This window comes from Curtobacterium sp. VKM Ac-1376, assembly GCF_015351025.1.
Taxonomy (GTDB): Bacteria; Actinomycetota; Actinomycetes; order Actinomycetales; family Microbacteriaceae; genus Curtobacterium.
Window position 1 is genome coordinate 110973 of the sequence record NZ_JADKRV010000003.1, and the last position, 57217, is coordinate 168189.

General features: G+C 70.7%; 53 protein-coding genes, 1 tRNA gene and 1 pseudogene (2 of these 55 only partly in view). 36 read left to right on the forward strand and 19 right to left on the reverse strand.

Going from position 1 to position 57217, the window contains the following annotated elements; genetic code table 11:
* Positions 1–365 carry the start of an FAD-dependent oxidoreductase gene (locus ITJ56_RS05390; protein ID WP_194628445.1) on the reverse strand. 775 nt of this gene lie to the left of the window's left edge, so 365 of the gene's 1140 nt are visible here — the first part of the coding sequence; it begins with the start codon at positions 363–365; its stop codon lies off the left edge, out of view.
* Between the two features lie 22 nt (positions 366–387).
* Positions 388–458, reverse strand: a tRNA-Gly gene (locus ITJ56_RS05395).
* Positions 459–653: 195 nt separating this feature from the next.
* On the opposite strand from ITJ56_RS05395, the gene ITJ56_RS05400 reads away from it, so the two are divergent.
* Together ITJ56_RS05400 and ITJ56_RS05405 are read left to right on the forward strand one after the other, a co-directional pair.
* A complete protein-coding gene (locus ITJ56_RS05400; RefSeq protein ID WP_194628447.1) occupies positions 654–1808 on the forward strand; it encodes a DUF6177 family protein in 1155 nt (384 codons plus the stop codon).
* Positions 1798–2145, forward strand: coding sequence for a hypothetical protein (locus ITJ56_RS05405; RefSeq protein ID WP_194628449.1), 348 nt, complete (start codon positions 1798–1800; stop codon positions 2143–2145). Before ITJ56_RS05400 ends, ITJ56_RS05405 begins: the two co-directional genes overlap by 11 nt.
* 12 nt (positions 2146–2157) lie before the next feature.
* Here ITJ56_RS05405 and ITJ56_RS05410 read toward each other — a convergent pair whose 3' ends face one another.
* Positions 2158–4203 (reverse strand): cytochrome c oxidase assembly protein, encoded by a 2046-nt coding sequence (locus ITJ56_RS05410; protein WP_194628451.1) that lies wholly within the window; start codon positions 4201–4203, stop codon positions 2158–2160.
* A 142-nt stretch (positions 4204–4345) separates the two neighbouring features.
* Here ITJ56_RS05410 and dcd point away from each other — a divergent pair, with 142 nt between their 5' ends.
* Genes dcd through ITJ56_RS05425 form a run of 3 tightly spaced genes read left to right on the forward strand, consistent with a single transcriptional unit; the run spans position 4346 to position 5845 of the window.
* Positions 4346–4933 carry a dCTP deaminase gene (gene dcd, locus ITJ56_RS05415; protein WP_194628453.1) on the forward strand — a complete coding sequence of 196 codons (588 nt, stop codon included), beginning with the start codon at positions 4346–4348 and terminating at the stop codon, positions 4931–4933.
* A 52-nt stretch (positions 4934–4985) separates the two neighbouring features.
* Entirely contained in the window at positions 4986–5501 is a 516-nt protein-coding gene (locus ITJ56_RS05420) for a helix-turn-helix domain-containing protein (protein WP_194628455.1), read from the forward strand.
* Entirely contained in the window at positions 5498–5845 is a 348-nt protein-coding gene (locus ITJ56_RS05425; protein WP_194628457.1) for a DUF86 domain-containing protein, read from the forward strand. Before ITJ56_RS05420 ends, ITJ56_RS05425 begins: the two co-directional genes overlap by 4 nt.
* Before the next feature lie 244 nt (positions 5846–6089).
* Here ITJ56_RS05425 and ITJ56_RS05430 read toward each other — a convergent pair whose 3' ends face one another.
* The 5 genes from ITJ56_RS05430 to ITJ56_RS05450 form a co-directional block, all read right to left on the reverse strand.
* On the reverse strand, positions 6090–7199 hold the full coding sequence (locus tag ITJ56_RS05430; RefSeq protein ID WP_194628459.1) for a substrate-binding domain-containing protein: 1110 nt from the start codon (positions 7197–7199) through the stop codon (positions 6090–6092).
* A gap of 59 nt (positions 7200–7258) precedes the next feature.
* Entirely contained in the window at positions 7259–8551 is a 1293-nt protein-coding gene (gene mmsB / locus ITJ56_RS05435; protein ID WP_194628461.1) for a multiple monosaccharide ABC transporter permease, read from the reverse strand.
* Positions 8548–10071 (reverse strand): multiple monosaccharide ABC transporter ATP-binding protein, encoded by a 1524-nt coding sequence (mmsA, locus tag ITJ56_RS05440; RefSeq protein WP_194628936.1) that lies wholly within the window; start codon positions 10069–10071, stop codon positions 8548–8550. Before mmsA ends, mmsB begins: the two co-directional genes overlap by 4 nt.
* 490 nt (positions 10072–10561) lie before the next feature.
* The gene (locus ITJ56_RS05445; protein WP_194628463.1) at positions 10562–11581 is read right to left on the reverse strand and encodes a LacI family DNA-binding transcriptional regulator; all 1020 of its coding nucleotides are present in this window, start codon (positions 11579–11581) and stop codon (positions 10562–10564) included.
* 117 nt (positions 11582–11698) lie between these two features.
* Entirely contained in the window at positions 11699–12457 is a 759-nt protein-coding gene (locus ITJ56_RS05450; RefSeq protein ID WP_228517225.1) for a CorA family divalent cation transporter, read from the reverse strand.
* A 105-nt stretch (positions 12458–12562) separates the two neighbouring features.
* Here ITJ56_RS05450 and ITJ56_RS05455 point away from each other — a divergent pair, with 105 nt between their 5' ends.
* Complete coding sequence (locus tag ITJ56_RS05455; protein WP_194628465.1) at positions 12563–13426, forward strand: hypothetical protein; 864 nt, start codon at positions 12563–12565, stop codon at positions 13424–13426.
* Between the two features lie 120 nt (positions 13427–13546).
* On the opposite strand, the gene idi is transcribed toward ITJ56_RS05455, so the two are convergent.
* On the reverse strand, positions 13547–14089 hold the full coding sequence (idi, locus tag ITJ56_RS05460) for an isopentenyl-diphosphate Delta-isomerase (RefSeq protein WP_194628467.1): 543 nt from the start codon (positions 14087–14089) through the stop codon (positions 13547–13549).
* A gap of 21 nt (positions 14090–14110) precedes the next feature.
* Between idi and ITJ56_RS05465 the strand changes: the two genes are divergently transcribed.
* The 7 genes from ITJ56_RS05465 (at position 14111) to ITJ56_RS05495 (ending at position 20511) form a co-directional block, all read left to right on the forward strand.
* On the forward strand, positions 14111–15169 hold the full coding sequence (locus ITJ56_RS05465; protein WP_228517226.1) for a polyprenyl synthetase family protein: 1059 nt from the start codon (positions 14111–14113) through the stop codon (positions 15167–15169).
* Positions 15166–16104 carry a phytoene/squalene synthase family protein gene (locus tag ITJ56_RS05470; protein WP_194628469.1) on the forward strand — a complete coding sequence of 313 codons (939 nt, stop codon included), beginning with the start codon at positions 15166–15168 and terminating at the stop codon, positions 16102–16104. Before ITJ56_RS05465 ends, ITJ56_RS05470 begins: the two co-directional genes overlap by 4 nt.
* The gene (crtI, locus tag ITJ56_RS05475) at positions 16101–17726 is read left to right on the forward strand and encodes a phytoene desaturase family protein (protein WP_194628471.1); all 1626 of its coding nucleotides are present in this window, start codon (positions 16101–16103) and stop codon (positions 17724–17726) included. The genes ITJ56_RS05470 and crtI overlap by 4 nt, the downstream gene beginning before the upstream one ends.
* Entirely contained in the window at positions 17726–18058 is a 333-nt protein-coding gene (locus ITJ56_RS05480; protein ID WP_194628473.1) for a lycopene cyclase domain-containing protein, read from the forward strand. The genes crtI and ITJ56_RS05480 overlap by 1 nt, the downstream gene beginning before the upstream one ends.
* Entirely contained in the window at positions 18055–18471 is a 417-nt protein-coding gene (locus tag ITJ56_RS05485; protein ID WP_323749726.1) for a lycopene cyclase domain-containing protein, read from the forward strand. Before ITJ56_RS05480 ends, ITJ56_RS05485 begins: the two co-directional genes overlap by 4 nt.
* Positions 18468–19394, forward strand: a complete 927-nt coding sequence (locus ITJ56_RS05490) for a prenyltransferase (protein WP_111224767.1) — start codon at positions 18468–18470, stop codon at positions 19392–19394. Before ITJ56_RS05485 ends, ITJ56_RS05490 begins: the two co-directional genes overlap by 4 nt.
* 73 nt (positions 19395–19467) lie before the next feature.
* Positions 19468–20511, forward strand: a complete 1044-nt coding sequence (locus ITJ56_RS05495) for a Gfo/Idh/MocA family protein (RefSeq protein ID WP_194628475.1) — start codon at positions 19468–19470, stop codon at positions 20509–20511.
* 167 nt (positions 20512–20678) lie between these two features.
* On the opposite strand, the gene ITJ56_RS05500 is transcribed toward ITJ56_RS05495, so the two are convergent.
* Entirely contained in the window at positions 20679–21419 is a 741-nt protein-coding gene (locus ITJ56_RS05500) for an MBL fold metallo-hydrolase (protein ID WP_194628477.1), read from the reverse strand.
* A 63-nt stretch (positions 21420–21482) separates the two neighbouring features.
* Between ITJ56_RS05500 and ITJ56_RS05505 the strand changes: the two genes are divergently transcribed.
* From ITJ56_RS05505 to ITJ56_RS05520, 4 genes are read left to right on the forward strand one after another with little or no spacing between them, the layout of a single operon-like run.
* On the forward strand, positions 21483–21998 hold the full coding sequence (locus ITJ56_RS05505; RefSeq protein WP_194628479.1) for a hypothetical protein: 516 nt from the start codon (positions 21483–21485) through the stop codon (positions 21996–21998).
* Positions 21999–22002: 4 nt separating this feature from the next.
* Entirely contained in the window at positions 22003–23034 is a 1032-nt protein-coding gene (locus tag ITJ56_RS05510) for a YihY/virulence factor BrkB family protein (RefSeq protein ID WP_194628481.1), read from the forward strand.
* Positions 23035–23092: 58 nt separating this feature from the next.
* Positions 23093–23584: a DedA family protein gene (locus ITJ56_RS05515; RefSeq protein WP_194628483.1), complete on the forward strand. Its 492-nt coding sequence runs from the start codon at positions 23093–23095 to the stop codon at positions 23582–23584.
* 10 nt (positions 23585–23594) lie between these two features.
* A complete protein-coding gene (locus ITJ56_RS05520) occupies positions 23595–24290 on the forward strand; it encodes an SDR family oxidoreductase (protein ID WP_194628485.1) in 696 nt (231 codons plus the stop codon).
* Positions 24291–24293: 3 nt separating this feature from the next.
* Here the strand turns inward: ITJ56_RS05520 and ITJ56_RS05525 are convergent, their stop codons facing one another.
* Positions 24294–25865 (reverse strand): ABC-F family ATP-binding cassette domain-containing protein, encoded by a 1572-nt coding sequence (locus ITJ56_RS05525; RefSeq protein WP_194628487.1) that lies wholly within the window; start codon positions 25863–25865, stop codon positions 24294–24296.
* Between the two features lie 274 nt (positions 25866–26139).
* Here ITJ56_RS05525 and ITJ56_RS05530 point away from each other — a divergent pair, with 274 nt between their 5' ends.
* On the forward strand, positions 26140–26565 hold the full coding sequence (locus tag ITJ56_RS05530) for a DUF3151 domain-containing protein (RefSeq protein ID WP_194628489.1): 426 nt from the start codon (positions 26140–26142) through the stop codon (positions 26563–26565).
* A 95-nt stretch (positions 26566–26660) separates the two neighbouring features.
* Here ITJ56_RS05530 and ITJ56_RS05535 read toward each other — a convergent pair whose 3' ends face one another.
* The 4 genes and pseudogenes from ITJ56_RS05535 to ITJ56_RS05550 form a co-directional block, all read right to left on the reverse strand.
* On the reverse strand, positions 26661–29684 hold the full coding sequence (locus tag ITJ56_RS05535) for a glycoside hydrolase family 2 TIM barrel-domain containing protein (RefSeq protein ID WP_194628491.1): 3024 nt from the start codon (positions 29682–29684) through the stop codon (positions 26661–26663).
* Positions 29681–30616 carry a carbohydrate ABC transporter permease gene (locus ITJ56_RS05540; RefSeq protein ID WP_194628493.1) on the reverse strand — a complete coding sequence of 312 codons (936 nt, stop codon included), beginning with the start codon at positions 30614–30616 and terminating at the stop codon, positions 29681–29683. Before ITJ56_RS05540 ends, ITJ56_RS05535 begins: the two co-directional genes overlap by 4 nt.
* Positions 30617–30831: 215 nt before the next feature.
* A pseudogene (locus ITJ56_RS05545) lies at positions 30832–31713 on the reverse strand (carbohydrate ABC transporter permease); the annotation flags it as partial.
* Positions 31714–31793: 80 nt separating this feature from the next.
* Positions 31794–33152, reverse strand: a complete 1359-nt coding sequence (locus ITJ56_RS05550) for an extracellular solute-binding protein (protein ID WP_194628495.1) — start codon at positions 33150–33152, stop codon at positions 31794–31796.
* Positions 33153–33360: 208 nt separating this feature from the next.
* Here ITJ56_RS05550 and ITJ56_RS05555 point away from each other — a divergent pair, with 208 nt between their 5' ends.
* Together ITJ56_RS05555 and ITJ56_RS05560 are read left to right on the forward strand one after the other, a co-directional pair.
* The gene (locus ITJ56_RS05555; RefSeq protein WP_194628497.1) at positions 33361–33702 is read left to right on the forward strand and encodes a hypothetical protein; all 342 of its coding nucleotides are present in this window, start codon (positions 33361–33363) and stop codon (positions 33700–33702) included.
* Entirely contained in the window at positions 33683–34849 is a 1167-nt protein-coding gene (locus ITJ56_RS05560; RefSeq protein WP_194628499.1) for a Vms1/Ankzf1 family peptidyl-tRNA hydrolase, read from the forward strand. Before ITJ56_RS05555 ends, ITJ56_RS05560 begins: the two co-directional genes overlap by 20 nt.
* A 119-nt stretch (positions 34850–34968) precedes the next feature.
* Here ITJ56_RS05560 and ITJ56_RS05565 read toward each other — a convergent pair whose 3' ends face one another.
* The gene (locus ITJ56_RS05565) at positions 34969–35544 is read right to left on the reverse strand and encodes a TetR/AcrR family transcriptional regulator (RefSeq protein WP_194628501.1); all 576 of its coding nucleotides are present in this window, start codon (positions 35542–35544) and stop codon (positions 34969–34971) included.
* Positions 35545–35721: 177 nt separating this feature from the next.
* Between ITJ56_RS05565 and ITJ56_RS05570 the strand changes: the two genes are divergently transcribed.
* Complete coding sequence (locus tag ITJ56_RS05570) at positions 35722–37182, forward strand: MFS transporter (protein ID WP_323749727.1); 1461 nt, start codon at positions 35722–35724, stop codon at positions 37180–37182.
* Between the two features lie 128 nt (positions 37183–37310).
* Here ITJ56_RS05570 and ITJ56_RS05575 read toward each other — a convergent pair whose 3' ends face one another.
* On the reverse strand, positions 37311–38525 hold the full coding sequence (locus ITJ56_RS05575) for an MFS transporter (protein WP_194628503.1): 1215 nt from the start codon (positions 38523–38525) through the stop codon (positions 37311–37313).
* Positions 38526–38605: 80 nt separating this feature from the next.
* Here ITJ56_RS05575 and ITJ56_RS05580 point away from each other — a divergent pair, with 80 nt between their 5' ends.
* Positions 38606–39307: a GntR family transcriptional regulator gene (locus ITJ56_RS05580; RefSeq protein ID WP_323749728.1), complete on the forward strand. Its 702-nt coding sequence runs from the start codon at positions 38606–38608 to the stop codon at positions 39305–39307.
* A gap of 123 nt (positions 39308–39430) precedes the next feature.
* Here ITJ56_RS05580 and ITJ56_RS05585 read toward each other — a convergent pair whose 3' ends face one another.
* Complete coding sequence (locus ITJ56_RS05585; RefSeq protein ID WP_194628507.1) at positions 39431–39580, reverse strand: hypothetical protein; 150 nt, start codon at positions 39578–39580, stop codon at positions 39431–39433.
* Positions 39581–39807: 227 nt separating this feature from the next.
* Between ITJ56_RS05585 and ITJ56_RS05590 the strand changes: the two genes are divergently transcribed.
* The 7 genes from ITJ56_RS05590 (at position 39808) to ITJ56_RS05620 (ending at position 48902) form a co-directional block, all read left to right on the forward strand.
* On the forward strand, positions 39808–40908 hold the full coding sequence (locus ITJ56_RS05590) for a LacI family DNA-binding transcriptional regulator (RefSeq protein WP_194628509.1): 1101 nt from the start codon (positions 39808–39810) through the stop codon (positions 40906–40908).
* Between the two features lie 258 nt (positions 40909–41166).
* Entirely contained in the window at positions 41167–42909 is a 1743-nt protein-coding gene (locus tag ITJ56_RS05595) for an ABC transporter substrate-binding protein (RefSeq protein WP_228517227.1), read from the forward strand.
* Positions 42906–43886 carry an ABC transporter permease gene (locus ITJ56_RS05600; RefSeq protein WP_194628511.1) on the forward strand — a complete coding sequence of 327 codons (981 nt, stop codon included), beginning with the start codon at positions 42906–42908 and terminating at the stop codon, positions 43884–43886. Before ITJ56_RS05595 ends, ITJ56_RS05600 begins: the two co-directional genes overlap by 4 nt.
* Before the next feature lie 58 nt (positions 43887–43944).
* Positions 43945–44886, forward strand: a complete 942-nt coding sequence (locus ITJ56_RS05605) for an ABC transporter permease (protein WP_194628513.1) — start codon at positions 43945–43947, stop codon at positions 44884–44886.
* Positions 44883–46748, forward strand: a complete 1866-nt coding sequence (locus ITJ56_RS05610) for an ABC transporter ATP-binding protein (protein ID WP_194628515.1) — start codon at positions 44883–44885, stop codon at positions 46746–46748. The genes ITJ56_RS05605 and ITJ56_RS05610 overlap by 4 nt, the downstream gene beginning before the upstream one ends.
* Positions 46745–47617 (forward strand): alpha/beta fold hydrolase, encoded by an 873-nt coding sequence (locus ITJ56_RS05615; protein ID WP_194628517.1) that lies wholly within the window; start codon positions 46745–46747, stop codon positions 47615–47617. The genes ITJ56_RS05610 and ITJ56_RS05615 overlap by 4 nt, the downstream gene beginning before the upstream one ends.
* A gap of 88 nt (positions 47618–47705) precedes the next feature.
* Complete coding sequence (locus tag ITJ56_RS05620; RefSeq protein WP_416354753.1) at positions 47706–48902, forward strand: glycoside hydrolase family 1 protein; 1197 nt, start codon at positions 47706–47708, stop codon at positions 48900–48902.
* 107 nt (positions 48903–49009) lie between these two features.
* Here ITJ56_RS05620 and ITJ56_RS18865 read toward each other — a convergent pair whose 3' ends face one another.
* On the reverse strand, positions 49010–50191 hold the full coding sequence (locus tag ITJ56_RS18865; protein ID WP_194628519.1) for an ankyrin repeat domain-containing protein: 1182 nt from the start codon (positions 50189–50191) through the stop codon (positions 49010–49012).
* Positions 50192–50346: 155 nt separating this feature from the next.
* Here ITJ56_RS18865 and ITJ56_RS05630 point away from each other — a divergent pair, with 155 nt between their 5' ends.
* The 7 genes in view from ITJ56_RS05630 to ITJ56_RS05660 are tightly spaced (at most 55 nt apart) and all read left to right on the forward strand, a layout consistent with a single transcriptional unit that may run on beyond the window.
* Positions 50347–50967, forward strand: coding sequence for an acyltransferase (locus ITJ56_RS05630; protein WP_194628521.1), 621 nt, complete (start codon positions 50347–50349; stop codon positions 50965–50967).
* Positions 50964–52064, forward strand: a complete 1101-nt coding sequence (locus ITJ56_RS05635) for a DegT/DnrJ/EryC1/StrS family aminotransferase (RefSeq protein WP_194628523.1) — start codon at positions 50964–50966, stop codon at positions 52062–52064. The genes ITJ56_RS05630 and ITJ56_RS05635 overlap by 4 nt, the downstream gene beginning before the upstream one ends.
* On the forward strand, positions 52061–53077 hold the full coding sequence (locus ITJ56_RS05640; RefSeq protein ID WP_194628525.1) for a Gfo/Idh/MocA family protein: 1017 nt from the start codon (positions 52061–52063) through the stop codon (positions 53075–53077). The genes ITJ56_RS05635 and ITJ56_RS05640 overlap by 4 nt, the downstream gene beginning before the upstream one ends.
* Positions 53074–54381: a nucleotide sugar dehydrogenase gene (locus ITJ56_RS05645; RefSeq protein WP_194628532.1), complete on the forward strand. Its 1308-nt coding sequence runs from the start codon at positions 53074–53076 to the stop codon at positions 54379–54381. Before ITJ56_RS05640 ends, ITJ56_RS05645 begins: the two co-directional genes overlap by 4 nt.
* Before the next feature lie 4 nt (positions 54382–54385).
* A complete protein-coding gene (locus tag ITJ56_RS05650) occupies positions 54386–55642 on the forward strand; it encodes a lipopolysaccharide biosynthesis protein (protein WP_194628534.1) in 1257 nt (418 codons plus the stop codon).
* 55 nt (positions 55643–55697) lie between these two features.
* The gene (locus ITJ56_RS05655; RefSeq protein ID WP_194628536.1) at positions 55698–56876 is read left to right on the forward strand and encodes a glycosyltransferase; all 1179 of its coding nucleotides are present in this window, start codon (positions 55698–55700) and stop codon (positions 56874–56876) included.
* Positions 56873–57217, forward strand: partial view of a right-handed parallel beta-helix repeat-containing protein gene (locus ITJ56_RS05660; protein WP_194628538.1) — the 5' portion only. 1077 nt of this gene lie beyond the right edge of the window; the window shows 345 of its 1422 coding nt (coding positions 1–345); the start codon lies at positions 56873–56875; its stop codon lies beyond the right edge, outside the window. The genes ITJ56_RS05655 and ITJ56_RS05660 overlap by 4 nt, the downstream gene beginning before the upstream one ends.

Sequence of the window (57217 nt, forward strand, 5' to 3'; positions counted from 1 at the left end):
GCCTGCTCCGGGGCCAGGGACTCGTGCGGGATGTCCGCGTCGGCGAGGGCGGCGGCGATCGCGTCGACGACCTCGGGCCGACCGTGGTCGACCGCCCCCGTGCGGACGATGATCTCCTCGCCCGCAGCCGCCTCGAGCGCTTCCCACAGCCGGAGCGCGCGGGTGGTCAGGGCGACGTACTCCGCATCGGCGTAGCCCTGCCGGAAGATCCTGGTGGCTCCGTGCGACGAACCGAAGTGGTGCCCGCGGCCGTGCTGCTCGAGGAGCACGACGCGCTCGCCGCGGCCCGTCAGGGCGTACGCGGTCGCGGCACCGACGACCCCGGCGCCGATGACGACCGTGGGGGACCCGGGGGTGGAGGACATGCGGCGAGCGTACGTCCGACGGAGCGAGTGACGGGAATCGAACCCGCGCTACCAGCTTGGGAAGCTGGAGTTCTACCATTGAACTACACTCGCGCGCCCCGCTCGGCGGGACGCAGCAAGCCTAGCGGATTCTCGCCTGGAAGCCAGCCGACCGCGCACCGTACGCCTGATGTCGGGCGTGTGTCGCGCCTCCCGAGTCTCCGCTGTGAGGGTGCGAGCCTGACGGACAGGTGTCGTGCCCGTGTGTACCGTCCAGGGAGTTCCAGCCCCGAACCGAGGAGGACCCGGATGGTCAGGCATCCCCTCATCGACGACGTGGTCGGCCCCGCCATCGTGGTCGAGTCGGCCTCGCCCGTCGTGTGGCTGACCGACGCGCTCGCCTCGCTGCTCCGCCGGTCGGCGGACGCCGGACGCATGGTCGTGCTCCGCACCGGACGTGGGTCCGCGGTCACCCCCGCACTCCGCCACGCACTCGGCGCGTACGGTGCCGCGTGGGCCGTGGCCGACTTCGACGGCACACTGCGGGACGGTCGGACCGGCGTCGCGGCCTCGGGCATCGAGGACTTCGTGCACCGTGGCCCCGAGCTCGTGGGGACGCCGTCACCGGAACACCCCGTCTCCGCCGACTCGGTTCGGCAGATCAGCATCGACCTGACCCTCCGGCACCACCCGGGCCGCGCGGTCGACATGGGCTCCGCCATCGAGGCCCTGTGCGACACGGTGGGCACCTGCCCGACGCGCTGGGGCACCGCCGAACCGCTCACCGTGCCGTGGGACCGCTGGGTCGTGACGCAGTACGCGAAGCACGAGGCCCCCGGGATCTCGACGTCTTACGCCGTCGGCGAGGGCTTCTCCGCCACGATGACCGCGCACCTGGTCGACGGCGTCGTCGTGGAGACGATGTCCGCGGTGCTCACCGTGCCCGAGGAGAACACTGACCCCGACCTGGCGAACCGGATGTTCGACGCGGTGCAGCGGGTCGCCGACGAGGTCGTCCCGGTCTTCGGCGTCGTGATGCAGCGACGCGGCGACGCCGACCACCTGGTGCGCGCCGTCGCACACGGCGAACCGTCGCCGCTCGCCGTGGTCATCGGACCCGAGGCCGCGGGCTTCCTGGACCGTGACGGTGTCTGGCCGCCGCCGCGCACGACGACGGCGACGTTCGGCGCCGGGGCGTTGCCTGGCTCCGGCTCCGGCTCCGGCTCCGGCTCCGGCTCCGGCGAATCTGGCTCTGGCTCTGGCGACTCGGCCACCGAGGGCGGCGGGATGATCGTCCGCTTCGAGGACGGCTGGGAAGCGCTCGAGTCGTTCCTCGACCGCATCGACGAGGACCGCTTCCTGCAATTGGTCGGTGGCGCGCCGCTCGACCCGGCCCACGACGAGGGCACGCTCGACGGACACGTCCGCGACGACCGGGTGGTGGGCGGTCACGGTGCCGCGTGACGTCACCATCCTCTGCCGGCAGCCGGTGGAGACCCGGGAGGTCGCCGAGGCGCTCCTGCTGCACGATGATGCCTGGTGGGTCCGTGCCCTGGACGACGGGCCGATGATGCAGGTCTGTCGCGACGCCACCCATCCCGTGATCACGGTGCTCGGCGTCCGCCGGGTGGACTCCTTCGACGAGGTCGAGCGCATCCTGCCGGATGCTCCGACGCTCGCGACCCCGCTCTGGTGGGTCGACACGGTCACCCCGGCCGGGCCCGACGGGGAGTCGGGGATCTCGGCCGCGCTCGAGGCCGCGCTGGACCTCGACGCGGTCTGCATCGTCCACGGCGATTGAGCGCCGGCGGGCTCAGTCCCGCTTGCTCATGGCGGCCAGACGCTCGTTGTAGGCCTTCAGGTCGGCATCACCGTCGCGTTCGGCCTTGCGGTCCAGGCGCTTCGCGTCGCGCTTGTCCGAGCGCATCCAGTTCCGGACCACGAGCAGCGCCACGAACACCATCGGCAGCTCCGACGCACCCCAGGCGATGCCGCCCCCGGTGTGCTGGTCGTCGAGGAGCGCGGCGTCGTTCGTCTGCCCGAGGGCGTGGAACCAGTCGATCGCGAACACCGACTGCGAGGTCATGACCGCGACGCCGAAGAAGGCGTGGAAGGCCAGGGTCGCCAGCAGCGTGATGATGAGCATCGGGTACGGCGGACGCTTCGGCCCCGGGTCGACCCCGACGAACACCCAGAAGAACAGGTATCCGCTCAGCACGAAGTGGACGACCATCGCGACGTGCCACTCGTGCGACTGCATCGCCGCCTGGTAGGCGGGCGTGAAGTAGAACACCACGAGCGACCCGGCGAAGATGATCCCGGCGACCGCGGGCTTGCCGAGGAACTGCATCCAGCGGGAGTGCACGAACAGCATGAGCCACTCGCGGGCACCGCGGGAGCCGTCGTTCCGCACCGGCAGGGTGCGGAGCGCGAGCAGCACCGGGCCGCCGAGCACGAGCGGCAGCGGGACGAACATCATCAGCAGCATGTGCTGGAGCATGTGCGACGAGAAGTGGATCATCCCGTAGACGGCGGGGCCGGCAGACGTCGTCCAGATGAACAGCGCGCACCCGAGCAGCCAGGCGATGGTGCGACCGACGGGCCACGCATCACCGCGCTTCCGGAGCTTGCGCACGGCCAGCAGGTACCAGACGGCTCCCACCACGGCGAGGCCGAGCCAGACCCAGTCGATGTGCCACTGGGTCAGGTACGTCTGTGTGGTCTGGGCCGGCGGGAACGGGAACCCGATCAGGCCGGAGCGGGTGTCCTCGCCGGTCTCCGGGGTCTGCGGGATCGGCGGCTGCGAACGGGACACGGCGACCGAGACCCCGATGGCGACGGCCATGAACACGATCTCGGCCAGCGCGAACCGGGTGAAGAGCCGGCGGTCGAGCGGTGCACGGAGGAGCCCCGGTACGAGCTTCCGGCGCTGCACGACGCCGGCGACGCCGAGCAGGACGAGGATGAGCGCCTTGACGGTGATGAGCCAGCCGTAGGTCGTCGTGACGAGGTCGAGCGGCCCGGTCAGGCGGAGCGACGCGTTCACGATGCCGGAGAACGCCACGGCGCCGAACGACCAGCCGGCGAGCGTCGAGTACCGGGCGACGACCCGGCCCGTCGCGCCCCTGGTCCGGGTGCGGAGCAGGACCACGGCGACGAGTCCACCCGCCCACACGCAGACCCCGACCAGGTGGATCGCGAGCGAGTTGACGGCGTTGGCGTGCTCGAGCGACCCGGCGGCGTGCCCGGACAGCGCCAGAGGGAGCAGGGCGAACAGCCCGATCACGGTGGCGAAGGCCAGCGTCGTGACCCGGGTCGCGAACGCGGCGACCACGGTCGCGACGAGGACCGCTGCCGCGGAGACGACGAGAGCCTGCCCGATCTCGACCTGGAACGCGAACAGCATGAAGTTGCGCGCGAACACCGGGCTGGTCAGCGGCACGCCGAGCGTGTTCGCGCCGGTCAGCACGACGCTCACCGCGGCGGCGAGGAACCAGACGGCACCGGTCGCGGCAGCCCAGCGGGTGGCGCGGTGCTGCACGCTGGACAGCGCGCCGTGGTCCTTCTTCTGCGCGGGCAGTGCGAACGCTGCGACGATGAGCAGCCCGATGGTGAGCGCCGCCGTCGTGTCGTGCACCACGCGGGCGATCGGCAGGCCGTACTCGACGACCTCGCCGGCGGAGACCAGCTGCTGGCCCGCGCTGAAGGCGCCGGTGATCGTCATCCCGAGGATCGAGCACGCGACGGCGAGCGGGATCGCGATGACGAGGACCGTCGCGACGGTGGACGAACGGCCGGTGGCGGGGGCGGCGTCCGGCGCTGACCCGGTGGGCTGGGTTTCGGGTGACGTGACGGTCATGACCGTCCAATGGTAGGCGCGTCGGCTGGCAACCGGCCCCTCGGATGCGCCGTCAGATCCGCCGTTCCCAGATGCCCTCGCAGCCGACGCCGACGAACCCGGCGGCAGGTCGGAGCCGTCTCGCTGCCGCTAGGCTTCGTGCGTGCTGCTCTCCGACCGCGACATCACCGCCCAGCTCGCCGAAGGCCGGATCGGCCTCGACCCGCACGACGCATCCCTCGTCCAGCCGTCGAGCATCGACGTCCGCCTCGACAAGTTCTTCCGGCTGTTCGACAACCACAAGTACCCGCACATCGACCCGGCGGTCGACCAGCCCGACCTGACCCGGCTGGTCGAGACCGACCCGGACGAGGCGTTCGTGCTGCACCCGGGGGAGTTCGTCCTCGGGTCCACGTTCGAAGTCGTGACGCTGCCCGACGACATCGCCGCTCGGCTCGAGGGCAAGAGCTCGCTCGGCCGCCTCGGACTGCTGACGCACTCGACCGCGGGCTTCATCGACCCCGGGTTCTCGGGGCACGTGACGCTCGAGCTGTCGAACGTCGCCACTCTGCCGATCAAGCTGTGGCCGGGGATGAAGATCGGGCAGCTCTGCTTCTTCCAGCTGTCGAGCCCGGCCGAGAAACCGTACGGGTCGGCCGAGTACCAATCGCGCTACCAGGGGCAGCGCGGGCCGACCGCCTCGCGTTCCGCGCTCAACTTCCACCGGGCGGACGTCTCCGCGCCGCGGTGACCACCTGGCAACTGCAGCGGACGAAATGTCGCATCCTGTGTATCGTTGCAGCATGTCCGCAGTTCCCCCTCGACCTGCACCGCCACTGTCGGCGGCAGCGCTCATCCGTGACGCCCGTGACCGAGCCGCGCTGACCCAGGTGCAGCTCGCCCGCCGGGCCGGTGTCACGCAGAGCGTCATCAGCACCTACGAGAACGGCCGACGCGAACCCTCGCTCGCAGCGCTGCAGCGGATGCTCCGCGCAGCGGGCTTCACGACCACCATCGACCTGCAGCCGGTGGAGGAACCGGCACCGCTGCGGGAGCGCGTGCGTGCTGCACGACCGGAACTCATCGCGATCGTCGAGCGGTTCGGCGGCCGGAACCCACGCCTCTTCGGCAGCGTCGCCCGGGGCGAGGACGGCCCGGACAGTGACGTCGACCTGATGATCGACGTCGACGCCGGGCTCGGGATCTTCGCGCTGATGCGGATCCAGGACGCGGCCGAACGCCTGCTCGGGGTGCGCGTCGACGTGGTCGACGCCGCCGGCATGAGTCGCGAGGTCGTCCGGGCAGCGGTGCCCCTGTGAGCCCCGAGATGGTCGCCCGCCGCGACGTCCGGGACCGGCTCGACGACGTCATCGGGGCCTGCGCGGCGATCCGGCGCTACGTCGACGACGAGCGTCTGCCCGGAGACCTGGTGCACGACGCCGTCCGGATGCGCCTGGTCGAGATCGGTGAGGCGGTGCGCGTGCTGCCAGCCGACGTCACCGCGAGCGAACCGGGCATCCCGTGGGCTCGGGTGTCGGACCTGGGCGAGCGGCTCACCCGCCGGTACTTCGACACGACCCGCGCACTGGTGTTCGGCACGGCGCGGACGGACGTCCCGCACCTGGCGGACGCGGCACGTCGCCTGCGCGCTGCACACCCCTGACCCGCGAGCCGAGCGCGAGATGCCGTCGTCTCACCCCGGCGCCGACACCTCCCGGAGACGCCGCCGTGTTCCGCGGCGTCTTCCGAACACGACGGCGCCTTCCGGCAGCGGACCATCAGGCGGACGGGAGGCGCGGATCACGACGTGCGCCGTGCCTCCCGTCCGCCTGCGGCTGGTCTCCGGACGACGCAGGACGGCCCCGTCTCGCCGAGGCGAGACGGGGCCGTCCGTGGTGCTGGGGAGATCAGCCCTTCTTGGCGAGCTCCTCGAGGGTGTCGTTGCCCTTGTAGGCCTCGACCGCGTTGTCCTTCGTGACGAGGACCGGGGTGAGCTCGATCGCGGGGACCGTCTTCACACCGTTGTAGTTGTTCGTCTTGTCCATCTTGGTGTCGGGCTTGTCGCCCTTCGACAGGGTGGACACGAGGTCGACGGCCGCCTGGGCCTCTTCCGTGGTGTTCTTGTAGATCGTCGAGTACTGCGTGCCCTGCATGATGAGCGGGATCGAAGCGGTCTCCGAGTCCTGACCCGTCACGACGGGGTTGTCCTTGCCGGCGGCCTTGGTCGCGGTGAGGATCGCACGGGCGAGGGTGTCGTTCGGCGACAGGACGCCGTCGAGCTCGGTGTCACCCGTGTAGTACTGCGCGAGCAGGTCGGTCATGCGCGACTGAGCCTTCTGCGCGAGCCAGCCCTGCGTGACGACCTTCTGGAAGGTGGTCTGACCGGAGACGACCTTGATGGTGCCGTCGTCGATCTTCGGCTGCAGGACGTCCATCGCACCGTTGAAGAACACGGTGGCGTTGGCGTCGTCCGGCGAACCGGCGAAGAGTTCGACGTTGTACGGCTTGTCGCCCTTCTTGTCCTCGAGGCCCTTGAGCAGCGCCTCGGCCTGGAGCTGGCCGACCTTGAAGTTGTTGAACGCGACGTAGTAGTCCACGTTCTTCGTGTTCAGGATGTTGCGGTCCCAGGCGATGACGACGGCGCCACTGCTCTTGGCCGACTTGACCTGGGCGGTCAGCTGCGAACCGTCGGCCGCACCGATGATGACGGCCTTGGCACCCTTGGTGATCATGCCCGAGATCTGCGACTGCTGGTCCGGGACCGGGTTGCCGGCGTTGGCGTACTGGATGTCGGCCTTGAAGCCGGCGTCCTCGATCGACTTCTTGAACGCGGCGCCCGCCAGGACCCAGTTCTGCGAGGTCTTGGCCGGCAGGGCGACGCCGATGAGGTCACCCTTCTTGATGGTGCTGGTGGTGCCGCTGCCGGCGTCGTCGGACGAGCCGCGCGACGAGCAGCCGCTGAGGGCGAGGCCCGCGATGAGCGCCAGGCTGAGGCCGGCGACGATCTTCTTGCGCATGTGATTGCTTTCTCTTCGTTGAGGAGGTGGGGCCGAGGCCCCGGTGTGGGGGAGTTGAGCTAGGGGAGGGTGATCTTCTCCGGTTGGTCCTCGATGGACCGCGGCTGCTGGGCGGACACCGTGTTCTCCTCGGTGTCCTTCCGCTGGAACTGCCGCATCATGCCGCCGATGAGGGATGGACGACCCTGCGACTTCGAGTACACGTCGAAGGCGACGGCGATGAGCAGGACCAGACCACGGATGATCTGCACCTTGTTCGACTCGAGGCCCATGAGCTGCAGACCGTTCGACAGCAGCGCCATCACGAGACCACCGATGATCGAACCGGAGATCGTGCCGACACCACCGGCGACCGCTGCGCCACCGACGAACACGGCGGCGATCGCGTCGAGCTCCCAGCCGGTGCCGTCCGCGGGGCCCGAGGCACCCGAGTAGGCGACGAACACCATGCCGGCGATCGCGGCGAGGACCGACATGTTCATCATGACGAAGAAGTTGACCTTCTTCGCGGAGACACCGGACAGGACCGCGGCGTTGGCGTTGCCACCGACGGCGTAGACCTGACGGCCGAAGATGGTGTTCTTCGTGACGAAGCCGTAGACGATGGTCAGGACGCCGAGGATGATCGCGACGATCGGGACCGACGTGCCGACGGGGCCGGCGCCGAACAGGTACGTGGCGACGAGCGTGACGGCGACCAGGATGCCGGTGCGGACGATCGAGACCCACAGCGGCGGGACCTCGGCCTGCATCTTCTTGCGGCGGGCACGACCGCGGGCCTCGATGATGATGAGCGCGAGGATCGTGACGAGACCGATGAGCAGGGTCCCGTTGCTGTAACCGACGTCCGGGCCGAAGTCTCCGAGGAAGCCGGCCCCGATGGGGGTGTAGCCCTCCGGGACGGGGACCGACGTCGAGTTGCCGATGATCTGGTTCGCACCACGGAAGATGAGCTGGCCGGCAAGGGTCACGATGAAGGCCGGGACCTTCACGAACGCGACCCAGAAGCCCTGCCAGGCACCGATCAGGGCGCCGCAGGCGAGGCCGAGGATGATCGCCGCCCACACCGGGAAGTCCCACACGGCCATGGACTGGGCCACGACGATGCCGACGACCGCTGCGACCGAACCGACCGACAGGTCGATGTGGCCCGCGATGATCACCATGACCATGCCGAGCGCCAGGATCAGGATGTAGGAGTACTGCAGGAACAGGTTGATGACGTTGGTCGGCTCGAGGATCAGCCCGTGCGTCGTGATCGAGAAGAAGATCAGGATCGCGATGAGCGCGATGACCATGCCGTACTGGCCGATGCTGTTGCCCTTGCCGAAGAGCAGTTTCAGGTTGTTCATGAGGCGGTGGCGCCCTTCCGCGCGGAGGTCATGCTGCGCATGAGCGATTCGGGATCGGCCTGGTCGGCCGGCAGGTCAGCGGTGATCTGACCCTCGAAGATGGTGTAGATCCGATCGGACAGACCGAGCAGTTCGGGGAGCTCGGACGAGATGAGGATGATGCCCTTCCCCTCGGCCGCGAGCTGCTGGATGATCCCGTAGATCTCGAACTTGGCGCCGACGTCGATGCCGCGGGTGGGCTCGTCCAGGATCAGGATGTCCGGGTCCGTGAACATCCACTTGGACAGGACGACCTTCTGCTGGTTGCCACCAGAGAGCTTGCCGACGTTGTCCTCGACGCTCGGCACCTTCGTACGGAGCATCTTGCGGTACTTCTCGGCGACCGAGTACTCCTCGAGCGAGTCGACGACACCCGCCTTCGAGATCTTCTTCAGGTCGGCGGCGACCGTCGAGCGCTTCACGGTGTCGAGCAGGTTCAGTCCGAGTGCCTTGCGGTCCTCGGAGACGTAGCCGATGCCGTTCTCGATGGCCTGCTGGACGTTCGTGAGCTTGATCTCACGGCCGTCCTTGATGATCTGGCCGTCGAGCCAGGTGCCGTAGGAACGGCCGAACAGGCTCATCGCGAGCTCGGTGCGCCCGGCGCCCATCAGGCCCGCGAAACCGACGATCTCGCCGCGGCGGACGTGGAAGTTCGAGGACTTGCAGACCAGGCGCGACGGGTCGACCGGGTGCTGCACGGTCCAGTTGCGGACCTCGAAGAAGGTCTCGCCGATCTTCGGGGTGCGGTCGGGGAAGCGCGACTCGAGCGATCGGCCGACCATGCCGCGGATGATGCGGTCCTCGTTGACGCCGTCCGCCTTGACGTTGAGCGTCTCGATGGTCTTGCCGTCGCGGATGATCGTGATCTCGTCGGCGATCTGCTCGATCTCGTTGAGCTTGTGGCTGATGATGATGCTCGCGATGCCCTTGGCCTTCAGCCCGACGATCAGGTCGAGCAGGTGCTGCGAGTCGTTCTCGTTGAGCGCAGCGGTCGGCTCGTCGAGGATCAGGAGCTTGACGTCCTTGTGCAGGGCCTTCGCGATCTCGACCAGCTGCTGCTTGCCGACACCGATGTTCTTGATCTGCGTGTCCGGGTCGTCGTTCAGGCCGACGCGGGCGAGCAGGTCCTGCGCACGGAGCTGCGCGGCGGTCCAGTTGATGACGCCGCCGCGGCTCGGCTCGTTGCCCAGGAACAGGTTCTCGGTGATGGAGAGCTCCGGGACGAGCGCCAGCTCCTGGTGGATGATGACGATGCCGGCCTGCTCGGACTGCTTGATGTTCGAGAAGCGCACCTCTTCGCCCTCGTACACGATCTGGCCCTCGTAGGTGCCGTACGGGTAGACGCCGGACAGGACCTTCATCAGGGTCGACTTGCCAGCGCCGTTCTCACCGCAGATCGCGTGGATCTCGCCGGCGCGGACGCTGAGGGAGACGTCGGACAGCGCCTTCACACCAGGGAACTCCTTGGTGATCGAGCGCATCTCGAGGATCGTCTCGGGTGCGGTGATCGACCGGGTCTCGAGGCCGGTGTCGATCGGGGTTGACGCCACAGTGCATCTCCTTCTGCCGCTTCGGTGCGGCAGTGTGTTCGGGTGGTTCTGCTGCGGCAGCGAATGCACAGGGGGCCTGTGCGGACTTCGTTGTCGCGTCCGGATCCGGTCGGTGTGACGCTCATGTGAACGGTCACATCGGCTGGACGGAGGTAATTTACGCACAGCCTCGGTGCGGCTGTCAATTCGGATTGGTCGCGTTTTCGTAACGGCGTGCGTGATCCGGAGGGAACGTCCCCCCGGGTTGGGGCCAGACCCCGTCGGCCGGGCCTTTTCCTTGCGCGATCCCGTCCGCTTCGTGGTCGCGTCCGGAGCCGCGCTCGCCGGTGCGCCGCCGGTGCGCCGCCGCCGTGCGGTTCCGGGCGTACCGGGTCGGAAGTTCGTGGCAGGTACTCCGGGTCCTGGCGCGGCCCGAGGTGTGTCAGCGCGAGCGGGGAGCGCTCGTGGAGGCGCGCACGACGAGCTGCGGGACGATGTCGATCGGGCGGAGCAGTTCGCCCTCGCTCGGCAGCAGGAGGTCCACGCAACGACGACCGAGCTCGGCGAAGTCCACCTGCACGGTGGTGAGCGGGGGCCAAAAGTGCTTCGCCTCGGGGATGTCGTCGTAGCCGACCACGGACAGGTCGCCTGGGACATCGAGCCCGTACGAGCGCGCGGCGTGCATCACGCCGAGTGCCATCTGGTCGTTCGAGCAGAAGACCGCGGTGCAGTCCCGCCACCGCAGCAGCTCGCGGCCCGCGTGGTAGCCGAAGTCCGCGGTCCAGTCGCCCAGGATCGGCGGGGCGACGGCCATGTCGCGGTCGGACATCTCACGAAGGAACCCCTGCATGCGGGCGTCCGCCTCGATCCAGTCCTGGGGGCCGGCGATGTGCCGGACGTACTCATGCCCGAGGTCGAGCAGGTGCGCGGTCGCGAGCCGGGCGCCCTCCATCTGGTCCACCCACAGGGCCGTCGGGTCCTCGCCGACACTGGCGCGCATGGTGACGTAGGGGGTGCGGATGCCGAGCTCCGCGATCAGGTCGAAGACCCGCTGCTGGGGCGCGATGACGACGATGCCCTCGACGTCGAGGTCGAGCAGGTGCCCGAGCCCCTCCCGCACGGCGGTGTCGGTCGCCTCGGCGATGTTCGCCGTCGTGACCGAGTAGCCGCGGAGCATCGCGGCGTCCTCGATCGCCTGCAGCGCGACGGCGGGACCGTAGTGGGCGCGGCGGGCCGTCAGGACGCCGATCGTGTGGGTCCGGCTCGTGACCAGGGCGCGTGCGGCCCGGTTCGGCCGGTACTGCAGCTGCTCCATGGCCGCCAGGACCTTGTCGCGCGTCTCTGCCCGGATGGCGTCCGAGTTGTTCAGCACCCGCGAGACGGTCTGGTGCGAGACGCCCGCGATCCGTGCGACGTCACGGATGCTGGGCGAACGCGGTTGCTGTGTCCGCGATGACGCCATTGCTTGCTCGTTTCCGCTCGGGTGTCGTGGACATCGATGTGCACGTTCACATCCTGAGCCAGATCATTATGCACGTCCGGCGGATCGACGCCACCTGTGCATCGATCCGCCGTCCGCTCAGAGCCCGTTGCGCTTGCGGAAGATCGACCAGAGCACGCCCGTCAACAGGAGCATGCCGAGGATCGCGACCGGGTACCCGGAGCGCCAGTGCGGCTCGGGCATGTGGTCGAAGTTCATCCCGTACACACCGGCGATCAGGCCCGGTGCGAACAGGATGGCCGCCCACGACGAGATCTTCTTGACCTCCTCGCCCTGGCGGTGCGCGGCCCGGGCGAGTTGGCGGCTCTCCTCGCCCTGGGCCAGGCTCGCGCTCGTCATCCGGCGCATCGCCTCGTTCTGCTCCTGCGACACCAGGGTGGCGTGCAGGGTCAGCGCGTTCTCGAGCAGCGCGCGGAACGAGTCGACCCGCTCGGTGACGCGGAGCGCGTGGTCGTGCACGTTGCGGAGCCGGTGCTGCACGTCGTCGTCCACGCCGTACTTGTCGGCACCGCGGAGCAGCCCGGTCACCATCGCCGGTACCGGGGTGGTGGCGCGCTGGAACGCCAGGACCTCGCTGAGCAGCTGGGAGATGCGCTTCGACACCCCGGGGTCGACCTGGCCGGCGAACAGCTGGTCCTCGATGGCGTCGATCTGCTCCTGCAGGACCTGGACGACGGGTCCGTACCCGTCGACGACCTCGTCGAGCACCGCCGCCGTCACCGCCTCGGACCCCTTCGCCAGGAAGTCCGGGTCGGCTTCGAACCTTCCCGTCTCGTCGTGACGGCGCCCAGAGCGCTGCCGACGGTCGAGCGTACGCGTGCGGCGCGGGCCGGACAACGTTGACCTCCGCTTTCCCCATGGGCGCGAAGATCCTTGCTGCACATCAGGGTGGACGCTAATGTCTGATATCCAGAACACTCGATGCGAACACGAAGGAGTGTCATGGTCAAGAAGCAGTCCCTCACCGTCGGCGTCATCGTCGCGTCCGTCGGGTGCATTGCTCTGTCGTTCGCCCCGGGATTCCGCGACGTCGCTGTCGTGTGGTGGGTCCTGGGCGCCACCGGGATCGCCACGGCGTCGATGCGCGAGATACGACCGAAGCGCCAGCGTCGGCTGAGGACACTGGCGCTGTCGGGGGTGGCGTTCGTCGCCGCGGCCACAGCAGCGATCGCGCTCGTCGGCGTCGTTGCGCCGGCACGCGCCGATGCGTCGAGTGGCGAATCAGCCCCGGACCCTTCCGGTACAGGACGCCTCGTCGAGCTCGCGTCTCAGCTCCGAACCGAGGGAGGCAGCCGGAGTTCGAGTGCTGTCTCGGCGGCTCGGGACACCGAGTACGCCGTGCGTTCGGGGCTGGAGCCCGACTGGGCCGGTGCGACCGCGTACTCGTACGAGGGCGCGGACGTCGTGTCGGTCCCGCTCCTCGGGACCGACGTGCCGGAGATGACGAAGCTCTCGTTCGTGACCGTGGACGGTGAGACGACGATCACGGAGATGGCCTCCGCGATGACGTCGACCATCGTGGTGCACTTCGCCATGTGGCAGGACGGTCACCTGACCAAGAACGTGGATCTCACGCAGGGATCCGAGGCGGAGCGGGCATCGTCGATCGGGACGTACGGCCTCGACTGGAAGCGGCTGAACAACTGCCTCAACAGCATCGGGATCAGCTGGGCGGTGAGCGCAGTCCTCGGCGTCGCGTGTGGCGCAGCCTGCGCGACGATGGTGCTGTGCGCGCCGTGTCTCGCCGCGGGGGCGGGCTTCACGACGGGCACCATCGCGAAGTGCGTGTCGAACGCCTGGTCCTGAGCGGACCGGTCGTGGCCTGGCAGGTGCCGCCTGTGCACCTGCCAGGCCAGGACGGCCTCGTGCATCAAGAAAGCGCCGGCAGGGCGCGGTCGCACAGTGGTAGGCGCAGGCGCAGGAGCGTCAGCGGGTGACGTGCAGCCCTGCGGTCTCGAGCTCGGCGAGCTGCCACCCGAGCCACGGGCTCCAGGCGAACGGCGCGCCGGCGACGGCCTGCCTGAGAGCGTCCTCTGACACCCAGGCCCACTCGGCGACCTCGTCGTCGGCGGGCGCCGGGGTGTCGTCGGTCACGGCGCGGAAGACGGGGCAGACCTCGTTCTCCACGATGCCCGAGGCATCGACCGCGCGGTACCGGAACTCGGGCAGCACGACCTCGACGTCACGCAAGGTGATGCCGAGTTCGCGAGAGGCCCGACGGGCGATGGCGTCCTCGAAGGACTCCTCCGGGCCCGGGTGGCCGCAGAACGTGTTGGTCCACACCCCCGGCCAGGTCTTCTTCGACAGCGCACGGCGGGTCACCAGGACGTCGCCGTCGATGTTCCGCACGTGGCAGGAGAACGCCAGGTGCAGGGGCGTGTGGGCTGTGTGCACCGTGAACTTGTCCGCCGTCCCGATCGGGGTACGGTCGTCGGCCAGGAGCACCACGGATTCAGGGAAAGCGTTCATCTGTGTCGATAGGTTAGGCCAATGAGCGAGGAAGCGACCACTGTGCCGCACATCGACCTCGCGCTCGTCGACGACTGCCTCGAGCGCTTCTTCGCCGTGTCGTCGGCACGCGCCGCACGGTACGGCGGTCCGTCCGCGGAACTCTGGCGCGTGCTGCGCAAGGCGAGCCTGGGCGGCAAGCGCTTCCGCCCGCGCATGGTCCTCACCGCCTACGCCGGCATGGGCGGGACCGACGTGCACGCGGCGGCCAACGTCGCGGCCGCCTACGAACTCCTGCACACCGCCCTGGTGGTGCACGACGACGTCATCGACCGGGACTGGTCGCGCCGAGGACAGCCCAACGTCGCCGGGTCCTTCCGCGACACCGGCACGACCGGCGGACTACCGCTCCCCACGGCCGAGCACCGCGGGATGAGCGCCGCGGTCATCGCCGGCGACCTCGCACTCGCGGGTGCTCCCCGGTTCATCGAGGCGTCCGGGGTCCGTGACCACCGGCGCGAGCGCCTGCTCGAACTCCTCGACGAGGCAGTGTTCGCCAGCGCCGCGGGCGAGATGACGGACGTGGACCTGGCCCTCGGCGTGATGCCGAGCGTCGACGAGGTCCTGGCGATGGAGCGCGCGAAGACGAGCGTGTACTCGTTCGAGGCACCCCTGCAGTCCGGCGCCGTGCTGGCCGGTGCGGACGAGGACGTCGTCACCGCGCTCGGGTCCTTCGGCCGCGAGATCGGCATCGCCTACCAGATCGTCGACGACCTGCTCGGGGTGTTCGGCGACGAGACCATGACCGGCAAGACCGTCCTCGGTGACCTCCGTGAGGGCAAGCGCACGATGCTCATCGCGTACGCGGCGACCACCGACTGCTGGCCTGACCTCGAGCCGTACCTGGGCGACCCGGACCTCACCGAGGCGCGCGCGGACGACGTGCGTGCCACCCTGGTCTCGTGCGGTGCCCGCGCCGCCGCCGAAGCGCGGGTCGCCGACCACACCGCGCTCGCCCGGGCAGAGCTCGCCCGGCTGCCGTACGACCTCGCCGACCGCCTGGAGGCCCTCGTGACCGAACTCGTGGAGCGCGCCCGGTGACCCACAGCACCACCACGGCGCCCGGACCCCGTCCCGGACGCCTCCAGCTCTACGACGCCACCGCCGAGGCCGCCTCGGGGGTGGTCATCGACCGCTACTCCACCTCGTTCGGGCTCGCGAGCCGCATGCTGGCACGGGACACGCGTGAGCACATCCGGAACGTCTACGCCCTGGTCCGCGTTGCTGACGAGGTCGTCGACGGCCCCGCGACCGAGGCCGGGCTCGACCGCGAACTCGCCCGCACCGTGCTCGACGAGCTCGAGGCCGACACCGAACGGGCCATCGCGCTCGGCTTCTCGGTGAACCCGGTCGTCCACGCCTTCGCGCGGACCGCCCGGGCCACCGGCTTCGGCGCCGAGCTCACCGCCCCGTTCTTCGCCTCGATGCGCACGGACCTCGACCGCACCGAGCACGACGACGACTCGTTCGACGCGTACGTGTACGGATCCGCCGAGGTCGTCGGGCTGATGTGCCTGCGCGCGTTCGTGTACCGCGCGGGCCGGCCGACGTTCGACCAGGCCGAACTCATCGCCGGCGCGCGTGCGCTCGGAGCGGCGTTCCAGAAGGTGAACTTCCTGCGCGACCTGCACGCCGACTTCGAGGTGCTCGGTCGCTCGTACTTCCCGGGGGTCGACATCCGCACCTTCGACGAGGCCACGAAGGACCGCCTGGTCGCCGACGTGCAGGCCGACCTCGACCACGCCGCGCGGACCATCCGGCTGCTGCCGGCCGACGCCCGCAACGCCGTCGCGCTCGCGCACGCCCTGTTCCAGGAACTCAACGACCGCATCGCGCGGACGCCGGCCAGCTGCCTGGTGACGACGCGCGTGCGCGTCCCCAACCCGGTGAAGGTGCGCCTGGCCGCACAGGTGCTCGCCGGACGCGCGCCGGTGCGTCCGCGCGCGACCACCCACCGGCCGGGAGGCACGTCGTGACCCCGCCCCGCGCCTCCCGGCTCCAGACCACACGCAAGGTCCCCGCTCGTCGCGCGGTCGTGATCGGCGGCGGCATCAGCGGGCTCGCCGCCGCCGCGCTGCTCGCGCGCGACGGCTTCTCGGTGACCGTGCTCGAGCAGCGGACGCAGCTCGGCGGTCGTGCCGGGTCGTGGGAGCAGGACGGGTTCCGGTTCGACACCGGGCCGTCGTGGTACCTGATGCCCGAGGTCTTCGACCACTTCTTCCAGTTGCTCGGAACCTCGGCAGCGGCCGAACTCGACCTGGTGAAGCTCGACCCCGGCTACCGCGTCTACAGCGAGGGCCACGACGAGCCGATCGACCTGCGCGCCGATGCCGAGGCCAACATCGCGCTGTTCGAGTCGATCGAGCCCGGAGCCGGCGAGCGGATGCGGAAGTACCTGGCCTCGGCCGAGGACACCTACACGATGGCCGTCCGCCGGTTCCTGTACACGACGTTCCAGGACCTCACGAAGCTCGCCGCTCCCGACGTGCTCCGTCGCCTGCCCAAGCTCGCGCGCCTGCTGCTCGAGCCGCTGTCCACCTTCGCCGAGACCGCGGTGCGCGACCGGCGGCTCTGGCAGATCCTGGGGTACCCGGCCGTGTTCCTCGGCACGAGCCCGTACGCCGCACCGAGCATGTACCACCTGATGAGCCACCTCGACCTGGCCGACGGGGTGCTCTACCCGAAGGGCGGCATCACCGAGGTCATCTCGGCCGTCGAGCGCGTTGCGCGGGCCGAGGGCGCGAAGATCATCGCGGGCGCCAAGGTCGAACGGATCCTGGTCGAGGACGGCGTCGCCGTCGGCGTCGTCCACCGTGACCGCGACGGGGTGCAGCACACCGCCCCCGCCGACCTCGTGGTGAGCGCCGCGGACCTGCAGCACACCGAGATGCAGCTGCTCGACCGTGAGCACCGCACCCACGGCGCCGACCACTGGAAGAAGCGCGATCCGGGCCCGAGCGCCGTGCTCGTGTACCTCGGCATCGACGGGCCGACACCGGGGCTCCTGCACCACACCCTCGTGTTCACCGAGGACTGGAAGGCGAACTTCGGCGCGATCTTCGGGGACGACCGGCACGTGCCGGACCCCGCGTCGATCTACGTCTGTGCGCCGTCCGGGATCGACCCGAGCGTCTCACCGCCGGGCACGAGCAACCTGTTCATCCTGGTGCCGCTGCCCGCCGACCTGTCGATCGGCAAGGGCGGGATCGACGGCGGCGGTGACTACCAGGTCGAGCAGATCGCCGACCGCGCGATCGACGCGCTCGCCGAGCGGGCCGGGGTGCCCGACCTCCGCGACCGCATCCGGGTCCGCCGGACGATCGGACCGCGCGACTTCGCCGACGACCTGAACGCCTGGAACGGCTCGATGCTCGGCCCGGCGCACACGCTGAAGCAGAGCGCGTTCTTCCGCGAGAAGAACGCCTCGAAGAAGGTCGAGGGCCTGTACTACGTCGGGGCCTCGACGATCCCGGGCATCGGGCTGCCGATGTGCCTGATCAGCGCCGAGGTCCTGCTGAAGCGCATCCACGGCGACACGAGCACCGAGCCGCTGCCGACACCCCTCGGAGCTCCGCGGGACCGGACCGAGACCGTCTGATGCCCGGGCTGTACCTCGCCGGCCTCGTCGTGTCGCTGGTCGGCGTGACCGTGCTCGACGCCCGCTTCCGGCTGTTCTTCTGGCGGGCACCGTGGCGGGCGGCCGTCGTGATGGTCGTCGGGGTCGCGTTCTTCATGGTGTGGGACGTCGCCGGCGTCGGTGCCGGCATCTTCTTCATCGGGCCGCAGGACCTGCTGACCGGGGTCCTGCTCGCCCCGGAGGTCCCGCTCGAGGAACTCTTCTTCCTGCTGTTGCTCTGCTACTCGACGATGGACCTGGTCGCTTTCGTCCGGCCCCTCGTGCAGCGTTCGCTGGAACGAGAGCGCCCGTGACCGGCTCCGGGGCCTACGCGCTCCTCGCCCTGCCGTTCTTCGGCGTCACGGCCGTCGTCGCCGTGGTCGCTGGGATCGTGGCCGCCCGTCGGGCCCGCGCCGCCGGTCGGGGACCGGGTGGCGGCCGTCGGACCGCCGTGCTCACGTCGCTGATCGCCGGCATCGCGCTCCTGGTGATGACGATCGTGTTCGACAACGTCATCGTCAGCCTGCGCATCGTCGCCTACGACCCCGCGCTCATCAGCGGTGCGAAGATCGGGGCGATCCCGGTCGAGGACCTCGCGTACGCGATGGCGGCGATCGTGCTACTGCCCAGCCTGTGGGTCCTGCTCGACCGGACCGACGCGCGGGACCGGGCCGACGAGCGCCCCGCGCCCGAGCCGACCCCAGCACCAGCGGAGGACACGAAGTGAACGCCAGCACCGCCTCCAGACCGTCGACCCTGCGCGCCCTGTTCGTGTCGTCGCGGCCGATCAGCTGGGTGAACACCGCCTACCCGTTCGGCGCCGCCTACCTGCTCGGCAGCGGGGTCGGTGTCGAGGGCGGAGGCGGGTTCTCGCTCGTCGCGTTCCTGGTCGGCGTCGTGTACTTCCTGGTGCCCTACAACCTGGCGATGTACGGCATCAACGACGTCTTCGACTACGAGTCCGACCTGCGGAACCCGCGGAAGGGCGGCGTCGAGGGTGCCCTGCTCGACAAGAGCGTCCACCGCACGACACTGTGGGCCGTCGTCGTCACGAACGTCCCGTTCCTGGTCGCCCTGGTGGTGCTCGGGGCGGTCAGCGGGAACGGCCCGTGGTCGTGGCTCGTCCTGGCGATCAGCGTGTTCGCGGTGATCGCGTACTCGGCGCCGGGGCTGCGGTTCAAGGAGAAGCCGTTCCTCGACTCGCTGACGTCGAGCACCCACTTCGTCTCGCCGGCGATCTACGGTCTCGCCCTGGCCGGACCGCACTGGACCGGCGAGCTCGTCGCCGTGTGCATCGCGTTCTTCCTGTGGGGCGTGGCCTCGCACGCGTTCGGTGCCGTGCAGGACGTCCTGGCGGACCGCGCCGGTGGCATCGGGTCCGTCGCCACCGTCATCGGTGCGCGGGCCACCGTGCGTCTGGCCTTCGTGGCGTACCTGGTCGCCGGGGTCGCACTGCTGTTCTCGGCGTTCCCCGGACCGATCGCCGCGATCGTGGTCGTGCCGTACGCGCTCAACGTGCTGCCGTGGTGGAACATCACGGACCAGGGTGCCGAGGCTGCGAACGCCGGGTGGAAGCGGTTCCTCTGGATCAACTACCTGGCCGGGTTCATCGTGACGATGGCGCTCATCGCCTACGCGTTCACGCACTGACAGACTGGACGGACGCACCGCGGCGTCCGTGGTGCGTCACCAGCCACGACGGCAGCCACGAAGGAGTGCACGCATGAGCGTCCGGATCATCCACGTCGGTCTCGGAGGGTGGGGCGGCAACTGGGCCCGCACCGCCATCCCAGAGGTGCCGGAAGTGCAGGTGGTCGGGATCGTCGACCCGTCGGCACCGACGCTCGAGGCCGTGCGGACCGACCTCGGGCTCCCGGCCTCTGCCGCGTTCGCGTCCCTGACCGAGGCACTCGCCGCGGTCGAGGCCGACGCCGTCGTCATCACCGCCCCGGCCGTGACGCACGTGCCGCTCGCGCTCGAGGCGCTCGACGCCGGCAAGCACGTGCTGGTCGAGAAGCCGTTCGCGAACACCACGGACGAGGCCGTCACCGCGGTCCGCCGAGCCGAGGAGCTCGGCCTGGTGCTGCAGGTCAGCCAGAACTACCGCTGGTACCCGGCACCCCGCGTCGTGCAGGAGCTGCTGGCCTCCGGGGCGGTCGGTGAGGTCTCCGCGATCAACGTCGACTTCCGGCAGTGGGACAACGACCAGCCCGCCGCGACGTACCCGCACTACCGGTTCCCGCACGCGATGATCAACGACATGGCGATCCACCACTTCGACCTGCTCCGGATGATCACCGGGCAGGAGGCCGTGCGGGTCTTCGCCAAGGCCAGCTACCCGGCCTACAGCAAGTACCAGGACGAAGCGATCGCCTCGATGATCATCGAGCTCGACGGCGGCACGGTGGTCAGCTACCGCGGCAGCTGGCTGAGCCGCGGCCCCCGGACGGCCTGGGCCGGCGAGTGGAGCATCGAGGGTGAGGACGGCGAGCTCTGGTTCACGAGCCGCGACGGTGAGCCGAACGCGGTCGACGGCGACCGCGTCACGGTCCGCCGCACGCAGGACGACGAGGCCGTGCCGGTCGAGCTGCCCGTGCTCGAGCACACCGACCGACAGGGTGGGCTGCAGGCGTTCGCCCGCTCCGTACAGGGCGGTCCGGCTCCTGCGACGAGCGGCCGCGACAACCTGCGGAGCCTCGCCCTGATGGAGGCCGCCGGCCGTTCGGCCACCTCCGGCCTGCCCGAGGACGTCGTCGTCCCGTCCTGACCCGACGACGGCCGGGAGGCGCGGGACGGGCCCGCACCGCGCCTCCCGGCCGTCTGTGGTCGTGCCCACCCCGGGAAAGCGACAGTCTGCTGCGGAGCGTTCGCGGCACACTGTCGCTCTCGCGAACCAGACCGGCTGCCGTCGGCGAGATCTGCCGCTTTCGCGCGTCAGACCGCGCCGGCCACCCGCCGTGCCTGCGCGACCGCGCGGCGCACGCCGAGCGACCACGCCGGGCCGTGACCGGGCAGCACGTGCTTCGCCTCGGTGTCCACGAGCCGGTCGAGCGACGCCACCGCGGTGTCGACGTCGGCCGTCGCAGCGGGTGCGACGATCCGGGGCCCGATGCCGCCCGTGTACGGGTCGAAGGTGACGAGCGCGTCACCGGCGATCACGGCGTCCCGGTCGGCGAAGTGCAGCGCGACGTGGCCGTCGGTGTGCCCCGGGGTCTCGATGATCCAGGGCGTACCCGGCACGTCCGCACGCGTCTCGAGGGGACGGGTGTCCGCGATCCCGTCGACGGTGGCGGCCCCGGCCAGCAGCATCCTGCCGAGTGGAAGCAACCCGCCGGGGTGCACCGCCACGAACCCGAACCGGTTCGTCTGCGGCCGGTAGGAGTACGGGTGCGCCGCGAGGTGCCGGTCACCGGGGTGGACGAACACGGGCGTGCCCCAGTCCCGGTGCATCCGCGCCGCGGTGCCGACGTGGTCGAAGTGCCCGTGGGTGAGGAGCAACCCCTCGACCCGGGCTGGCGTGTAGCCGAGGTCCCGCACGGCGAGCTGCAGGTGCGGCCACGCAGCGGGCAGGCCGGCGTCGATCACGAGCAACCGATCGCCGGTCTCGACGAGGTACGTGTTGGTGTGTGCGATCTCGAGGCGGTGGATCCCCTCGGCGACGTCCCGGAAGAGCATGTCGAGCACGGTAGGCCCGCTCTGCTGGGCACGATCCCGGCTGGGACGTGTACGCATTGGGGAATGGCCAAGGACAGTCTGCCCGAGCTCGAACTCGAGAACGCCCGCACGCGCGAGCGCATCACGGACACCGTGACGGAGCTGAAGCGGCGCGCGGACCTGCCGGCGCGGACCCGCCTCGCGGTCGCGAAGACGAAGCAGCGGTGGCACCGCGACCCCACGCCCCTCGTGGCGATGGGCATCACCGGGCTGACCGGTGTCGCGGCGATCGTCCTCGGCGTCGTGCTCCGCAACAGCCCCGCCGGACACCTGGCCGATCCGCCGGCGAGCTCCGCGTTCACGGCGCTCCTGCCCTTCGGCGGACGTGGTGACGGCCCCTCGGCGGCCGATCGTGCGCAGGACGGCCGGAAGGGGCGCAAGGCCCGGCGGAAGGCCGCCGAGGAAGCACTCGAGCGGGACCCGGCGCACCGGGCACGGGTGAAGCAGCAGGCCGGCATCGCGGCCGTGCAGCGACGGGCCGACAAGAACCGGAAGCAAGCGGTGAAGCGATCGAAGCGCGCGATGAAGGCGAAGGGGTAGGACCATGGCGACCGAACAGCACAAGCCGGACCCGGACGACGCCCGGAAGCCCGAGAACCCGACCGACCTCAAGAAGCCGACGCTCGTCTACACGCTGAAGAAGACGCTGCGTGAGTTCACGAGCGACCAGTGCACCGACCTGGCCGCGAGCCTGACGTACTACTCCGTGCTCGCGCTGTTCCCCGGGCTGCTGGCCGTCGTGTCGCTGCTCGGTCTGCTGGGCCAGGCTGAGACCACGATCAAGACCCTGCTCGACATCATCGGCAACATCGGGTCGCAGCAGGTCGTCGAGCTGATCCGCGAACCGGTCGAGGGCCTCGTGCGCTCGCCCGCGGCGCCGTTCACGTTCATCGTCGGTGTCGTCGGCGCGCTGTGGACGGCCTCCGGCTACGTCGGTGCGTTCGGCCGCGCGATGAACCGGATCTACAACGTCCGTGAGGGCCGCCCGATCTGGAAGCTCCGCCCGACCATGCTCGGCGTGACCGTCGCCACGGTCGTCCTGCTCGTCCTCGGGCTCCTCACCCTGGTGAGCGGCCCCCTCGCACGCAGCTTCGGCGACGTGATCGGGCTCGGCGACGTCGCCGCGACCGTCCTGCTGATCGTGCAGTGGCCGATCCTGCTGGTCATCGCGATCATCGTCATCGCGGTGCTCTACTACTGGTCGCCGAACGTCAAGCAGCCCAAGTTCACGTGGGTCAGCGGCGGCTCGATCGTCGCGCTCGTCATCTGGATCATCGCGAGCGTCGGGTTCGGTTTCTACGTCGGGAACTTCTCGAACTACAACGCCACGTACGGGTCCCTCGGTGGTGTCATCGTGTTCCTGCTGTGGATCTGGATCACGAACAACGCGCTGCTGTTCGGCGCCGAGTTCGACGCCGAGATCGAGCGCGGTCGCGAGCTGCAGGCCGGCATCCGCGCGGAGGAGGACATCCAGCTCCCCGAGCGCGACACCCGCCAGATCGAGAAGCAGGACGAGAAGCGGGCGCAGGACGTGCTCGAGGGCATCCGCATCCGGCAGGGCGTCGACAACGACTGACCGTCGCTCCGACCAACGCTGACGGGCGGTCTCCGGCCGGGACCGCTACGGTGCGAGCGTGCCGTCCTTCCTCGACGAGCTCCCGTTCCGGTGGCTCGTCCTCGCGCTCTTCGTGATCGTGTTCTGCCGCGCGCAGGCCACGTACTGGGTCGCGCGGCTCGCGGTGACGGGTGCGTCCCGCTCCCGCTGGGGCGGGTGGCTGGAGTCGCCGGCGGTCCGTCGGGGCTCGGCACTGCTCGAACGCTGGGGGCTGCCCGTCCTGACGGTGAGCTTCGTGGTCGTCGGGTTGCAGACGGTGATGAACGCCGCCGCCGGACTGGCGCGGGTCGCCTGGTGGCGGTACACGGTCGCCATGGTCCCCGGGTGCGTCGCCTGGGCGTTCCTCTACGCCACCGTCGGACTCGCGGTCTTCTGGGCCGTCGTCGCAGCGCTCGCCGGTTCGCCCTGGGGCATCGCGGCGCTGGCCGCCCTGGTGGTCGCCGCCGTCGTCACGTTGACGGTCACCCGCAAACGTCGCAACCGCACGGGAGGCCCGGCCCGGCTTCCGTAGGCTGGCCCGCGTGACGACTTCCCTGACTCCAGATCGACCGGTCGCCGTGGTGACCGGAGCCACCCGCGGCATCGGCCGCGCGATCGCCGCCGACCTCGGCCGCACCCACCACGTGCTCGTGGGCGGCCGGTCCGCCGACGCCGTGGACGCCCTCGTCGCGGAGCTGCCGAGCGCGGCGCCGTTCGTCGGTGACCTGGGCGCGGGCGAGGTCCCGGCGCTGCCGGATCGGCTCGATGTCCTCGTGCACTCGGCCGGTGTCGAGCAGGGCACCACCGTCGCCGACACCCCGCGCGCGGTGTGGGAGCAGGTCTTCGCGACGAACGTGTTCGCGGTCGCCGAGCTCACCCGGCTGGCGCTGCCGGCGCTCCGGTCGGCGCGGGGCATCGTGGTGCCGATCAACAGCGGCTCCGGGTTCCACTCGGGCCCCGGCGGTGGTGTGTACGCGGCGTCGAAGTTCGCGCTGCGGGCCTTCGCCGACGCCCTGCGCGAAGAGGAGCGGGCGAACGGCGTGCGGGTGTCGAGCGTGCACCCGGGCCGGACCGACTCGGACATGCAGCGGCAGCTCGTGGCGAAGCTCGGGGAGTCCTACGACACCGACTACTACCTGGCGCCGGAGGACGTGGCCGCCGCGGTCCGCACCGTCGTCGACCTGCCCCAGCGCGGCACCGTCGAGTCGCTCGCGATCCGGCCGACCCGACGGCGCTGACCGCTACCGGAGCTCGATCCGGGCGTCGAGTTCCAGCCGGTCCAAGAACGCTTCGTCGTGGCTCACCACGACGAGCGCTCCGCGGTACGCCAGCAGCGCGTCGACGAGCTGGTCGACGCTGGTCAGGTCGAGGTCGTTCGTCGGCTCGTCGAGCACGAGCAGCTGCGGCGGCGGGTCGGCGAGCACCAGGGCCGCCAGCGCCACCCGGAACCGTTCCCCGCCGGACAGGTCCCCGGCCGGCCGGTCGACGGTGTCCCCGCGCACCAGGAACTTCGCCAGCCGGTTGCGGACCTCGGCGACGGGGACGTGCGGGGCGTCCCGGCGCACGTTGTCGAGCACCGTGGCGGTGTCGTCCAGGCTGTCCTTCCGCTGCGGCAGGTAGGCGATCCGGTCGACGTGGGCGACGGCCGTGGTCTCGGGCAGCGGGTGCTCCCGGGCCGCGGGGTCGCCGACGAGCTGCTCGAGCAGGGTGGACTTGCCGACGCCGTTGTCCCCGGTGACGGCGACCCGTTCCGGCCCCTGCACGATGGCGTCCCGCCCGCGGACGGTCACGGTGGCGATGCGTCGCGATGCCGGCACGTCCGGGTCGGGCAGGGTGACGTGGATCGACTCGTCGTCGCGCAGCCGGAGTTCGGCCTCGCGGGCGGTGGCGAGTGCCGCTCCCTCGGCGGACCCGTGCGCGACCCGTAGTCGACCGGCGGTCTCCTGGGCCTTCTTCCGCTGCTCGTTCGCCAGGATCTTTGGCATCGAGCGGCCCGCCTTCTCACCGGCCTTGGCACGCCGGGCGATCTTCGTCTCGGCCTCGATGCGCTGCCGCTTCTCGGTGCGGTGTCGCTGCTCGGCGACCCGGACCTCGCGCTCGACGGCAGCCTGCTGCACGGCCAGGTGCTCCTCGAACGCGCTGAAGGTCCCGCCGAACACCGTCATCGACCCGGCCCGGAGCTCCACGGTCTCGTCGACGTGCTCCAGGAGTTCTCGGTCGTGGCTGACGAGCACGAGGGTGCCGCGCCAGTCGTCGACCAGGTCGAGGAGCAGCCCGCGGGCCCGGCGGTCCAGGTTGTTCGTCGGTTCGTCCAGGAACACGATCGGCCGCGCACGCAACCGCACCCCGGCGACGGCGACGAGCACGGCCTGCCCGCCGGACAGGGTCGACACCGGCCGGTCGAGGTCGGCGCCGTCGAGCCCGACCCGGTCGAGCACCGCGGCGGCCCGTTCCTCCAGGTCCCAGTCGTCGCCGACTGCCTCGAGCTGTGCTGCCGTGGCGTCGCCGGCCAGGACAGCCCGGAGCGCGGTGAGTGTGGGCCGGACGCCGAGCAGGTCGGCGACGGTGTCGTCGTTCCCCGTTGCGAGGCGTTGCGGCAGGTGGTCGACGGGACCCGACGTCGCGATGCTGCCCGACGCGGGGTGGAGCCGGCCGGTCGCGAGCCGGACCAGCGTGGACTTGCCGGCCCCGTTCCTCCCGACCAGCCCGGTGCGGCCGCGCCCGAAGGCGGCGGTGAGGTGGTCGAGCGCGACGGTGCCGTCGGGCCAGGCGAAGGTGACGTCGTGCAGGACGACGGACGGACTGGTGGGCATGGGGGTGTCTCCCGGTGTCGATGCTGGGCGCACGACACCGAGGCCACCGCGGTGCGGTGGAGCGCCCGACGGGGCGCGCGATCACGGTGTCAGCGCGTGGGCTGAGCGGTACCGGTGATCGACAGCAATCCGTCTGCTTCCGTCGGGGGACCCCCGTGTCCGCCATCCGTTCCGCCGGTCGGTCTCCCGCCCCGGCGGCCCCGCGATGACGACGAGGTGACCTCCACGGTAATCCCGCGACACGGGCACCCGCAAGGGATGACAGGCTGGGGGCATGCCGGAGAACCTGTTGCCGACCCCGTCGTCGAACCCCGAGACCCTGCTGCCCGCCGAGCCGGAGGTGACCGCCGCGATCGAGGCGGACGCCCCCGTCGCCAGCGTGGTGGTGTCCTACCCGTCGTCGAGCCTGGCGTGGGCGCTGCTCGCCGACGAGGCGTGGGCGCGCGGCGCGACCCTGGAGTCCTACGCGTACGCCCGTGTCGGGTACCACCGTGGGCTCGATGCCCTGCGCAAGGCCGGCTGGCGCGGTGTCGGCCCGGTGCCGTGGTCGCACGAGCCCAACCGTGGCGTGCTGCGGGCGCTGTTCGCCCTGCGCCGTGCCGCCGAGGCCATCGACGAGCCCGGCGAGCCCGAGCGCCTGACCGACTTCCTGAACGCGAGCGACCCCGAGGCGCTGCGCGCCCTGTCTGCCGGCGGGTAGACGGCGACGAAACGACGAAACCAGGTTCCGGACACCGAACCACGCTGGTGCGCGGTGCTGTGTCCGGAACCTGGTTCCGGTAGAGCCGACCCCGCCTAGCCCAGCAGCACGCTCCAACTGAACGCCTGCGGCCAGAGCTGGTGCTCCGGCAGCACGTCGAGTCCGCACGCCCGGCTGCCGAGCCCGTGCTGCGCGGCATCGAGGTACAGGTACAGGTGGTCTGACGTCGGCAGCTCGTACGGGTGCTCGGCGCGGTCGATCTGCTGCGCGGTCCACGGCGACAGGGTGAACCCCGCACGGTGCGACCCGACCGTCGATACGGTGAACGGCCCGACGGACAGCTCCCGCAGGTCGGGTCGGTGCCCGGTCTCCTGCGGCCGTGAGTACTCCGCCCCGAGCGACCGCACCGGCGCGGTGAACCGGCCGACACGGGCAGCGTGCGAAGAATCGGCGTACGACTCCAGCGGTCCGGTCCCGAACCAGGTGGCGTCCGCATCGGCCAGCGACGCGGGCAGGTCGAACCGCACCCCGATCCGCGGCCACGTGACGTCCCAGGCGCCGAACGGCACGGCGTCGGTCTGCAGCACGAGCCCGTCGGACGTCAGGGTCCAGCGGTGCGTGACCTCGAGGCCCCACCCGCTGTTCGCCGCCGCGACCCGCACATGCTGTTCCAGACCGGAGTCGGTGCGCGACATCGACACGAGCCGGTGCGTCAGCCGGTCCAGCCCGCGGTCGCGCCAGCGCGAGGCCGACGGGGGAGCGTCCGGGTCACCGACACCGTGCGTGAACACCGGGTCGGCGGTCTCGTAGCCGCCCTGTGACGCCAGGCTGTCGTTGTCGGTCGGTGCGCGCCAGAGCTCCAGGCGGGGCCCGGCGACCTCGTGGCCCTTCCAGGACACCAGGTCGCCGCGGGCGGTGAACACGCCTTCGCCGAGTCGGTCGCCGTCCCACCCCTGCCGGGAGGCCCGTGGTGCGTCCGCCGCGCGCGCCGCGACGAGCCGCTGGGTGCGTGCGACGACGTGGCCGGTGTCCGCCCACGCGGTCGGCCCCGCCAGTTCCACGGTCAGGTCGAACCAGAGCTCGTCGCCGGGTGCGGGTTCGGACGTGGCCGCGTCGAGCACCTCTGCGGGCACCGGGACCGTCGCCGACTCGCGGGCGGCGACGATTCCCGTGGACAGTCGCCCCGAGGCCTCGACGACGCCGTTCCGCGACAGGGTCCAGCACAGCCGGAGCCCGGCGGTCGAGGCCGAGTGGTACCGGTTCTCGACCAGCACCGTGGTGTCCGAGACCGCCAGGCGGATCGGGGCCACGACGGCGGCGAACTCGGCGAGCCCCGGTGTCGGGGTGTCGTCGGGCAGCACCAGGCCGTCCATCACGAAGTTGCCGTCGTGCACGACCTCGCCGAAGTCCCCGCCGTAGGCGTAGTAGTCCTCGCCCGTGGGCGTCTTCGCGAGCAGGCCGTGGTCCCGCCACTCCCACACGAACCCGCCGTGCAGCCGTGGGTACCGTTCGACCAGGGCCTCGTACTCGGCGATCTGCCCGGGGCCGTTGCCCATCGCGTGCACGTACTCGCAGTGGATGAAGGGCTTCGACCGCTGTCGTGCGGCCTCGGCCGGGCCGCAGCCGAGCAGGGGCGTCGGGGTGCCGCCACCGATCGACTCGGTCTCCTGCAGCGTCGGGTACATCCGCGAGTAGACGTCCGTGTACTCGCCCGTGTAGTCGCCCTCGTAGTGCACTGGGCGCTCGGCGTCGCGGTCGTGCACCCACTGCGACATCGCCGCGAGGTTCCGGCCGGTGCCGGACTCGTTGCCGAGCGACCACATCACGATCGACGCGTGGTTCTTGTCGCGCTCGACGGTCCGGGCGATGCGGTCGAGGTACGCGTCCGCCCACGCCGGGTCGTCGGAGGGGCTGCCGACCCAGTCGGTGAACAGGAACCCGTGGGTCTCGAGGTCGCACTCCAGGATCACCCAGAACCCGAGCTCGTCGGCCAGGTCGAGCACGCGGGGGTGCGGCGGGTAGTGCGAGGTGCGGATGGCGTTGACGTTGTTCCGCTTCATGAGCGCCATGTCGGCGCGGGCGTGCTCCTCGTCGAACACCCGGCCGCGCACGGGGTGGGTCTCGTGCCGGTTCACGCCGTGGAACACGACGCGCTCGCCGTTCACCAGGAACCGGTCGCCGACGATCGACACGGTGCGGAACCCGAGCCGGAGCGACACGGTCTCGCCACCCGAGCCGCTCCCCGTGGACAGCGTGGCGTCGTAGAGCTTCGGCAGCTCGGCACTCCACGGCTCGACGCCCTCGACCTCGATCGGCGCGACGTCGTCCGCCGTGGCCCAGGTCACGTCGACGCCCAGGTCGGGCACCGCGAACCGCACCGGGAACGCCGCGTCGAGCGTCGGGAACGTGATCGTGCCGGTCCCCGTCTCCGGCCGTCCCGACGCCGCGGTGCCCGCTGACGCAGCCGTGCCGAGCGTCGCTCGCCACCCGGCGCGGACGAACACGTCGTCGATCGGCGCCGTGGGCCGGGCGAGCAGGGTGACGTCACGGAAGATGCCCGGCAGCCACCACTGGTCCTGGTCCTCCAGGTAGGACGCCGCCGACCACTGGTGCACCCGCACGGCGAGCTCGTTCGCCCCCGGGCGCAGCAGTTCGGTGACGTCGAACTCGGTCGCCAGGCGCGACCCCGTCGACCAGCCGACCAGCGTCCCGTTCAGCCACACCCGGAAGTGCGACTCGACCCCGTCGAACCGCAGCAGCACCCGGCCGGCGCCGTCGAACGACGACGGCAGCTCGAACGTGCGGCGGTGGTCCCCGGTCGGGTTCTCCTCCGGCGGGTGCGGCGGGTCGATCGGGAACGGGTACTGCAGGTTCGTGTAGCTCGGTGCCCCGTGCCCGTGCAGCACCCAGTGCGACGGCACCGGCAGCTCACCCCAGGCCGGGTCGTCGTCCACCGGACCGTCGGTCGCGAAGTCCTCGGAGACGGAGGCGACGGGCGACCACCGGAACCGCCAGTCGCCGTTCAGCGACAGGGACGGGGCGTCGGTGTGCAACCAGGCTCGGGGTGCCAGTCGTGAGTCGGAGCCGGGGGCGGTGGACAAGAGTGCGGTGATGGTCAACCCTTGACCGATCCTTCCGTGAGGCCTCCGCGCCAGAAGCGCTGGAGGACGATGATGGCGATGACGAGCGGGATGACCGAGACGAGCACCCCGCCGGTGGTGAGCTGGTAGAACTCCGGCAGGCGGTCGACCTGCGAGCGCCAGTTGTTCAGTCCCAGTGTGATCGGGTACAGCTTCTGGTCTGCCAGCATGATGAGCGGCAGGAAGAAGTTGTTCCAGATGCCGACCACCTGGAACAGGAACACGGTGACGAGCGCCGGGGTCATCTGCCGGAGCACCACGGTGTGGAAGATCCGCAGTTCACCGGCACCGTCGATGCGTGCCTGTTCGAGCAGGGTGGTGTCCACCGACGCGGCGGCGTACACGCGGCACAGGAACAGGCCGAACGGCGACACCAGGCTCGGGATGAGCACGCTCCAGTACGTGTCCGTCAGGCCCATGGACGAGAACAGCAGGAACAGCGGCAGCGCCGTCGCCGTCCCCGGCACGAGCACGCCGCCGAGGATCGTGCCGAACACGAACTGTCGGCCCGGGAACTCGTACTTCGCCAGCGCGTACCCGCCGGCCGCGGCGAAGTAGGTCGCCAGGACCGCACCGACGCCGGAGTACAGGATGCTGTTCGCGATCCACCGGACGAAGATGCCGCCGTCGTACGTGAACACCTGCTGCAGGTTGCTCCAGAGCGCGAACTCGCCACCGAACCAGAACCCGTTCGTCGAGAACAGTGCTCCGGTGGTCTTCGTCGCGGCGATGACGACCCAGTACAGCGGGACGATGAAGTACAGCGCGACGACGACGAGGATCCCCGTCACGACGATCTGCGACCGCGGGGACCGGTCGAGCTTCCGGCGCTGGTGCGCCGAGATCGACGTGGTGTCCACGGGGACGGCGGACTTCGCCGTGGACGGCGCTTCGATGGCTTCGCTGGTCATCGGTCAGTCCCTTCGGTGGTCGCGACGCGACCGGCCTGGGCCCCCGGTGGCCGGTTCCGGAGCGTCGCGGAGCTTGCGGAGCGACGTTCCGGCCGTGCTATTGGGGAGAGGCCCGGGTCGGCTCGGGTGGTGACCGTGCTGCCCGCCGCAGCGCGCGTCTGGAGCGCGGTGCGGGCCTCCCGGCCGTCGCGCCGTGCGCGCTTGCGCCGGTCGCGTTCGTCCTTGGGTGGGCGGTTCGTCAGCGCGAGGAACGTGAACGACAGGATGAACGCGGCCAGGGCGATGATGACCGCCTGCGCACTCGCGACGCCGTACTCGTTGAACGCGAACGCGTTCGTGTACGCGGCGTAGTTCGGCGTGTACTCGGTGTCGATCGCCGGGGCGACCGTCGACAGGATCTGCGGCTCCGCGAAGAGTTGCAGCGTGCCGATGATCGAGAACACCGTCGTGAGCACCAGGGCCGGCGCGATGAGCGGGATCTGGATCCGCCACGCGACCTGGAACGCGTTCGCGCCGTCGACCTTCGCGGCCTCGTAGACCTCGCCCGGGATGGACTTCAGCTGCGCCACGATGATGAGCATGTTGTAGCCGGTGTAGGTCCACGTGACGATGTTCGCGATCGACCACAGCACGCTGTTCGCGCCGAGGAAGTCCGGCTGCAGCCCCATCGACTGCAGCAGCGACACGATCGGCGACAGGCCGGGCACGTACAGGAACGACCACAGGATCGTCGCGATGACGCCGGGGACGCCGTAGGGCATGAAGTAGATCGCCCGGAAGAAGCCCGGCCAGCGAGCACTCGCCGACTCGAGCAGCAACGCGAGGATCGTGCAGGCGATGATCATCACCGGGACCTGCACGATGCCGAACAGGAGCATGCGGCCGATCGAGGCGACGAACCCGCTGTCCTGCAGGGCGATCGCGTAGTTGTCGAACCCGGCGAACCGGCCGACCACGCCGTCCTCACCGAACAGGCCCTCGCGGTCGACGGTGGTGAACGACTGGAACAGGGCACTGACGATCGGGATGACGAAGGTCAGCAGGAACAGTGCGAGGAACGGGGCGAGCAGGATCCACGGCGCACGCTTCTGCGCGCTCGTGGCCTTCGTGCTCGTGCGGAACGCGGGCGTCGTGGTGCCCGCCCGGCCGGTGGTCTGCCGGGTCGTGGTCTGCTGGGTCATCGTGCCGTCCTGACGCTGAGGCCCTTGTCCTTGAAGGACTGGACGATCTCCCGCTGTGCGAGCTCCACCGCGTCGCTGAGCTTGAGGCCCGAGGTGAGCTTGCGGCGGAACTGGTTCTGCAGCGACGTGAAGGCGGACTGGGTCACCGGGGACCACGACCACTCGATGTTCTGCTCCCGGGACGCCGGCACGAAGACCTCTTCGTTGTAGTTCTGCCCGGAGAACCACTTGCTCGGCTGCTGACGCTGCGCACCGATGTAGTCGACGGCGGGCGACCAGCCGATCCCGCAGTACTTGATCATCGCGTCGATGCCTTCCTTGGAGGTGGTCATCCACGTGATGAACTCGAGCGCCTCCTTGGGGTGCTTCGCGTTCGCCAGGACGGCGGCGGTCGAGCCGCCGATCGCGCTCGACCCGAACCCGTCGACGCCCCACTTCTGCATCGGGGCGACCTTCCACTTGCCCTCGCCGCCCTGCACCGACTCGATCAGGGCGTCGCCCCAGCTCGCGCTCGTGACCGCGGCGATCCTGCCGCTCGCGGCCGCGGCGTACCAGCCGGGGGAGTACGCGCCGGCGCTCGTGTCGACGAGCTCGTCGTCGATCGCGCGGTCGAAGAAATCGGCGACCATCAGGGTCTCGTCGTCGGTCATGTCGACGACCCACTCATCACCGTCGACCCTGAACCAGCGGGCACCTGCCTGTTGCGCATAGGCGGCGAACGGCGACGCGTCGGCGACGGGGAACACCTCGAGGTAGTTCTGCTTGCCGGTGCTGCGGACCTTGTCGGCCAGTTCACGCCACTCCTCCCACGTCGTCGGGGGTTCACCGCCGGCCTGCTCGAGGATCGCCGTCTGGTAGTAGAAGCCCATCGGCCCGGTGTCCTGCGGGATGCCGTAGATGCCGTCGACGAACGACACCTGTGCCCAGGCTGCCTCGTCGTACTTCGACTCGAAGTCCTTCGCGCCGTACCGGGCCAGGTCGACCAGGCCGTTGGCGAGCATGAACTCGGGGATCTGCCGCAGCTCGACCTGCCCGATGTCGGGCCCGCCACCGGCTGCGAGCGCGGAGTACATCTTCTGGTACCCGCCGGCGTTGCCACCGGGGATCCAGTTCGCCGAGACCTGGATGTCCGGGTGCGTCGTGTTCCAGACGTCGCAGACCTTCTGCAGGTCCTTGAGCCAGGCCCAGTAGGTGAGCTGGACGGTCTCACCCGATGCGGCGGCGGGCACGAGGGCCGCCTTGTTCACGTTGGTCGAGCCCGGGACCGCACAGCCGGCGAGGAGTCCCGCCGCCGCCGTGCCGAGGCCGAGGCCCAACAGGTGTCGTCTCGTGATGGGTCGTTCCGGTGGCGCCATTGCCACACTCCGTTCGTCGTTGATCGGGGTTCCCATCACCCAATCACAGAACCGAACGCCGTCGAGGTTTCGTGACCGTACCGACACTGCGCATTCCCGGCAGACCTTGGAACGGCCCCAGGTCCGGGCGCGGAGCGTGGGGTGCCAGAGCAGACACCGACGCCCCGGACGGCGATGGCCGCCGGCGGCACGACCGGGAGGAGAAGCGATGACCGAACGCGGGAACACCACCCACCGCGCCGAACTCGACGAGCAGCTCGCGCACGAGGCGCAGAGCATCGTCCAGGGGCACGGCAGCAACGCGCACGTCGAGGAGTTCCGGCAGTCCGAGCCCGTCCCCGACGACACCGACGACCCGGAGACGGTCACCGCCTCCGGCTACGACGGCGAGCTCGAGGGCGAGTTGCAGGACGACGCCACCAACGTGCTCCCCGAGGACGACGCGGACCTGGCCGACCCCCTGCCCAGCGGCGAGGGCGACGGCGCCGATCCGACCGTGTACAGCACCGAGACCGGGGAGGGCAGCACCGATGGCACTGACGCAGAATGAGGCACCGCACCTGCAGTCCGGCATCGCCGAACGGCTGAAGCGCGGCGGCACCTGGACCTGGGCGTACGTGGACGCTTCAGGCGACCGCGAGGACCCGCAGCACCTCGCCGCGCTGCAGCGCCGGAAGGCCGAGGACATGCTGCGATCGGCCGGAGCCGACGCCGAGGTGATCGACACCGTGATGGCCGAGCTCGAGGAGACCCCCGGTGTCCCGGCGCCGGTCAGCCGGTACGTGCTCGTCCACGACGGCGAACTCGTGCTCAGCGAGGTCCTGCCCGGCGAGATGCACGCCCCGACCTCGGTCGGACACGACCCCGTCCCCGACCTGCTGCCGCTCCTGGCACACCGCCCGCTCGACCTGCCCTTCCTGGTGGTCGAGGTCGGCCGCGAAGGCGGCGGCTACCGTGCCTACCGCCTCGGGCACGCCGACGTGCCGGACCAGCGCGACGAGCAGCGCGTGCAGGGCCGGACCGACACGCTCCACAAGTTCCAGGGCGGCGGATGGGCGCACCTGCGCTGGCAGCACCACACCGAGGAGATCTGGCGCGACAACCAGAACGAGGTCGCCACGGCCATCGACGAGGCCTTCCGGCGGCTCCAGCCGAAGCTCATCGTCGTCGCGGGTGACATCCGCGCACGCGGCCTCCTGCTCGACCAGCTCTCCACCGAGTCCCGCGCCGTCGTCTCCGAGGTCCCCGTCGACACCCGGGCCTCGGACGCATCGGAGACCGCGCTCGTCGAGCACGTCGACATCGCCCTCGCACGCGTCATCGCGACCCGCAGGCACGACTTCGAGGACCTGCTCCGCACCCACGTCGGTCGGGGCGACAACCAGACGGTCGCCGGGCTCGGCTCCGTCGTGGACGCACTGCAGCAGGCGCAGGCATCGGTCGTCGCCATCGACGCCGGTGCCATCGGTGACCGGACGTTGCTCGCGCTCGGGGCGGTCCCCTGGATCGCCACCGCACCCGAACAGGCCGCCGGGGCACCCGTCATCGGGCCGGTCCCGGCGGTGTGCGCACTGGTCCGGGCGATCGCCCTCACCGACGCGGAGCTGCTGCTCGTGAACGCCGCGTCACTGCCGAACGGGACTCCGGCGGCGGCGCTGCTGCGCTGGCCGGTGGGACCGGCGGTGCCGGCTGCCTGAGCGGTGACAGAACGACGGACGGGAGGCCCGGTGCCGGCTGGTACCGGGCCTCCCGTCCGACCCGGCGCGGCGGACCGATCCCCACGGAACCCGCCGTCGCCGCTAGGGCGGTCCGTCTGTCACACGAGAAGGCGGGCCACCGCACCGTGCACGATCTCGCGTTGCTCGTCGACGTCGGGCACGACACCAGCGGCCCCGTCCACCCTCGGCAGCAATGACCACGCCGTCGCGATCGACAGCACGAGGACGAAGACATCGTCCAACGACCATCGGGTGGTGCCCGTGCTGAGCCGCAGGAGCTCTGCCGTCGACGCCTCGCGCACGGATGCGAGCACGGCGAACGACGCCTGCCAGTCGTGCGTGTCCTCCAATCGGGCCCAGCTCAGCAGCCGCTGGTTCGCCGGGTTGTCGACGAAGTGGTCGAACACTGCCACAGCGAAGTCGGCGACACTGTCGACCCCGCTGCCCGGCGCACTGGTCCTCGCCACCGCCGCACCGAGCTCGGAGAAGGAACGGTTCAGCACCGTGGTGAACAACGACTCCTTGTCCCCGAAGTTGGCGTAGATCCGCTCCTTGCTGCAGCCCGCCGCTGCGGCGATGCGGTCGACGCGCGCCCCGGCCAGGCCCCGTGCAGAGAACTCGTCGGTCGCGGCACCGAGGATGCGCCGTCGGGTCTCCTCTGCGTGATAGGCCATCCGCCGAAGATACCCCGCACCGAAACAACCAACCAGTAGGTAGGATGGTCGGGTCCCCGTGTCGTGACAGGTGCCTCCCGTACCCGCCTCGCCTCCCGTCATCGCGGAAGTCCGGGGTGACGAGTGCGGGGCGGGTGCCCACAGCACGGCAGGACCCGCACCCGCACCAGGAGACCAGTGACCACCTCAGCAACCGGATCTGTCCCGACCACCGACACCGCGCATCCCTCGTCCAGGCGCTGGTGGGTGCTCGTCATCGTCGGCCTCGCCCAGCTCGTCGTCGTGCTCGACGGCACCATCGTGAACATCGCCCTGCCGCAGGCGCAGGCCGAGCTCGGCCTCAGCGACGAGAGCCGCCAGTGGGTCGTCACCGCGTACGCTCTCGCCTTCGGAGCGCTGTTGCTGCTCGGCGGCCGCATCTCCGATTTCTGGGGCCGCAAGCGTACGTTCATCGTCGGGATGGTCGGCTTCGGTGCCGCGTCGGCACTCGGCGGCCTCGTCTCGACCGGCGAGCTGCTCGTCGTCGCCCGCGCGCTGCAGGGCGCCTTCGCCGCATTGCTCGCCCCGGCCGCGCTCGCCGTGCTGACGACCACCTTCACGCGCGGTCGCGAGCGCAACACGGCGTTCGCCGTCTTCGGCGCGATCTCGGGTGCCGGCGCCGCCGTCGGCCTCGTTCTCGGCGGCGTGCTCACCGAGTACGCCAGCTGGCGCTGGTGCCTGCTCGTCAACGTGCCCGTCGTGCTCGTGGCGATCGTTGCGGCTGTCCTCGTCGTGGGTGAGAGCAAGGCCGAGGGCGACAACCGGCTCGACATCGCCGGCACGATCGTCGTCGCACTCGGTCTCGCGTCGTTGGTCTACGGCTTCACGCAGGCCGAAGATGGCTGGGGTGACCCGGTGGTCATCGGCTTCATCGCGCTCGGCATGGGCTTGCTCGCTCTGTTCGTCCTCGTGGAGAAGCGCAGCGATCACCCCTTGCTGCCGCTCAGCGTCCTGACCAACCGGGTGCGAGGCGGGGCGTTCCTCGTGCAGCTCCTCGTCGGGAGCGTCATGATCGGCGCGCTGCTCTACCTCACGTTCCACCTGCAGATCGTGCTCGGTTTCGGCCCGCTCGAGGCGGGGATCGCCACCCTGCCGATGACCGTCGTCATCATGATCCTCGCCCCGGTGTTCACGAAGCTGCTGCCCGCCATCGGGCCCCGCGTCCTCATGATCGTCGGGCCGCTCGTCGCGGCCGTCGGCCTGTTCTGGCTGTCGCGAGTGACCACTGACGGCTCCTACGCCGTCGAAGTGCTGCCCGCCCTGATCGTCATGGGCGTGGGCCTTGCCGCGATCTTCGTGCCGATGCAGAACCTCGCACTCGCCGGCGTCGCCCCGCACGAGGCGGGCGCCGCCAGCGCCACGTCGAACGCGATGATGCAGATCGGCGGTTCGATCGGTCTCGCGGTGTACACGAACCTCTACGCCTCGGCCGCGGCAGGCAGCGCCGCCACGGGGCTCGGGGCCCTCGTCGACGGGTACTCGGCAGCGTTCGTCGGGGCCGCGATCGCAGTGCTCGTCGCCGCGCCGATCTCGTTCTTCATGATCCGCGGATCCAAGGAGGAGCTGCTCCCGTCAGGTCCGGTCGTGCACCTCGGCTGAGCGTCGAACGGCACCACGCGTCCTCGTCATCCGGACGCAACCGAGGACGACGTGTTCGGCGCGGCCCGGAACCGGAGCCTCGCAGTCCGTGGTCTGGTGCGGCGCACGGTCGCGCAGGTCGCTCCCGCTCAGTCGTGCGAGCGGTCGCTGCGGGGGACGAGGGGCACCGCGAGCAGCGGGAGCACCGCGACGATGCCGAACGACGCCGCGAAGCCGAGCGCACCGACCAGGGCACCCATCCCCGGACCGACGACGCTCGCCGCGACGAACTGCCCGGTGTTCTGCGCGCCGAGCGCCCGGCCGGACCAGAACGGCCCCGCCGCCTCGGCGACCGACGTGTAGGCCAACCCGTTGTCGGCGACCGTGACGCTCGTCGCGAGCACCAGGAACACCGCCGCTCCGGCCAGGTGCGTCGTGTCCACGAGCGCGAGCACGGCCATCACCACCGCGGCGCTCACCGCGACGATGCGCAGCGGTCCGACGCGGGACCCGACGCGGTCACTCCAGACACCGACCAGGATCCGACCGATCGCGCCGACGAACTGTGAACCGCCCACCAGCAGGCCCGCTGCCGGGGTCGGCCAGCCCAGGCCCACGAGCCAGACCAACCCGTACGTCGACAGCGTGAACTGCGGCACGACCAGCAGCGCCGACACCGCGTGCACCCGCCACAGGAACCCGTTCGACCGGTACGGGTTGGCGGTCACCGCCGCAGCCACGGCAGCACGGGCCGGACGCGGCGGGTCCGTGATCCCGACCGTGCAGCAGACGGCGAGCACCGCGCACAGCACGATCGGCAGCACCAGTGCGGCTCGGATGCCGGACCCCTCGGCGAGCTGCGGGACGGTCACCGCTGCGAGCGTCACCCCGAGGGGCTGGGACATCTGCCGGATGCCCATCGCGAGCCCTCGGCGCTCCTTCGGGAACCAGCCCACGACGACGCGGCCGCTGGCGGCGTTCGTCGACGCGCTCGTCATGCCGGCGGCCAGGAACGCGAGGCCGAGCAGCACCGGGTCGCCCGCCGCGGCCCACGCACCGACCACCGCGAGCGTGGTGAGCACCAGCCCACCGGCGATGACCACCCGTTCCCCGAAGCGGTCGGTGATCGCTCCCCAGGCGATGAGCGTCAGGACCATGCCGAAGGTGGGGGCGGCGGCGAGCAGTCCCGCGACGGGCAGCGACGTGCCGTGTGCGTGCAGGTACGGGATGAGGAGCGCCGGCGCGGACACCACGAGCGTGCCGGCGGCCTGGGCGGCGACCCCGAGGGCGAGCATGGTCCATGCCCGGGCCCCGATCGCGGTGGTCCGCGGTGTGCGCTGCTGCGGTGCGTTCGTCGTGGACATGGCGTCGTTCCATCCTGGAAGCAATTGGTATACCATGACGGTATACCATTCAGGACAACACGCCGCTAGGCTTGTCCGCCGTGACCGACACGACCGACGACGAGCCCGTGTCGCAGACGGCCCAGCTCTACGACAACCTGCGCGCAGCCATCCTGACCCTCGACATCGCACCCGGTGAGCGCATCTCGGAGCGCGGCCTCGAGGCCCGGTTCCATGCTTCGCGCACGCCCGTCCGAGCCGCACTGTCGCGGCTCGAGCGCGAGGGGCTCATCCTGCACGAGGGGCGCTCGTGGACGGTCACGCCCATCGACCTCGACGAGATCGCCTCCCTGGCCGAACTGCGCGGGATCCTCGAGCCGGCGGCCGTCCGGCTCGCGGTCGCCCGCGCCAGCGCTCAGCAGCTCGCCGAGGTCCGCGGGCACCTCGACGCGCTCCGGCCCACCCCGGACCAGCAGGCCGGCATCCGGATGGGGTCGACGTTCCACCTCGACCTCGCGGCGCTCGGCGGCAACCGGTTCATCACGGACGCCGTCGCCGACGCGCTGACGCGGTTGGAGCGCACCCGGTGGATCGAGGTCCGCACCCCCGAGGCGCGCGACGCCGCGTGGCAGGAACACAGCGCCATCCTCGACGCCGTGCGCGACGGTGATGCCGACCGCGCCGCGGAACTGGTCGCAGCGCACGTCGCCGGTACGAACGACCGACTGCTCGGCTTCATCGCACAGGAGCGACGCCGCCTCCGCGGGGCGGGTATGGCGATCGTGGGTGCCACGGAACGCTGACGCGCGCGCCGCTCACGAGCGCACGGAAGCATGCGGGCGTGACCGCCCGTACGGCGCGACCAGCGTGGGGACGGCGAACCGGGCCTCCTGGCCGTGACGTCGGGGGAGGCCGGGCGCGGGCCGCTACGGGCGGTCTGCCGACTCCTGCGGCGCGTCGACGTCGTCGAACGTGCGGATGGAATCCGTGCGTTCGAGCAGCGCGTCGCGCACCTCGGCCTCGTCGTGGCTCGCGCGGAGGGCGAGCTTGCTCCCGGAACGTGTCGACTGTGACATGTCGTGTCCTTCCCCTGTGTGTGGGCAACCTGATCGGTGCGGGCACGCGGCCCGCTGGTGCGCTTCCTCACGGGACGTACTGAGGTCGGAACAGTGTCGCTCGCCCGGTGTCGTCCCGCAAGCGTTTCCGGCAGCGTGTGGAGAACTCCCGGCGGGCGGCATGCCTAGGATGGTCCGGCCGCACGGTCGAGGCGCGGCACCAGCGGACGTCGGACGGGAGGCACGGGTTGGCCGACCAGCGCACCGCACCTCCCACGGTCTACGACGTCGCCGCCGCAGCCGGCGTCTCCATCGCCACCGTGTCGCGCGTGCTCCGCACGCCCGATGCCGTCCGCGAGGGCACCAGGGACCGCGTCCAGGCGGCGATCCGGACCCTCGGCTACGTCCCCTCCGGCAACGCCCGCGCCCTCGCCGGCAAGCGCACCGGCGTCGTGGGACTGCTGCTGCCCGGCTTCGACGTGGTCCCCGACGAACGACCCGACCTCGTCACCGACGGCGGCGTCCGCGTGGTCGACGACCGGCGGCACGTGACGCAGCCGTTCTCCTCGAACCTGTACTTCGACGAGGTGCTGCGCGGCGCCGAGACCGAGGCGTGGCAGCGCGGTCTCGCGCTCATGGTCGCTGCCGGCCGGGGGTCGTCGCGCGACGTCATCGTCAACGACGTCGCCGGTCGGGTCGACGGGCTCGCCGTGCTGGCGCAGACCGTGCCGGACGACCTGCTCGAGCACGTCGCCCGACGTGTCCCGGTCGTGGTGCTCGCCGACGACCGGCGCTCCCACGGGTTCGACTCCGTCAGCGTCGACAACGCGGCCGGCATGCGGACCCTGGCGTCGCACGTGATCGGGCAGCTCGGCATCCGGTCGCTCGCGTACGTCGCGGGGCCGATCGACTCGCCGGACGACATGGAGCGCTCGGCAGGCTTCCGCGCCGCGCTGGCCGACCACGGGGTGCCGGCGTCGGCCGTCCGGGTCGTGCACGGTGACTTCGGGCGGGTGCGGGCCCGGGAGCTCGCGGGTGCGCTGCTCGCCGACGTCGTGCCGCGTGCCGTCGTCTGCTCGAACGACCAGTCCGCGCTCGGGGTGCTCGACGCTGCTGCTGCCCGGGGGCTCCGCGTGCCCGAGGACCTCGTCGTGACGGGGTTCGACGGCATCGACGCCGGGCGGTTCTCGTCGCCCCGGCTGACCACGGTGCACCAGCCGATGGGGGCGCTCGGGCGTGCTGCCGTCCTGGCCATCGTGGACCGGCTCGAGCGCCGCGAGGGGCCGCCCCGCGCCGTGCGCCTGCCCGTCGAGGTGCTGTTGCGCGAGAGCTGCCCGCCCACGCTGTAGCCGGGCGCCCGGCTCGCACCGTGCGAGGGGCGTGTGGTGCGAGGTTCCGTGTTCAGTGCGACCCTGGCGGCCTCGCACCACGGACGGAACCTCGCACCATGCGCGACGCCCCTCGCACCGTGCGAGCATGCGCACCGTGCGACGCCCCGACGCCCCCGCCCACCGTGCCGCCCCGCCAAACAACACCCGCGGTTGCACACCGCGATGTAAGCGCATACATTGAGCACGAACCGAATCGACATGGAGGTCGACCGAGCAATGACGCTTCCCCCACAGCGCACGCGCGGCAAGCGCGACCCAGGCCCCCGGCGACGCGGCCGTCTCCTCGCGGCCATCGCCGGCCTCGCCGCAGTGGCCCTCGTGGCCACCGGCTGCAGCATCCAGGTCCGCTCCGAACCCGATCCCACGATCGGCAAGGACACGATGCTCATCAACGCCGACCGCGGCAACCCGCTGTTCGACCGCAACTTCAACCCGTACATCGCGAACGCCCGCACGGCCTCCAAGTGGATGTACGAGCCCCTCATCGAGGTGAACCCCCTCGACGGCAAGCGCAACCCGTGGCTCGCCAGCGCGTGGAGCCAGCCCGACGCGAAGACCATCGACATGACGATCCGCTCCGGTGTCGAGTGGTCCGACGGTTCGCCGTTCAGCGCGAAGGACGTGGTCTTCACCTTCGACCTGCTCAAGAAGTTCCCCGCCATGGACGTCAAGGGCGCCTGGCAGCACATCACGAGCATCGAGCAGGACGGTGACCACGTCGTCTTCCACCTCAAGAGCGAGGACGTCCCGAGCCTGACGATCATCGGGCAGACGTACATCCTGGGCGAGGACCACTGGGGCGGCGTGGAGGACCCGACGACCTGGCGCGATCCGAACCCGGTCGGCACCGGTCCGTTCGTCCTCGGCAACTACACCGACCAGCAGTACTCGATGAACAAGAACCCGAAGTACTGGCAGGCCGACAAGATCGCCATCAAGCACCTCATCCTGCCGGCGACGAACACGCAGCTCGACACCGTCACCCGCGGCTACGACTGGGCGTACTCGTTCATCTCCGACGTGAAGGGCACCTGGGGTGCCGCGTCCAAGACGAACGAGTGGTGGTTCCCGGCCGGCGGTGTGATCGGCCTCATCCCGAACCTCACGAAGGCGCCGTACAACGACGTCAACGTCCGCCGGGGGATCTCGCTCGCGCTGAACCGTGACGACATCGCCGAGACCGCGTCCGAGGGCAACCTGTCGGCGGCGGGCCAGACCGGCCTGATCCTGCCGAACCAGGAGCGCTACCTCAACCCGGACATCCCCGACCAGGGCATGGTCACGCAGGACACGAAGGCCGCGCTCGAGTCCTTCGAGAAGTCCGGCTACACGGTGCAGGGCGGCAAGATCATGAAGGACGGCAAACAGCTGTCCATCAACATCATGACCGCGAACGGCTACTCCGACTGGCTCCGTGCTGCGCAGGAGGTCCGCCGCGACCTGACGGCGATCGGCATCAAGGTCACCATCCAGGCGCCGCAGCCCGCCGGCTACCAGCAGAACATCAACAACGGCACGTTCGACATGGCGATGGGCGGCATGGGCAACGGCGACGTCTACCAGGCGTTCAACTCCCTGCTCAGCAGCGAGTTCTACCAGCCCGTCGGCAAGTCGACCGTCAACAACTACGAGCGCTACAAGAACGCCGACACCCAGAAGCTCCTCGACGAGTACAGGGCCACGACGGACACCGCGAAGCAGCAGGAGATCCTCGACCAGCTGCAGCAGACCGTCTACGACGAGCTCCCCGTCATCGGCATGTACTACGGCGGCCTCTGGGGGCTGTTCAACACCGGCAAGTTCGTCGGGTGGCCGAGTGCGGAGGACCCCTACATGGCACCGCAGAACTACGACTCCGCACCGCTGCTCATCTTCACCAAGCTCCGCCTGCGCGACAGCGCCGCCGGCAAGCAGATCCTGCGGGAACAGGGCGACCAGCAGCAGGAGGACCAGAAGTGAAGTACATCCTCCAGAAACTCGTCCTCTTCGTCCTGACCCTCTGGGCCGCGGTCACGCTCAACTTCCTGCTCCCGCGCCTGATGCCGGGCAGCCCTGCCGACGCTGCGCTCGCGAAGCTCAGCCAGAACGGTCCCGTCACCGACGCGACCAAGAAGGCCATCGAGGCCCAGCTCGGCGTCCCGACCGGCAGCCTGTGGGACCAGTACGTCAGCTACCTGCACCAGGTCATCACCCTCGACTTCGGCACGAGCTACACGTTCTACCCGCAGCCCGTCGGCGACCTCGTGTCGAAGGCCCTGCCCTACACGCTGATCCTGGTCGGCGTCGTCACGATCTTGGCGTTCGTGCTCGGCACCCTGATCGGGGTCGCAGCGGCGTGGAAGCGCGGCACCTGGCTCGACTCGCTCCCGACGCTGTCGGGGAGTTTCATGTCGACGTTCCCGTACTTCTGGACCGCCCTGCTCCTGCTGTTCTTCCTCGGCTACGTGCTGCACTGGTTCCCGACCACGGGCGCCTACTCGGCCACGACGACGCCGGGTCTGAACCTCGACTTCGCAGAGGACGCCCTGCAGCACGCGGTGCTGCCGGCGGTCACGATCCTGGTGACGAGCCTCGGCGGCTGGATCATCGGCATGCGCAACGCGATGATCAACACGCTCGGTGACGACTACGTGACCTTCGCCGAGGCGAACGGCCTGCGCGGACGCACCGTGGCCATCCGCTACGCGGCCCGCAATGCGATCCTGCCGAACCTGACCGGCTTCGGTCTGGCGCTCGGTGGCGTGGTCGGCGGTTCCGTCCTGGTCGAGCAGGTGTTCGGCTACCCGGGCATCGGCTACCTGCTGTTCAACGCCGTGATCGGGCAGGACTACCCGCTCATGCAGGCCCTCTTCCTGATGATCACCGTGTCGGTGCTCATCGCCAACTTCATCGTGGACGTCATGTACGGCGTCCTGGACCCGAGGACGCGTCGATGACAAACAACATCACGAAGGCGGCGTGCTGCGCCCACATCGAGCACCCGGGGGCACGTCGATGACCAACAACGCAACCATCGCCGTGCGAACGCAAGACACGGAAGAACAAGCAGCGCCATCCAAGTGGCGCGCGGCCGCCCGCCAGTTCGGCGTCGTCTGGTCGAACGGGAAGGCCCGGACCGGCATCATCATGCTCGGCGTCTTCGTGCTCGTCGCGATCTTCGCCCCGCTCCTGGCCCCGTACGGCGCCAGCCAGAACGGCTTCGCCCGGTCCGCCGACGCGACGCCCGACCACTGGATGGGCACCACCGCCGCCGGCGAGGACGTCCTGTCCCAGATCATCTACGGCGCCCGCATCTCGGTCATGGTCGGTGCGGTCGCGGGCATCCTGTCCACGCTCGTCGCCGTCGCGATCGGCCTCAGCTGGGGCTACGTCCGCGGCTGGGTCGCCGAGGTCATCGGGTTCATCGTGAACCTGTTCCTGGTGATCCCGGGTCTGCCCCTGATGATCGTCATCGCCGCGTACCTGCAGAACGGCGGCATCGCGGTCATCATCGCGGTCATCGTCGTGACCGGTTGGGCGTGGGGCGCTCGCGTGCTCCGCTCGCAGACGCAGTCGCTGCGCGGCCGGGACTTCGTCACCGCCGCCCAGTTCTCCGGTGAGGGCGCGACGCGCATCGTGTTCCGCGAGATCCTGCCGAACATGACGAGCCTCATCGTCGGCAGCTTCTTCGGAGCCGCCACCAGCGCCATCCTCGCCGAGGCGGGCCTCGAGTTCCTCGGACTCGGCGACTCGTCGATCGTCAGTTGGGGCACGATCCTGTACTGGGCGCAGAACTCGAACGCGCTCCTCACCGGGCAGTGGATCCTGCTCTTCGCGCCGGGCCTCTGCATCGCGCTGCTCGCGATGAGCCTCACTCTGATCAACTTCGGCGTCGACGCCGTGTCCAACCCGCGGCTGCGCGACGGCGCACGGCCCCGTAAGGAGAAGCGCGCATGAGCGGCTTGCCAGAAACGCACCCGGCAGACGGCCTGGGCCCACGCCGCCGGTACCGGACCGACGCGCCAGCGGCGGGCCGGCCGAGCCGGTGGGGAGAGGCGCCCACCGGCGCCGCCACGGGCCTCCAGTCCGACAGCGGTGAGGTCCAGGGCGACGCCTCCGTCCTGCTCGACGTCCGCGACCTGTCGGTCGTCTACGAATCGGCCGGCCAGACGGCCGTCCAGGCCGTCGACCACGTGTCCTTCCAGCTGCGGAAGGGCGAGTTCGTCGGCCTGGTCGGCGAGTCCGGTTCCGGCAAGTCGACGCTCGGCTACGCGCTGACCCGGCTGCAGAAGCCGCCGGCGCGCACGAACGGCGGCAGCATCGTCTTCGCGGGCAAGGACATCCGCGACCTCGACGACGAAGCCCTGCGCCAGCAGCGGCAGGGCGGCTTCGCCATGGTGCTGCAGTCCGGCATGAACGCGCTCAACCCGGTGCGCACCATCCGGAACCACTTCATCGACGTCTTCAAGGCGCACGGCCACGTGTCGCGCGACCGCTGGGACGCCCGGATGAAGGAGCTCATCGAGAAGGTGAAGCTGCCGACGTCGATGCTCGCCCGGTTCCCCGGGGAGCTCTCCGGCGGCATGCGGCAGCGCGTCTCCATCGCCCTGGCGCTCTCGCTCGAGCCGCAGCTCATGGTGTTCGACGAGCCGACGACGGCGCTCGACGTGCTCGTGCAGCACGCCGTGATGGACACGATCATCGAACTCCAGCGCACCGAGGGCTTCACGGCGATCCTGATCAGCCACGACCTCGGCATCGTCCTCGAGGCCACCGAGCGCGTCCTCGTCATGCACGAGGGCCGCATCGTCGAGGACGGCGGCTCCCGCGAGATCCTCCGTGACCCGCAGGACGAGTACACGCAGATGCTCCTGTCGCACTACGCCGACCCCCGCGCCGAGGTGGTGTCGCTGCCGGGCTTCCCGGACCGCTCGCTCCGTGCCGAGGCCGGCGAGAAGCGGCAGGAGACGACCTCGTCGTTCAGCACCGTCGGGTCCCGCGAGCGCAGTGCCGCCCGCAACCCGATCGTCGTCGACCACATCGTGAAGACCTACCCGGCGCCCCGCCGTGGTGAGCAGCCGGTGCAGGCCGTGCGCGACGTGTCGTTCACCCTCGAGCCCGGGCAGTCGCTCGCCCTGGTCGGCCAGTCCGGTTCGGGCAAGTCGACCATCGCGAAGCTGCTCACCGGCGTCGAGAAGCCGACCACCGGCACCGTCCGGTTCGGCGACCTCGACGTCGCCCGCCTCGGCAAGCGCGGCCTGCGGGACCTGCGCTCCGAGGTCCAGATGGTGTTCCAGGACCCGTACTCGGCGCTCAACCCGCTGCACACGGTCGAGTACACGCTGTCCCGCCCGATCGCGAACTACACCGGGCTCACCGGGCGCGATGCCCGACGCCGGGTGCTCGAGCTGCTCGAGACGGTGGGGCTCACCCCCGTCGAGCAGTTCGCGCAGAAGCTCCCGCACCAGCTCTCCGGCGGCCAGCGGCAGCGCGTGGTGATCGCTCGGGCGCTCGCGAGCGACCCGCAGGTGATCATCGCCGACGAGCCGGTGTCGATGCTCGACGTGACGCTCCGTGCCGGGGTGCTCGCGCTCCTCGAGGACCTCCGCGAGCAGTGGGGCGTGTCCCTGCTCTACATCACGCACGACCTGCTGAGTGCGCGGCTCATCACGGACGACATCATGGTGCTCCACGAGGGCGCCGTGGTCGAGCGGGGTCACACGGCCGAGGTGCTGCAGAACCCGCAGGACCCGTACACGATCGCCCTCCTCGACGCCGTGCCGAACCCGCGGCGCACGCTCATGGAAGGACGACCGTGACCACCCTGCACGACTTCCCGACGGTGCCGCCGTTCGGACACCTGCCCACCCCGGACGGCGTCGACGTGGTCGGGATCGACGTCCCGGTCGGTCGACTGACGGCCTACCGGATCGTGCCCGAAGGGGTGTCGAAGGGCACCGTGCTCATCGTCCCCGGGTACACCGGCTCGAAGGAGGACTGGCGCACGTTCCTGCCCGTCCTCCGCGACGCCGGGTGGACCGTGGTCGCGATCAGCCGACGTGGTCAGGCGGACTCGGCCGCGCCGACCGAGCCGCGGGACTACTCCCTCGACGAGGAGGCCGCCGACGTCGTCCGGGTGGCGCGCCTGCTCGACGACGGCGCACCCGTGCACCTGATCGGGCACTCGCTCGGCGGCGTGATCGTCCGGGCTGCCGCGCTCCAGGACCCGACGGCGTTCCGCGACGTCGTGCAGTTCTGCTCCGGCCCGCACGGCTGGCCGTACCGCAAGGTCACCGAGCTGACGATCCTGCACGACACCGGCGGGAACCTCCGGCAGCTGTTCGACTCGACGAACCCGCTCTGGGCGTACCGTCCCGACGACGAGCTGCCCGACGACGTCCGGATGGTCCGTGACCGCTTCGACGCGACGAGCCCGCTCAGCGTCGTCGCCGGTGGTCACATCCTCGAGGACCACACCGACGCCTCCGACGCCCTGCGCGCCACCGGGCTACCGGTCCTCGTCGCCCACGGCGAGTGGGACAACGCCTGGCCGATCCCGTGGCAGCGGGCGATGGCCGAGCAGACCGCTGCCGAGTACGTCGTCGTCCCGGCGAGCTACCACGGTCCCCAGGTCGAGAACCCGCTCGGGACGGTCGCCGTCTTCGACGCCTTCCTGAGCCAGCACTGACCTGAGCCAGCACTGACCTGAGCCAGCACTGACCTGAGCCAGCACTGACCTGAGCCAGCACTGACTCGAACAAGCACTGAAAGGCACGATCATCTCCACGCTGCAGTTCCCCGACGGCTTCCTCTGGGGTGCCGCCACCGCCGCCCACCAGATCGAGGGCAACAACGTCAACAGCAACTGGTGGGTGCACGAGCACGAGCCGGACACCACCATCGTCGAGCCCTCGGGCGACGCGGCGGACAGCTACCACCGGTACCGCGAGGACATCCGCATCGCCGCCGAGCTCGGGCTGAACTCGTACCGGTTCAGCATCGAGTGGTCCCGCATCGAGCCCGAGCGCGGGTTCGTCAGCCGTGCCGAGGTCGACCACTACCGCCGCATGGTCGACGCCTGCCACGAGTTCGGCATCGAACCGATCGTCACCCTCATGCACTTCACGGTGCCGCGCTGGTTCGAACGCGACGGCTTCTGGCGGGCACCCGACGCCGCCGACCTGTTCGCCCGCTACACCGAGGCCGCGCTCCCCGTGGTGCAGGACGGTGTCCGCTACGTCTGCACGATCAACGAACCGAACATCGCCGCGATGCTCGCCGGCGGCGAGGACGCCTCGAACCTGGTGGCCTACGGCCTGCCGAACCCGGACCTCGGCGTCGCCGACGCCCTGCTGGCCAGCCACAGGCGGTCGCGCGAGGTGCTGGGACAGGTGTCGGGCCTCCAGTCCGGGTGGACCATCGCGACGCAGGCGTTCAAGTCGTCCGGCGAGCCCGGGGCTGACGCGATGCTCCGCGAGTACGGGTACCCGCGCGACGACTGGTACCTGGAGCAGGCCGCGGGGGACGACTTCCTCGGCGTGCAGGCCTACACGCGCACGTTCATCGGGCCGGACGGGCCCCTGCCCGTCCGCGAGGACGTCGAGACGACCCTGACCGGCTGGGAGTTCTACCCCGAGGCCTCGGCCGACGGGCTCCGCAGCGCGTGGGAGCGCTCCGGCGGCGTCCCGCTGATGATCACCGAGAACGGCATCGCCACCGCCGACGACTCCCGCCGGCAGGCGTACACGCAGGGTGCCCTCGAGGGCATCCACCGGTGCATCGAGGACGGCATCGAGGTCCTCGGCTACCAGCACTGGTCGCTCCTGGATAACTACGAGTGGGCCTCCGGCTTCCGCCCGACCTTCGGGTTGGTCGCGTGGGACCCGGAGACCTTCGCGCGCACGCCGAAGGAATCCGCCCGCTGGTACGGGCGGGTCGCGCAGGCGAACGCCCTCGAGTCGGTCACCGTCTAGGACGGTCGGCCCCGCGAGCGCGCGGCGGACGGGAGGCCCTGCTCCCGTCCGCCGCGCTTCGTCACGTCCGGCATGTGCCCGGGCACGGGCCGGGGTGCGGGCTGCGCTCAGACTGCGGCGAGCAGGTCGGCGACGGCGGTCTCGCGGAGCAGCTCCGCGCGGTCCGCGGCGGTCGAGCCCTCGTCGTCGACGGCGTCCCGGTCGACGTCGAGCGTCAGCACGACCCGGACCGTGTCGAGGTCGCCGGAGTCGACGGCCGCGATCAGCAGCGTCGCGCCACGTGATCCGCGCGCCCGGGTGTCCGCACCCGCGGCCGCGAGGGCACGCACGATCGCGGCGTGGCCGCCCCATGCGGCGCGGATGATCGGGGTGTTGCCGTCCGTGTCACGCGCCTCCAGGTCGGCACCCGCGGCGATCAGCACGTCGACCGCCCGGCGCGCGTCGCGGTCGATCGCCAGCGTCAGCGGCGTCCGCCCCTCTGCGTCGACCAGCTGGAGTGTCGCTCCACGGCGCAGGAGCTCCTCGAGCATCTCGGGGTGGTCGAACCACGCGGCGGCGTGCAGCGGGGCGAAGCCCCAGCGGGGGTCGACGTCGTCGACGTCGCTCGCGTCGTCGGCCAGGTGCAGTCCGCCGAGGTCGCCGTAGGCCGCTGCCCGCACCACCTCGGTCGTCCACTCGACCCAGCCGTCCGGTACCGGGCCGTGCCAACCGCGGGGCGGGCGCCCGTCGAGTCCGGCGTAGGTGGTCTCGTCGACGCTCCGCACCTCGACCGAGACGTCGGTGAAGCGGATCGCCACCTCGCCGACCGGTGACACGAGCAGGCGCAGCTCCCACTGGTCACGGCCCGCGTGCTCGACCTCTCCGCGGGCCACGTGGGCGTCCCCGGCGAGCAGGGCGTCGGGATCCAGGCCGACGGGGTCGATCACGGCGTCGTCGAAGCGCAGGGTGACGCGGGCATGGTTCCACCGCCGCCAGAGGCCGTCGGGGGTGTCGAGCACCTCGTCGTTCCGGACGACCACCTGCAGGTGCAGGACCACGGGGTCGGCCTCGCCGTGGTCGGGGAGTGCCGCGGTGTCGTCGGCGGTGTCCTCGGACGGGCTCGTCGCGTGCCGGTGTGCGGGTTCGGCGCGCCAGGTGGCCACCCGGGCGTCCGTCCACCGGACCGTCGCGAGTGCCGCGACGGGCGGGGGTGCGTCCTCGACCAGGCGTGCGAGGTGTTCGGTGTGGCCGTCGAAGTCCTCGAGGGACACGTAGCCCACGGAAGGCCAGTTCACTCGACTCCAACGCACGCGACGACACTACCGGCCGATCGGGCACGAACCGGGCTCCTGCGATGCGAAGTGAGCATTGCGCTCGTGATCATCACACTTGATATGTCGTACGTGAATATCGTACGCTGGTCCGGCAGCGGAGGTTCCGCCGCGTCCGATCCGGAAGCGCAACCATGAACCCGAGACCCACCATCCCGAACGCCTACGTCGCCCCGTCCGCCGTCGTGTCAACGTCGGCGGTGGTCGAACCGGGCGTCCGCGTCTGGGACAACACGCACGTCGAAGCCGAAGCCACCATCGGCAGCGAGACGCTCATCGGCCGTGGCGTCACCATCGGGGCAGGCGTCCGGGTCGGCGCCCGCTGCAAGATCCAGAACGGCGCCCTGGTGTACGGCCCCGCCGTCATCGGCAGCGGGGTCTTCATCGGTCCGGGCGCGGTCCTGACCAACGACAACACCCCGCGTGCGATCAACCCGGACGGTTCCGTGCAGGACGCCCACGACTGGCGACCGACGGCCGTCGTCGTGGAGCACGGTGCCTCCATCGGCGCCGGCGCACTCTGCGTCGCGCCGGTCCACGTCGGTCGCTGGGCCATGGTCGCGGCCGGTGCCGTCGTCGTCCACGACGTCCCGGACCACGCGCTCGTGGCCGGGGTGCCCGCCCGTCGCATCGGCTGGGTGAGCCGCACCGGTCGACGTCTGGCGCAGGTCGACGACCACACCCTGGTCTGCACCGAGACCGGCGACCGCTTCCACCACTCCGAGACCACCGACACGATCGAGGCGATCCGATGACCACCACCACACTCGAACTCATCCCGGCGGCGAAGCCGCTCATCGGCACCGAGGAACGCCGCGCCGTCGACGCCGTCCTCGAAGGCGGCGGTCTGGCGCAGGGACCCGAGGTCGCCGCGTTCGAGCGCGAGTTCGGCGACGTCCTCGTCGAGGGCGCGTCGGTCACCGCCGTGAACAGCGGCACCGCCGCCCTGCACCTGGCACTGGTCGCGCTGGGGATCGGCCCCGGTGACGAGGTGATCGTCCCCTCGTTCACCTTCGCCGCCACGGCCAACGCCGTCCGGCTCGTCGGCGCCCAGCCGGTGTTCGTCGACGTCGACCCGGTGACCTACTGCGTCGACCCCGTCGCGGTCCGGGCAGCCGTCACCCCGGCCACCCGGGCGATCATGCCGGTCCACCTGTACGGGCACCCCGCGGACATGACCGCGATCGCACAGCTCGCCGACGAGCACGACCTGCTCGTCGTCGAGGACGCGGCACAGGCCCACGGAGCCCGGTGGGCGGGCACGCGCGTCGGCAGCGGTTCCGACGCAGCGGCGTTCAGTCTCTACCCGACCAAGAACATGACCGCGGGCGAGGGCGGCATGGTGTCGACGCGAACCCCGGACGTCGACCGCATGCTCCGGCTGCTGCGGAACCAGGGCATGGAGCAGCGGTACGCGAACGAGGTCATCGGCTTCAACGCGCGCATGTCCGACATCCACGCTGCGATCGGGCGGGTCCAGCTCCGGAAGGTCCTCGGCTGGACCGCGCAGCGCCAGGCGAACGCCGCGTACTTCACGCGCGAGCTCGACGGTGTCGTCACCCCGACGACCGACCCGCGAGCCGAGCACGTCTTCCACCAGTACGTCGTCCGGGTGCCGTCGGACCGCGACGGCTTCGCGGCCGCACTCCGCTCCGAGTTCGGGATCGGCTCCGGCGTCTACTACCCGACGCCCGTGCACCGCCTGCCCTCGTTCGGACACGACGTCGACCTGCCGGAGACCGAGCGCGCTGCGGCCGAGGTCCTCGCGCTGCCGGTGTACCCGACCCTGACGCTGTCCCAGCTCGACCGCGTCGTCCAGGCCGTCAACACCCTCGCCGGGGCCGGACGATGAGCGGGGTGCTGCGGGCCGGAGTCATCGGCCTCGGGATGATGGGGCGCCACCACGCAAGGGTCCTGCGGTCGCTCGACGGAGTGGAACTCGTCGGCGTCGCCGATGCCCTGGGCGACCTGCACGACGTCGCGCAGGGGGTGCCGGTCCTCCGTTCCGTCGATGAACTCATCGGCATCGGCATCGACATGGCCGTCGTCGCGGTCCCGACCGCCCTGCACGAAGCCGTCGGTGTCGAACTCGCCGCGGCCGGGGTGCACGCGCTGATCGAGAAGCCGGTCGCCGTCGACGGTCCGGCCGCCAGGCGCCTCGTCGCCGCGTTCGACCGTGCCGGCCTCGTCGGCGCGGTGGGGCACATCGAGCGCTACAACCCGGCACTCCAGGCGCTGCGACAGCGACTCGACGCGGGTGAGCTGGGCGACGTCTACCAGATCGTCACCCGCAGGCAGGGCCCCTTCCCCGCGAGGATCGCCGACGTCGGCGTGGTGAAGGACTTGGCCACCCACGACATCGACTCGACCTCGTGGATCGCCCGGTCACCGTTCGCCCACGTCGGCGCCCTGGCGGGTACCAAGAGCGGTCGGCCGCACGAAGACCTCGTCACCGTCACCGGTCGCCTGGCCGACGGCACCCTGACCTCGCACCTCGTGAACTGGCTCACCCCGTTCAAGGAGCGGCTCATGATCGTCACCGGCGACCGCGGGACCTTCGTCGCCGACACCCTGACCGCCGACCTGACCTTCCACGAGAACGGCACGGTCCGGACCGAGTGGGACCAGGTCGCCGCGTTCCGGGGTGTGTCCGAGGGCGCCAGCACGCGGTTCGCGATCGCCAAGCGGGAGCCCCTGCTCGTCGAGCACGAGGCCTTCCGCGACGCCGTCCTCGGGCGGCCGTCCGACATCGTCACCCTCCGTGACGGACTCCGCACGGTGCTCGTCGCCGAGGCCGTCCTCGAGTCCTCCCGGATCCAGCAGACCGTGCAGATGGGCACGGACGCAGAAGGAGCAGCAGCATGAACGTCGTCGTCGTCGGTCTCGGCAAGATCGGGCTCCCGCTCGCCGTCCAGTACGCACGGTCCGGTGCCCGCGTCACCGGTCTCGACGTCGCGAGCGGGGTGGTCGACGCGGTCAACGCGGCCACCGAGCCGTTCCCCGGCGAGCACGGGCTCGCCGACGGCCTGCGAGAGGTCGTGCCCGCGGGGCACCTCCGCGCGACCACGGACGCCGCCACGGCGATCCCCGGCGCCGACGTCGTCGTGGTCGTCGTGCCGCTCTTCGTCGACCACGACGGGATCCCGGACTTCGGCTGGATGGACGCCGCGACGGAGTCGATCGCTGACCACCTGCGCCCGGGGACACTCGTCGCCTACGAGACCACCCTGCCGGTCGGGACCACGCGAGGGCGCTGGGCACCCCGTCTCGAGGCCCGGTCCGGACTCGTCGAAGGACGCGACTTCCACGTCGTGTTCTCGCCGGAGCGCGTCCTGACCGGGCGGGTGTTCGCCGACCTGCGGCGCTACCCGAAGCTCGTCGGCGGGCTCTCCGTCCGGGGGTCGGCGCTCGGCAGGGCCTTCTACGAGAGTGTCCTGCAGTTCGACGAGCGGGACGACCTCGATCGGCCGAACGGCGTCTGGGACCTCCGGACGGCCGAAGCCGCCGAGCTCGCGAAGCTCGCCGAGACCACCTACCGCGACGTGAACATCGCCCTCGCCAACGAGTTCGCCCGGTTCGCGGAAGGGCAGTCGATCGACATCGCCGACGTCATCGAGGCCTGCAACTCCCAGCCGTACAGCCACATCCACCGTCCCGGCATCGCCGTCGGCGGACACTGCATCCCGGTGTACCCGCGGCTGTACCTCTGGAACGACCCCGAGGCGACGGTCGTCCGTGCCGCCCGTGCCAGGAACGCCGCGATGCCGGAGCACGCCGTCGCCCTGCTCGAGCGACTGCACGGCGACCTGCGCGACCAGCACGTGGTCGTGCTCGGTGCTGCCTACCGCGGCGGTGTCAAGGAGACCGCCTTCTCCGGGGTCTTCGGCACCGTCGACGCGCTCCGGGCTCGTGGCGCCGTCGTGACGGTGTCCGACCCGCTGTACTCGGACGACGAGCTCCGCCGGCTCGGCTTCGAGCCCCACGTCGAGGGCGATCGGGTCGACGCTGCCGTCGTGCAGGCCGACCACGCCGAGTACGCGACGTGGGACGAGTCCCGGCTGCCCGGCGTCCGGACGGTCGTCGACGGCCGACGGGTGCTCGACGCCGCTCGGTGGGCGTCCACGACGGTCACGGCGATCGGTGCGCCCCCGGTCCCGCCGTCGGTCTGACGCCGTGGCCTCCACGCCACGGCGGCGTCTGCCGGCGATCGGGACGATCCTCGTCGGCACGGTCCTCGGGCAGGGACTCGTCGTGGCGATTTCGCCGCTGCTGACGCGGCTCTACAGCCCGTCGGACTTCGGCACCCTCGCGGTCGTCACGGCGGTCGCGAGCATCCTCGGTGCCGGGGCCACCCTCGGCACCGATCGCGCTCTGGTCGTCGCACACGACACGGCGACGACCAGGGCGCTCGTGGCGATCGGGTTGCTCTCGACGCTCGCCGTCGGGGCCGTCACCGCCGGCGTCGTCTGGGCGCTGCGGATCGAGGCAGTGCGCTGGTTCGCCGCCCCGGCGCTCGAGTCCCTCTGGTGGATCGTCCCGGTGACGGTCGTCGCCGTGGGTGCCCAGCGGATCGCGTCGGCCGTCCTCGCGCGGCGGCAGTGGCACCGTTCCATCGCGGTGCGCAACGCCTGCCAGGGCATCGGGCAGTCCGCTTGGAACCTGACGATGGCGGTCGCCGGTCCGGTCGGGTTGGTCGGCGGTCTGGCCGTCGGGAGGCTCGCGGCGCTCCTGGGCATGGTCCGGTTCCGGCGAGGTGCTGGCGACCGGGTGACCATGCAGACGCTCGCCGCCGCGGCCCGACGGCACCGGCGGTTCCTGCTCATCACCCCGTGGTCGTCGATGCTGAACGTCATCGGCCAGCAGGCACCGAGCCTGCTCATCGCCGCGGTGCACGGCAGTGTCGCCGCGGGGTTCGTCGCGCTCACGATGCGCGTGCTCGGCGCACCGGTGGGCATGGTCGCCGACGCGACGGCGCAGTACGCGGCCGGGGCGTTCGGCCTGCGCATCCGCTCGGGGAACCCGGTACGCCGGCTCCTGGTCGGGCTCGTCGTCCGGTTGGCGGTCGCCGGCTCGGTCGCTGCACTGGTCGTGGTGCTCCTCGGCCCGGCGGTGTTCTCGTCGGTGTTCGGTCCGGAGTGGGCCGTGTCGGGGGCGTATGCGCAGCTGCTCGTGCCGGCGTTCGCGATCCAGGTCGCCGTGTCGCCGGTCACCCAGGTGCTCTCGATGCTCCAGCGTCAGGGTGCGCAGCTGACGTGGGACGGCTCACGTCTCGTGCTGTCCACTTCGGCTGTGCTGGTGCCGTCACTGCTCGGTGCGCCGATGCCGGTCGTGCTCCTGGCCCTCGCACTGGCGATGGCGGTGTCCTACGCGGCGGTGCTCGTGCTCGTCCTCCGTTCGGCGCGGGTCCACGACCGGGGGCTCGCCGACTGAAACACGACATGTACATAACTCGTTCGATGGCCGTGTCGGCCCGTAGTTTCGCTGCATGGCTCCTCGACCCCGCCCGTTCGACATCGTCCACGTCTCGAGTGCCCATCCGTGGACCGACAACCGCGTACACCTCCGCGCCGCGGGGAGTGCGGCGACCGCCGGGTACCGCACCGCACTGATCGCCGTCGCAGCAGCGGGGGACGCCCCGGACCCCGATTGGGACAGCCCCGATCCCGACACCGGCGTGTACGTCCGCAGGATCCCGGCACGACGCCGCAGCCGGCGCGTGCTGGTGTCGTCCGTCCAGGCCGTGTGCGCGGCCCTGTCGTCGCGTGCGCCGATCGTGCACCTCCACGACCCGGAGCTCCTGTGGGCCGTCCCGGTCCTCCGCTGCCTGCACCGGACGGTCGTCTACGACGCGCACGAAGACCTGCCGGACCAGGTGCGGGGCAAGGAGTACCTCGGACCCGTCGCCCGACGTGCCAGCACGATGGCCGCGCACGCTGCGCTGGCCGTCGCCCGGGGTTCGAGCACGGTCATCGCGGCGACCCCGACGATCGCGCGTCGGTTCCCAGCGGACCGCACGGTGCTGGTCCGGAACGTGCCCCAGCTCCGCGCAGCGGACACCGAGGCGCACGCGGTCACCGATCGCGACAGGGTCGTCGTCTACATCGGGTCGATGAGCCGAGACCGCGGCATTGACGTGCTGGCCGGGGTCGCGTCGTCCCCGGCGCTCCCGGACGGCTGGCGGATGCTGACGGCGGGGCCCATCGACGGAGCCGTCGACCGCCGCGCCTTCGACGAGCTCGTCCGCACGGGCAGGATCGACCACCGCGGCGTGGTGCGCCCCCGAGCCGCACGCGACCTGCTGGTGACCGCGCGGATCGGGCTCCTGCCGCTCTTCCCCACCCCGGCGTACGCGGCCTCGATCCCGACCAAGCTCTTCGAGTACCTGGCAGCCGGGCTCGCGGTCGTCGCGACGGACGTCCCCCTCTGGCGCGAGCTCCTCGCGGGCACCGACTGCGCCACCTGGGTGCCACCGGGCGATCCAGAGGCGATCGTCGCGGCGATCCGTCGGTACGACGACGATCCCGAGCTCCTCCGGAACCACGCCGAGGCCGGACGTGCCCTCGTGCTGGAGCGCTTCCGCTGGGACCGTGAGGAGCAGGTCCTCCTCGACCTGTACCGTTCGCTCTCCGGTGCAGCACCGGTGCCGGAAGCGGTCGCTCGGTGACGCGCGGCACGTCGTCCCGACCAGTCGTCACCCGACGAGCCGCGCTGTTCGGGGCCGCCAGTGCGATCCCGGTCGTGCTGCTCCCCACCGACGGGGCACAGGCATCGCCCGGGCAGTCCGGACGCGCCGACGTCGACGCACGGGGGGCGCGGGCAGCACAGTCGGTGTCCGACATCGGCGCGGCACGCTTGCAGGACGCCGTCACCGCCACCGACCCCGACGGGGTCCTCGTCGTGACCAGGCACTGGGTGCTCTCGGAACCCCTGCGGATCGACCGGCCGCTGGTGATCCGGTTCGTCGGCGGGTCGCTCTCCACCGTGCGTGACATCGATCTGGTGCTG

Excerpts from the sequence above, each read along its gene's own strand:
- ITJ56_RS05400 (WP_194628447.1), top strand. The coding sequence starts at position 654 with ATGGTCAGGCATCCCCTCATCGACGACGTGGTCGGCCCCGCCATCGTG.
- ITJ56_RS05410 (WP_194628451.1), bottom strand. The coding sequence starts at position 4,203 with ATGACCGTCACGTCACCCGAAACCCAGCCCACCGGGTCAGCGCCGGAC.
- ITJ56_RS05420 (WP_194628455.1), top strand. The coding sequence starts at position 4,986 with ATGTCCGCAGTTCCCCCTCGACCTGCACCGCCACTGTCGGCGGCAGCG.
- ITJ56_RS05430 (WP_194628459.1), bottom strand. The coding sequence starts at position 7,199 with ATGCGCAAGAAGATCGTCGCCGGCCTCAGCCTGGCGCTCATCGCGGGC.
- mmsB (WP_194628461.1), bottom strand. The coding sequence starts at position 8,551 with ATGAACAACCTGAAACTGCTCTTCGGCAAGGGCAACAGCATCGGCCAG.
- mmsA (WP_194628936.1), bottom strand. The coding sequence starts at position 10,071 with ATGCGCTCGATCACCAAGGAGTTCCCTGGTGTGAAGGCGCTGTCCGAC.
- ITJ56_RS05445 (WP_194628463.1), bottom strand. The coding sequence starts at position 11,581 with ATGGCGTCATCGCGGACACAGCAACCGCGTTCGCCCAGCATCCGTGAC.
- ITJ56_RS05455 (WP_194628465.1), top strand. The coding sequence starts at position 12,563 with ATGGTCAAGAAGCAGTCCCTCACCGTCGGCGTCATCGTCGCGTCCGTC.
- idi (WP_194628467.1), bottom strand. The coding sequence starts at position 14,089 with ATGAACGCTTTCCCTGAATCCGTGGTGCTCCTGGCCGACGACCGTACC.
- ITJ56_RS05465 (WP_228517226.1), top strand. The coding sequence starts at position 14,111 with ATGAGCGAGGAAGCGACCACTGTGCCGCACATCGACCTCGCGCTCGTC.
- ITJ56_RS05480 (WP_194628473.1), top strand. The coding sequence starts at position 17,726 with ATGCCCGGGCTGTACCTCGCCGGCCTCGTCGTGTCGCTGGTCGGCGTG.
- ITJ56_RS05495 (WP_194628475.1), top strand. The coding sequence starts at position 19,468 with ATGAGCGTCCGGATCATCCACGTCGGTCTCGGAGGGTGGGGCGGCAAC.
- ITJ56_RS05500 (WP_194628477.1), bottom strand. The coding sequence starts at position 21,419 with ATGCTCTTCCGGGACGTCGCCGAGGGGATCCACCGCCTCGAGATCGCA.
- ITJ56_RS05505 (WP_194628479.1), top strand. The coding sequence starts at position 21,483 with ATGGCCAAGGACAGTCTGCCCGAGCTCGAACTCGAGAACGCCCGCACG.
- ITJ56_RS05510 (WP_194628481.1), top strand. The coding sequence starts at position 22,003 with ATGGCGACCGAACAGCACAAGCCGGACCCGGACGACGCCCGGAAGCCC.
- ITJ56_RS05525 (WP_194628487.1), bottom strand. The coding sequence starts at position 25,865 with ATGCCCACCAGTCCGTCCGTCGTCCTGCACGACGTCACCTTCGCCTGG.
- ITJ56_RS05530 (WP_194628489.1), top strand. The coding sequence starts at position 26,140 with ATGCCGGAGAACCTGTTGCCGACCCCGTCGTCGAACCCCGAGACCCTG.
- ITJ56_RS05540 (WP_194628493.1), bottom strand. The coding sequence starts at position 30,616 with ATGACCAGCGAAGCCATCGAAGCGCCGTCCACGGCGAAGTCCGCCGTC.
- ITJ56_RS05550 (WP_194628495.1), bottom strand. The coding sequence starts at position 33,152 with ATGGCGCCACCGGAACGACCCATCACGAGACGACACCTGTTGGGCCTC.
- ITJ56_RS05555 (WP_194628497.1), top strand. The coding sequence starts at position 33,361 with ATGACCGAACGCGGGAACACCACCCACCGCGCCGAACTCGACGAGCAG.
- ITJ56_RS05560 (WP_194628499.1), top strand. The coding sequence starts at position 33,683 with ATGGCACTGACGCAGAATGAGGCACCGCACCTGCAGTCCGGCATCGCC.
- ITJ56_RS05565 (WP_194628501.1), bottom strand. The coding sequence starts at position 35,544 with ATGGCCTATCACGCAGAGGAGACCCGACGGCGCATCCTCGGTGCCGCG.
- ITJ56_RS05575 (WP_194628503.1), bottom strand. The coding sequence starts at position 38,525 with ATGTCCACGACGAACGCACCGCAGCAGCGCACACCGCGGACCACCGCG.
- ITJ56_RS05585 (WP_194628507.1), bottom strand. The coding sequence starts at position 39,580 with ATGTCACAGTCGACACGTTCCGGGAGCAAGCTCGCCCTCCGCGCGAGC.
- ITJ56_RS05595 (WP_228517227.1), top strand. The coding sequence starts at position 41,167 with ATGACGCTTCCCCCACAGCGCACGCGCGGCAAGCGCGACCCAGGCCCC.
- ITJ56_RS05605 (WP_194628513.1), top strand. The coding sequence starts at position 43,945 with ATGACCAACAACGCAACCATCGCCGTGCGAACGCAAGACACGGAAGAA.
- ITJ56_RS05610 (WP_194628515.1), top strand. The coding sequence starts at position 44,883 with ATGAGCGGCTTGCCAGAAACGCACCCGGCAGACGGCCTGGGCCCACGC.
- ITJ56_RS05630 (WP_194628521.1), top strand. The coding sequence starts at position 50,347 with ATGAACCCGAGACCCACCATCCCGAACGCCTACGTCGCCCCGTCCGCC.
- ITJ56_RS05635 (WP_194628523.1), top strand. The coding sequence starts at position 50,964 with ATGACCACCACCACACTCGAACTCATCCCGGCGGCGAAGCCGCTCATC.
- ITJ56_RS05640 (WP_194628525.1), top strand. The coding sequence starts at position 52,061 with ATGAGCGGGGTGCTGCGGGCCGGAGTCATCGGCCTCGGGATGATGGGG.
- ITJ56_RS05645 (WP_194628532.1), top strand. The coding sequence starts at position 53,074 with ATGAACGTCGTCGTCGTCGGTCTCGGCAAGATCGGGCTCCCGCTCGCC.
- ITJ56_RS05655 (WP_194628536.1), top strand. The coding sequence starts at position 55,698 with ATGGCTCCTCGACCCCGCCCGTTCGACATCGTCCACGTCTCGAGTGCC.